Genomic DNA, 56,977 nt, shown 5'->3' on the forward strand with positions numbered 1-56,977 from the left:
GAATAGTTTTGAGTCGGTGTGTCGGATGGTCGAGGCCGGGTTGGCGTGGGCATCGTGCCGGAGTCGGCGGCGTTGCGGTATTTGCGCACCATGCAGTTTTTGATCAAGCCGCTGGATGAGGATTGGGCGTTGCGTGAACGTCATGTGTTGACGCGGCGTGGGGATGCGTTGCCCAGCTACACCCAGGCGTTGATTGACAGCATCATGAGTCATCCGGGGCATGCGGCGAGTCGCACCGTTTTGTAGCGGCGACTGGGCGACATCTGGAAGGTATTCACGACCAGCGTTTGCAAGCTTCGCCAGCAAGCTGGCTCCTACGATAACTGCGCATGCATCACCGTTCCGTAGGAGCGAGCTTGCTCGCGAAGCGGTTGGAGGAGGAGAACGCCGTTGCAGGGTTCGCCAGCAAGCTGGCTCCTACGATTACTCGTCGGTAAAGGTATTGATCAGTCGACCAATGCCTTCGATTTCCACCTCGCACACATCCCCAGGCTTCAAAACCGCGGAGGCTTGCGCGCATAACCCACGCCGGCCGGCGTGCCGGTGGCGATCACATCGCCGGGTTCCAGCGTCATTACTTCCGATAACAGACAGATCAACGTGGCAACGTCGAACACCATCTCGGCGGTGTTGCTGTCCTGGCGTACTTCGCCGTTCACCCGCAAACAAATGCGCAATCCCGACGCACCCGGCGGCAGTTCATCTGGCGTCACGATCAACGGCCCCAGCGCACCGGTGCGATCAAAGTTCTTGCCCATGGTCCACTGCGAAGACCGCCGCTGAAAGTCGCGCACCGTGGCATCGTTGAAGCAGGTATACCCCGCCACATAATCCAGCGCCCGCGCCTTGGTTACATGCTTGGCCGACTTGCCGATGATCACCGCCAACTCCGCTTCACCGTCCAGCTCCATGGAGGCCAACGGCAACAACATGGGGCGGCGGTGTGCCAACAACGAACTGGCCGCACGCAGAAAAATAGGCGGGTAATCCGGCACCGCATGCCCCACCTCGGCGGCATGATCGCGGTAGTTCAGGCCTACGCAGATGATCTTGCCGGTTGCCGGAACGGGGGTCAGATACTGGGCACTTTCAGCCGTCGTCCAATCGCTCTGCTCCCAGCGGCCACCAATCACTTCTTCAAGCGTGGCAGCCCCCGCACAAATACGAATAAACCCGCCTTCGAGCAAGCCGAAGGCGGGTTTTCCGTTACGCAGAATCCGAGCGATTTTCACAGGTTATTCAGCGACGCACTGCCGGCAGGTCGGTGCAGCTGCCATGGGCGACTTCTGCCGCCATGCCCACCGTTTCACCCAGGGTTGGATGCGGGTGAATGGTCTTGCCGATATCCACGGCATCGGCGCCCATTTCGATGGCCAGGCACACTTCGCTGATCAGGTCGCCCGCCCCCGTGCCGACTATGCCGCCGCCCACCACACGGTGCGTTTCGACATCGAACAGCAGCTTGGTAAAGCCTTCGTCGCGACCGTTGGCAATAGCCCGGCCTGAAGCGGCCCACGGGAACACGGCGGTCTCGACCTTGATGCCCTTGGCCTTGGCTTCCTGCTGGGTAAGTCCGGCCCACGCCACCTCGGGGTTGGTGTAAGCCACGCCCGGAATCTGCAGCGCATCAAAACTGCTGCGCGCCAGTTCGGCATTACCCGTGGCCTCGCCCGCCGCCACTTCCGCAGCAACATGCCCCTCATGCACGGCTTTGTGGGCGAGCATTGGTTGGCCAACAATATCGCCGATGGCGAAGATATGCGGCACGTTGGTGCGCAGCTGCTTATCCACGGCAATAAAGCCACGCTCGCCCACGGCGATTCCGGCCTTGTCGGCGTCGATTTTGTTGCCATTGGGGCTGCGGCCGACCGCCACCAACACCAGGTCATAGCACTGCGGTTCGGCCGGGCTTTTTCGCCCTCGAAGGTCACCCAGATGCCCTGCTCGTTGGCCTCGGCTTTTACAGTTTTGGTCTGCAACAGAATGTTGTCGAAACGCGAGGCGTTGTGTTTTTCCCAGACTTTTACCAGGTCGCGATCCGGGCCTTGCATCAAGCCGTCGAGCATTTCGACGACATCAATTCGCGAGCCCAGCGCCGAATACACGGTGGCCATTTCCAGACCGATAATCCCGCCGCCCACCACCAGCATGCGCTTGGGCACACTGCGCAGTTCCAACGCGCCTGTAGAGTCGACGATGCGAGGGTCATTCGGGAAAAACGGCAGCTTCACAGCCTGGCTGCCGGCGGCGATCACGCATTGCTTGAAGCGGATCACTTTCTTTTCGTCAGTCAGCTGCTGGCCGGTGCCCGAGGTGAGCGTAACTTCGACATGGTGTGCGTCGACAAAGCGCCCATAGCCGCGTACCACATCAACCTTGCGCCCCTTGGCCATCATGCCGAGGCCAGTGGTGAGCTTGCTGACCACCGCTTCCTTGTGCGCGCGCAGCTTGTCGATATCGACCGAGCTTGCGCCGTAGTCGATGCCCAGGGCGGCCAGATGCGGCACCTCTTCCATCACGTTGGCGATATGCAGCAGCGCCTTGGACGGAATGCAGCCCACGTTCAGGCAGACGCCGCCGAGCGAGGGATAACGCTCCACAATGATGGTTTTCTGGCCCAGATCAGCCGAGCGGAACGCGGCGGAATAACCGCCAGGGCCGCCGCCCAGAACCAGCACGTCGCATTCCAGATCGGCACCACCGGCGTGGGCAGCAGCCGCTGCCGGTGCAGGTGCAGGTGCAGGAGCCGGCGCAGCAGCAACAGGCGCGGGCGCAGCGGGTGCCGCCGCACTTGATTGCAGTTTCAGCAACACAGCGCCCTCGCCCACTTTGTCGCCGACCTTGACCACCACCTCGCTAACCACACCCGCGACAGACGACGGCACATCCATCGTCGCCTTGTCGGACTCCAGCACGCAGATCGGGTCGTTGACGTTCACCACGTCGCCCACCTTGACCAGCACTTCGATCACCGGCATCGCAGCGGCATCGCCGATGCCCGGCATCTTTACGTCAATAACCGAACTCATTGGCCAACCCTCACAGCGTAATTCGACGGAAGTCGGCCAACAGCGCAGACAAGTGCTGAAGGAAACGGGCCGCCGCAGCGCCATCGACTACACGGTGGTCCCACGACAAGGCCATTGGCAGAATCAGCCGCGGTACAAAACCTGCGCCATCCCACACCGGTTTCATTTGCGCGCGGGTCACGCCGAGAATCGCCACTTCAGGTGCGTTGATAATCGGATTGAAGCCGGTGCCGCCAATGCCGCCGAGGCTAGACACGGTGAAGGTGCCGCCAGTCATATCCGCTGGCCCCAACTTGCCGTCGCGGGCTTTCTTCGCTAACTCGCCGCACTCAGTGGCGATCTGGCCGATGCCTTTCTGGTCGGCATCGCGAATCACCGGCACCACCAGGCCGTTCGGCGTGTCGGCGGCAAAACCGATGTGGTAGTACTGCTTCAACACCAGAATCGGCTCGCCGTCTTCGTTGCCCAACGAGCTGTTGAACTGCGGGAAAGCCTTCAACGTGGCGACCGATGCCTTGATCAGGAACGCGAGCATCGTGTACTTGATCGCGTCCTTGCCGCCTTCCTTGTTCAGCAGTACGCGGAACGCTTCGAGCTCGGTGATATCCGCTTCTTCGTTGTTGGTAACGTGGGGAATCATTACCCAGTTACGCGCCAGGTTGGCGCCGGAGATTTTCTTGATCCGCGACAGCGCGACTTTCTCGATGCTGCCGAATTTGGAAAAGTCGATATCTGGCCACGGCAGCAAATTAAGCCCGCTACCTGAGTTGCCCCCGGCCGCCGAAGGATTGGCCGCACGAACCAGCGCGTCTTTAACGAAGCGCTCAACGTCTTCACGAACAATGCGCCCGCCTTTGCCGGTGGCCGCTACTTTGGAAACGTCCACACCCAGCTTGCGGGCATAGCCGCGCACCGATGGGCTGGCGTGGGGTTTCACACCGGAAGTGGTCACCACCGGCGCTTGTGGAGCGGGCGCTTTCACAGGCGTCACGGGTGCAGCCGGAGCAGCCGCTACGGGTGCCGGCGCTGCACTGACAGGTGCCGGTGCTGCTACCGGAGCAGGTGCTGCATCAGCCGCCATTTGCAAGGTGAGCATCGGGCTGCCCTTGGACACCCGATCGCCCACTTTGAGGGCTACCGACACAACGGTGCCGGCCACCGGGCTCGGCACATCCATCGAGGCCTTGTCCGATTCCAGGGTCAGCAACGCATCGTCAAACGCCACCACATCGCCCGCTTTGACCAACACTTCGATTACAGGAAGGTCTTTGAAGTCGCCGATATCCGGGACCTGAATTTCTCTGATTTCACTCATGACTAACCGTCGCCAAAAAAGTGGATCCACTCCCCGGACAGGGAGCGGATAAAACGCTCATCGAGCGCGTGCGAAGCGCAAATCCGTTAGCGCGTCCAGGGCGCCGGGCGGCTGCCATCCAGGCCGTAGCGCGCAACGGCGTCGGCCAGTACCTGACGCGGCAACTTGCCGTCGCGCACCAGGCCGTCCAGCGCGGCAAGCACCACCTGGTGACGGTCCACTTCGAAGAAACTGCGCAAGGCGGCACGGGTATCGCTGCGACCAAAGCCGTCAGTGCCCAGGGCGATAAAACGCGCATCGACGTAGCTGGCGATCAGTTGCGGCCAGGCACGTACGTAGTCGGAGGCGACAATCACCGGCGCATCACCTGTCAGCGAGGCGCTGAGATGGCTCACGCGCTCGGCTTCTGTTGGGTTCAGACGGTTATGGCGCTCCACGTCCCGTGCTTCGCGGGCCAGCTCGCTAAAGCTGGTGACGCTGAACACCTCGCTCGACACCTGCCAGTCCGCAGCCAGCAGTTCGGACGCAGCGATCACTTCACGCAGAATGGTGCCGCTGCCCAGCAAGCGCACCGAGCCACGCGACTCGGCGGCGTCGGTCGCGGCAAAGCGGTACATGCCGCGAATGATTTGATCCTCAACACCGGTGGGCAAGGACGGCTGGGCGTAGTTCTCGTTCATCACGGTGATGTAGTAGAACTCGTCAACATCGCGTTCCATCATCTGGCGCATACCGTGGTCGACAATCACCGCCAGCTCGCCGGCAAACGCCGGGTCATAGGCGCGGCAGTTCGGCACGGTGGCCGCTACCACATGGCTGCTGCCGTCCTGGTGTTGCAGGCCTTCGCCACCGAGGGTGGTACGGCCGGCGGTAGCGCCCAGCAGGAAGCCACGGGCACGTTGGTCGGCGGCGGCCCAGATCAGGTCGCCAACCCGTTGGAAACCGAACATGGAGTAGTAGATGTAGAACGGCAGCATCGGTTTGCCGTGGGCGCTGTACGAGGTCGCAGCGGCCACCCAGGACGACAGCGCACCGGCTTCGGTAATGCCCTCTTCCAGCAGCTGGCCGTCTTTAGCCTCGCGGTAATACAGCATGGAGCCGGCATCTTCCGGCTCGTACAGCTGGCCGAGCGGCGAGTAAATACCGATTTGGCGGAACAGGTTGGCCATACCGAAGGTACGCGCCTCGTCGGCCACGATCGGCACCACGCGCGGGCCCAGCTCTTTGTCTTTCAAAAGGCCGCCAAGCATGCGCACCACCGCCATGGTGGTGGACATCTCTTTACCGTCGGCTTCGAACGCAAAGCGTGCGTAGTCGCCAATGGCTGGAATGGCGACATGTTCGTTGCCCTTCTGCCGCGCTGGCATATAACCGCCTAACGCAGTTCGGCGTTCTTGCAGATAGCGCATTTCCTGGCTGTCTTCGGCCGGGCGATAGAAGCGCAGTTGCGCGACATCGTCGTCCGACAGCGGCAGCGCGAAGCGATCACGGAATTCCTTGAGCGCATCGATATCCAGCTTCTTGGCTTGGTGCGAGGTCATCCGCGACTCGCCCGCGCCGCCCATGCCATAACCCTTCTTGGTTTTTGCCAAGATAACGGTCGGCCGGCCTTTGTGTGCCTTGGCCGCAGCGAACGCGGCAAACAGTTTGCGGAAGTCGTGGCCGCCGCGTTTGAGCGCGTCGATATCGGCATCGGACATATGCGAAACCAGCGCCTGAATCTCTGGGTCTTGCTGGAAGAAGTGCAGCAGGTTGTAGGCGCCGTCTTTGGAGCCGAGGGTCTGGTATTGGCCATCCACGGTATCGGCAAAGCGTGCCAGCAAGGCGTTGTTGGTGTCGCGGGAGAACAATGGGTCCCAGTCCGAGCCCCAGATCACTTTGATCACGTTCCAGCCAGCACCGGTAAACAGCGCTTCGAGTTCCTGGATCACCTGACCGTTGCCACGCACCGGGCCGTCGAGACGTTGCAGGTTGCAGTTGACGATAAAGGTCAGGTTGTCGAGCTTCTCGCGGGCGGCCAGGGTGAGGCCGGCAATCGATTCCGGCTCGTCCATCTCGCCGTCACCGAATACGCCCCACACGTGGCGGTCGGCGGTTTCGGCGAGGTTGCGGTGTTCGAGGTAGCGCATATAACGCGCTTGGTAAACGGCACTGATTGGGCCGATGCCCATGGAGCCAGTGGGGAATTGCCAGAAGTCCGGCATCAGCCACGGGTGCGGGTAGGAACTGAGGCCGTTGCCGCCCACTTCCTGGCGGTAGTTGGCCAGTTGCTCTTCCGACAGACGCCCTTCAAGGAACGCGCGAGCGTAAACGCCCGGCGCCGAGTGCGGCTGGTAAAACACCAGATCGCCGCCGTGCTTGTCATCACGGGCGCGGAAGAAATGGTTAAACCCGACTTCGAAGATTTCGGCGGCAGACGCATAACTGGCGATATGCCCGCCCAAGTCCCCGTACGCCTGGTTGGCGCGCACCACCATGGCCAAAGCATTCCATCGAATAATGGAAGTAATCCGTTCCTCGACAGCAAGATCGCCTGGATAGACACCCTGCTTTTCAAGCGCAATTGTGTTGCGGTAGGCCGAGTACGGATGCACGTGCGAGGTGATGCCAAGTGCTCTTGCGTGTTGCTCCAATTGTTTCAACAGAAACTGGCCGCGCTCGGAACCGCCGTCGCGCACGACAGCCTCTAAAGACTCCAACCATTCCTGTGTTTCTTCTCGGTCAATATCCAGCGACGCCATTGACCCAGTTATTGAATTTTCATTTAGCGAACTCATAGCTGCCTCCCTCTTAATTGTTGTTAGCTTAAAGATGAACCGACAGAACGTGCCGCCGAACTAAGCTTCTTTGCTACTGTTTTTCGGCATAGAATGCCGCGTACTTAATTTTTTGAGGTGTGATATGCCGCAAACACAACTCGATGCAACCGACCTGCGAATCCTTGAGGAATTGCAGATTAATGCCCGGATAACCAACATCGACCTGGCTGCGCGCGTGCATCTTTCGCCCTCGCCGTGTTTAACCCGAGTGCGTGCGCTGGAAGAGTCTGGTTTGATCAGCCGTTATGTAACGCTGCTCGATCCATATGAACTTGGATTGAGCGTTAGTGTATTTATCCAGATAACCCTGGAACGTCAGGTAGAGCGTGCGTTAGAAGCCTTTGAAGAAGCGGTACAGAACTATCCCGAAGTGATGGAGTGTTATTTGATGACCGGCGATGCCGATTACCTTATTCGGGTGGTTGTTCCCGATGTTCAGGCACTTGAGCGGTTTATCGTCAATCAACTTTCCAAAATTCCCGGTGTTGCCAATATCCGTTCGAGTTTCGCGCTCAAACAGGTGAAATATAAAACCGCCTTACCCCTGCCCCGCTCCGACTCACCTAAAACCACCCCTGGCAAAGTGCGTGCTAAATGACCCCAGGTAACGCGGCGGTGCGAAAACCACCAACCGCTGCGTTGAGGGCACCGCCCACTTGCTCCAAGCCGCGTACCGAGGCGTCGAGCAAACCGCTCGCTTCGGTGCTTTGCTCTGCCACCGCACGTACCCGCTCCATGCTTTCGCCCACCTGTTCGGCCACCGCACTTTGCTGTTCGGCGGCGGCGGCGATTTGCTGACTCATCTGCTCTACGGTCGATACCGCCGCAGCGATTTCCTGCAGTGCCAGTGAGGCTTGCGCCGCCAGCACCACGCTCTCGCCGGTCAACGTCTGGCTACCGCGCAAGCGACTGGCCGCCTGCTCGGCGACGGTGCGCAGCTGCAAAATAATGGCGGCGATATCATCGGTAGACGCCTGGGTGCGCCGTGCGAGATTGCGCACTTCGTCCGCCACCACGGCAAACCCGCGACCGTTTTCGCCGGCACGCGCCGCTTCAATCGCCGCATTCAACGCGAGCAGATTGGTTTGTCCGGCCAGGGCATTGATCACATCGAGCACCTTGCCGATGGCGGCGCTTTCTTCCAGCAGCAAGCCCATGGCTTCGGAGCAGCCACTCATCTCGCGCTCCAGATGACCGATCTTGTTGCTGGCCTGGCGCACCAGTTCTTCGCCTTTGCGCGCCTGGCTATTGGCCAATTCGACGGCATCGCGGGTTTGGCTGGCATTGCGCGCTACATCTTGCGAGGTGGCGGCCATCTGCTGCATGGCGGTGGCCGCCAACTCGGTTTCTTCGCGCTGTGAATCGACGCCCAGGCGGGTGCGGTCGGTGACTTGCACCAGGCCGTCAGCCGCCTGATTCAACTGGCCGACACCGTGGCCAATCCGGCCGATCAGCCCGCGCAGGCTGTCGAGCATCACGCCGACACTGGTGAGCAACTGGCCCAGTTCATCCCGGCGGCCGCCGGCATCGATCTGCGCGCTGAGGTCGCCCGACGCCACGCGCTGGGTGAGTGCTACGGCCTGGCGCAGCGGCTGCAGAATCAGGTGACGAATCAGCAATCCGGCGCCAATACCAAAGGCCAATGCGAACAGCACGATGCCTTCAAGCAACCGCACCACGCGCTGGCTCATCGACTGCGAGGCTTGCACCTGGGAGACACGGGCGGCACCGAGCAAGTCGCTCACCTTGTCGGCGGCGGCATTCATCGCGGTCTGACTGTCGCTGGCCTGATCGCGGCTGGCGGCGTAGCCATTGAAGGCCGTGGCGTATTCAGCCAGGGCCGCGCGGGCCTGGGTCAGCGAGTCACGCTCGGAACCTTCCAGGCGCAGCTCGAGGTTTTCCATATACGAGCGCAGCTCGACGACGCGGGCTTCCCAGGCGTTGCGGACTTCGGTGGTGCCTTGCAGGGTGAAATACAGCTCGCTGTCGCGCAGGTTGGCCAACTTGTCACGCAAGGTGGAGGCCTGTTCCAGCTGCAGCATGCGCACCGAGTCGGCTGGCTGTTGCTGCGAGGCCAGGAGGTTTACCGCGTCAAGTTGGTCCAGCATGACCACGGTAAAACGCTCGCCCACCACCTGCGCCAACTCCTGCATGCGCATGCGCGCCGCGCGGGAATCACGCTGGGCTTTGGCGTAGCGTTGGAATTGGGCTAGATAGGTTTTGGCGGCTTCAACGGAGTCGCCCTGCGCATCCGATTGCGCGAGTTTGGAGACCAGCTCATCAGTGAGGCTGGCCACCTTGCTGGCTTCGCCCTCGGCCAATTCCAGACCGAAGGCTTTTACCGCGACCTGGGCCTGCAGCATCAACGATTCGACGGCCGCCACGTCGTTCATTTTGACGGCGCGGGCTTCGAGCACGTTGAAGGCGTAGAACGCCGTGGCGGCAACGCCCAGCGTCGACAACAGCACCAAGCCAAACCCCAGCGACAGCTTGGTGCCGACTGACAGGTTGCCCAGTACACGGGCGATCACAAGGACCACCCGTTGATTAACGAAAGAGGAGATGGCGTGAGGCACACGGGCGAGCTACGCATAGTGAGATCTTCTTATTGTTCTTCGATTTCCGACGCTGAACGTCGACTGCGTTCAGAGCCTATCTCGACTGCGTAAAGCTCGGCCAATGGCCAATAATGATGCGGGCTAGTTGAAATGGTGATGGCTGGTTCGTTGGGCTTCGCCTTTGGCTCAACCCAACCTACCTCGCGTCGAGGTTCGCCAACCCATCCGTCACCTGGCTCAGGTAATAAGCCGCCCCGCCCGTCACCCAACCCTTGTCACTTTTCAGCAACCGCGGGCGCACGTAATCGTATTTGCCCTGGAGTTTGCTCAGCTGCGCCGCCTTCTGCGGCCAGCTCTGCTCAAGGGCGGTAAAGCCTTCGATGATTTGCTGGTCCAGTTGCATGAAGGTGTTTTCATCCGCGTCGACGACGTACACGATCAGCCCGCTAAAAATGCGCGCCTGATAAAGCAATTGCAGACGTTGGATATTCAGGCTCAGCGCATGCAAGGCCAGGCTCGGCTCGCCTGGCGCCACCGTGGCGTAGCGCTTGGCGGCCTGCTGATCGAGGCTGGCCTGGGCCTTGAGCAGCGGGTTGATCCAGGTGGGATAAAGCGCCGCACTGCTCGCCGGCTGACGCTCCAGTTCCTCGATGCGCTTACCCATATCAGCGGCAGCCTGGATCAACTGCGGGTCTTCCTCCTGCGCCACCAGTTGCTGCAACGTCAGCAGGTCCTGGTGATAGCGCTCGGTAAAACGGGGATCACTGCCGTCTTGATTAGGGTTGTAGCGAACCAGCAGGTTGCTACACACACTGAAGGCTTTACCTCGAATAGTTTGCAAACGTTCGGCATCGGCGCTGGCGATGGCCAGCGTGGGCAACAGCAGTAAAACGCAGACAAGCAGGCGGTTGAGCATGACAATTTCCTTATTGTTTTGGTTCATGCGGTTCGGGGTAAAGCCGTACGGTTATTTCAGTGCTTGGTAGGCCACGTACTCCTTGCGCACGAAGTCTTCGAACGCCGTGGCCGGGCGGCCCAGCAGCCAGCTAAGTACGTTCGAGTTACCGAGGAAGTCGTGGTTGCTGTAGCGTTTTTCGATGGATGAACTCACCCGTTGCTGGTGCGCGAACGTAACGGGATCGCCCTCGCCAAATCGCGCCTTGATAAAGGCCGCCATATCGATGCGCTCAACGCGGATGTCGGTGCCGAGCACGTTCGACAGTGCCTTGCCGATGTCATGGGCGGTAAAGCGACCAGGCCCGACCAGCTCATAGGTGGCAGAGAAATGGCGGTTGGGCTGGGTCAGCACCTGGGTCGCCACTTCGGTGACGTCGTCCAGATCAACCATCGATTGATAGCGCTCCAACGACCAGGACAGGCGGAACACGTGCTCTTCAAACACCGGTTTCAAGCGCGGCGCCAGCATGTAGTTGGCGGGCTGCAGAATGGTGAATTCCAGGCCCGACGAGAGCAGGTGCTCTTCGATATCACGCTTGATTTCGTGCTGTACCAGGTCGGTGGTGATGGCGTGCAGCACCGAGCTGAACACGAAGTGCCCTACCCCGGCTTCACGCGCGGCATCGATGATGGTGAAGCCCATCTCGCGCTCGGCTGGGTGCAAGGTCGGGCCGATGTGATAGATGCTCGACACGCCTTGCACGGCCTGGCGGATAAAGGCCGTATCGGCCAGATCGCCCACCAACACTTCCTGTACGCCCAGCTTGCGCAAAGCGTCGGCGGAGGAGTTGCTCTGTACACAGGCACGCACGCGGTGGCCGCCGGCGAGCAGTTGTGGCACCAGGCGTTTGCCCTGGTTGCCATTGGCGGACGTTACAAGAATCAGTGCAGGAACATGAGTCATCGGTGTAGCTCCATCAGAAGAACAGCGTGAGACTGAGTTGCAGGTTCAGTGCATCTTTGACGTCGGGGCTGAAAGCCGGTTTTTCCACGTAACTCACGCCAGTACGGAAGTACGTACCCGCCGCGACGCGCATGTTGTAGGCCAAGGTTGTCGACTTGGAGTCATCGGCGTTGGAAACATGGATCTGGTCCAGTTTCTTGTTGGCGTCGTCGCTATAACTTGTGTACCCGTACTCCAGCATCAGCAGGTCGAAGGGGCGCGAGTCGAGCGGACCTTTGGCGAACACCCGCAGGCCGTAATACAAGTCGAACAGGTTGCGATCTTCGGGTGCCGACATCCAGGTAAAACCGGCATACAGACCACGCGAGGCGATGGCGCTGTCGAACTGGTAGAACTGGTAGTCGCCCAGCACGTAACCGGCGTAGTTGTCGTCGCTGCGCTCGTTGCTGAGGAACTGCGTGTAGTCCGAGGTGTTGTGGATATAGCCGGCACGCAGCCAGGCGTAGGGGCTGCCCGGCTTGGCTTCGCGCTTGTAGCCAAGCTCGTCGATATACAGCACACCGGTATGGTCCGCATGCAGATCCAGTTCACCCAGGTGGCGGTCGATTTCCGCGCCCATGCCATCAGAGCTGACGCTGCGCTGTACGCCAAACTTGTTGTAGAAGTTGCCCATATTCAGGGTGACGTTGGCGGCCGGCGTGGACACCGGCGCATGGCTCAAGCCGACCTGGAACGGGATAACCGCCTGCAGGCCTTGGGTGCCGCCGACCAGCGTGCCGCCGGTAAAGGGACCGATAAATTCCAGGTCGTTAGGCAGCACGCCCACTTTGAATTCGACGGTTTTATCCCACAGGCTTTGGTAGTACGCGATGCGCGTAAAGCTGAAACGCGAGGATGGATTCACCTCGTCCCAGCTGGAGTAGTAGCTGCCAACGCCGAAGATAAATTGGCCATTGTCTAGGCCGACCTGGCCGAGGTCATAGGTGAAACCGGCCAGCAAATTGTTTGAGTACGTAGGGCGCTCGCCGCTATAGGCCTGCGGCCGGTGCCGGTCGTGGTCCATGTAGTTGTTGGCGAAAGTGCTCATGTTGAGGATGCTGAAACCGATGCCGTGGTCGGCGAGATCAGAGCGCAAGCCGTCAGCATCACCGAGGATGCTTTCCGACGGCGGCGGCAACTCGGTCAGTTGACCGTGTTCGACCAGCGCATCAATTTTCGCGAACTGCTTTTTGCGCTCGATGATATGGCCGAGCAAGGCGCTGTCGGGCAGTGCTGGCTTGGCGGCCAGGGTCGCCGCCCCGGCGGGGCTCGGCTGTTTCAGTTCCGGGGCAACCTGACCGGCGCCAGGCGGCTCGGTGGGAAGTTCGGCAGCGCTGGCCTTCAGCGAATGGCCTGCCCAGATGGCGACAGAAGCCGCGAGCGTGAGGCGCAAAAATTCAGGCGCGCGCTTGCGGATCGGGGTCGTCCCGATTGGCTTGGGGTGCATAGTCTTTCCTTTTATTTTTGTATTCAGCACTCGTTGGCGCAGGTCGCACGCCAACTGCACGAAGGCTGATAAATCGCGCTACGTAACGGTTACGGCAACAACAGGTGAGGCCTGCTCCGGGGCCTTGACCGCGACGCACAACAAGCCGAAGGCAAGCACCGGGAGGATCGGAAACAGCAACAAGCCGGTTTGATACGAGCCACTTTTGTCGAACACCATCCCCAGGGCGATGGGGCCGACAATGGCGCCCAGCAGCGTCACGGAAAAGGCGCTGCCAAATATCCGCGCATAGGCCAGCCGTCCGAAGCGTCGGGCAATCAGATAACCCAGCAGATCGATCTCGGCCCCCTGCATGGCACCAATCAGAAAGCTGGCGGGCAGCGCCCACTTGAGCCCTTCCAGCAGCATCAGGAAACCCACCAGTTGGCAGAAGAGGAACAAGCCCGCGACGGTTCGCGTGTGCAGGTGATCCAGCAACGCGCCACCTGTGAGGCGACCAAATAGAGAACCGACTGAACCGGCAGCCACGATGCCGGCGATCTGCGGGCCGGTAGCGCCCCAATCCGACAACATGGCCGGCAGGTGGACGTTGCTGCCCACGGCGCCGAACAGCACCACGGCAAACGCCGCGGCATACAGCCAGAAATCGCCGGTAGCCAGGGCACCGCGCAGGGTCAAACCGTCCTGGCTCAGCGCGACTTGTTCGTCACGCCGTTCGGCCTCGGGAACCGGTCCTTTGTTATCGCGCACAAACACCGTCAAGTTGATCAGGCCGATCACCAACGCCACCACGCCGGCCACCACAAACGCCTCGCGCCAGCCGTGCAATTCGATATGTTGTGAAATCAGAAAAGAGAAGCCGCCGGTGCCTACCGCCAAACCTGACGAGGTGATGGCAAAGGCCAGGCCCAAGTGCTTGTCGAACCAGCGCTGGGTCAGATACAGAAATGCCGGGTAGCTGGCCAAATTGCCGAACGCTACACTCAGCGCCGTCATCGCCATGAAGGCGGCAAAAGAATGGGTGAGCGACAGGCACATATAGCTGCCGCAGCCCAACAAGGTACCGACCAAGGCGGTCCGGCGCGCGCCGAAACGATCGACCAGGTAACCGGCCAGTGGCAGCACCAGGGCGTTACAGACCGACGCGACAGAAATGATGAGGGCGAACTCGGTACGCGACCAACCAAACTCGCCGGTCACCGACTTCATGAACAACCCGAGCGGGATCAGCAAAATAGCCGGAGAGGCAATGCTCATCCCGAGAAAACAGCCAACCAATACGGACCAGCGCTTCATGTCTTGTGACCTTGTTATTGTTGTGGCACACGAACTTGACGCCTGGAGCCTAAGGTTTTGCGCAAGCAAACTCAATACGCGTTGATATATTTACGACCAAAGTTAAAGGACTACTTTTGAAAGAGCCAACTCCCCCTACGCCGCGTCGCGGACGCCGCCCTGGCCCCGGCAACACGCGTCAGGCTGTACTCGATGCCGCGCGCGAGCGCTTTGCTACCGATGGTTTTGCCGCCACCACCATTCGCCTGGTGGCCGCCGATGCGCAGGTCGACGTCTCGCAGGTCATGCAGTTCTTTGGCTCCAAGAACGACCTGTTCGCCGCCGTGATGCACATTCCCGCCGAAGCCCTTGAAGGGCTGAGCACCGTATTCGAAGTGCGTGACAGCCAGCTCGGCGAACGTGTGGTGCGCGCCTTTCTTCACGCCTGGGAAGGCGACGAAGCCCAGTCGGCACCGCTGATGGCCACCCTGCGCGGCGCGGTGGTGAATGAGCAGGCACGCGAACAACTACGCGATTTTATTCAATCCAGGCTGTTGGCCGGTTTTCGTGAAGACCTGGGCCCGGACGCCACCTTGCGCGCGGGCCTGGCCTCGGCATTGCTGGTGGGGATTATTGTCAGCCGGCGCATCATTGGCGTGCCGTTGCTGGTTGAGGCGCAAACCGACGAATTGGTTTCGATCGTGGGGCCGGCAATTCAGGAAATTCTGGCGCCGCGTGGGGCTGAGGCCGTTTAACTCAGCAAGGTAGCGACGAGTGTGTGCAGGTGGCTGTCAATGCGGGATGTTCTGTTGGGTACGTTGACGAACTTCACGCTAAAGCGTGGTGTCTCGTCTGAATTCCAGAAGTAGCCTGTTTAGGCTACTTTCCCGCTCCTCCCCGTCATGTTCTCCGCTCAACGCTGCCTCAAGGTGGCTCGTCGATTCAGCGCTGCTATATTCAGATGAAGTGATTTACAAGGATGCCAATCGCTTCTCCCCGCGTGCCGCACCGAGTAACCGCACCACGCGCATCGAATCGAGAGGCCTCAGCCAGGAAGGTGTATGACGCAATCCAACCCCCCTGATACGCGCCCTCCCGCACTTCCTGAACAGTCTCTTCCGCTCGAGGAGGATCAATCCGCACGGCTGCGCAAGCTGGGCATGGCCGTCGTGTCTTATCTGGCCACGTTGCTCCTGGTGTTTTTCTTCTACCGCGCCGGGCTGCTGCCGATGGCGGGCGTTATTGGCTATGCCGTGTTGGCGGCGCTGCTCAGTCTGGTGTTTTTCCTGCTGATTCGGTCGGGGCGCAATCTGCAATTCGCCGACCCCAACATGGCGTTCGCGCAAATCGTTTGCTCGGTCATTCCGTCCCTGCCGGTGCTGTACTACCTCGAAAATGGTCAAGCCCGAGGGGTGGTGTTGATGCTGGCTGTGGTACCCGTCACCTATGGGGTGATGACGCTTGGCACCGCCACGCTTATTCGTGCCATCGTCGCGATTCTCGGCGGTTACCTGCTCTCGCTGGCCCTGCTGTGGCTCACCAATGAGCAGGCGGTTATCGGCTCGCTGGAAGCCCTGCAGGTGCTGGCCGTTCTGCTGGTTTCGGCGCAGGTGGTGTGGCTCGGCAGCCATATCAACCGGCTGCGCAACGAGGTGCTCGAACGCAACCGCACCCTCAATCTGACGATGACTGAACTGCACGAAGCGCTCGCCACCATCCAGGCGCTGGCCACCCGCGATGAACTGACCGGGCTGTTCAACCGCCGTCATTTGCAGAACGTACTGGCGCAGGAACTGGCGCGTTTTCACCGCGATGGCCAGGCGTTCAGCGTGTGCTTGCTGGACATCGACCACTTCAAACAGATCAACGACAGCTACGGCCACGAGGGCGGCGACAAAGTACTGCGTACCCTGGCTGAACACATTCAAACTAACGTGCGCAGCGTGGATTGCTTTGGGCGTTTTGGCGGTGAGGAGTTCTTGCTGATTTTGCCCACCACCTCGCTGGAGGGCGCAAAACTCAAGGCCGAGCGCCTGCGCCAGTTGGTGGAGGCGTTGCAGTTTCCCGAGTTTGGCAGTGACTTTCGCCTGACGGTGTCGATTGGCGTGGCCGAAGCCGGTAACGAGCCATTCGACGCCACCCTGCGCCGCGCTGATACGGCCTTGTACGTGGCGAAAAAAGCCGGACGCAATCGGGTGATGGCTTAAAAACTTGGCGGAGCCCGCTAACCTTTGCGGGCAATCGACAGAAACGCACGAACAGCACCGCCCGCCTCGTCATTGCGGCTGACCAGTAGCAGATCCGCCTGCGGCTTGGCATCGGCAAGCTCTCGATAGACCACCCCTGGAATGGTGGCATTCAACAGCGTTTCGGGCGCCAGTGCGATACCCAGGCCGGAGGCAACCATGGCAAGCAGACTGAGCGTGCTGGTGGTGCGATGCACGTCCGGTTCGCGACCCAGAATCTCGCGCAGTCCTTCGATCATGATGTCCTCGCCTTGGGCGGCGTAGACGATGATTGGCTGCGCTTGCAGCATTGCCAAGCGCAACGACGGCTCATTGGCCAGCGGATGCGTATCCGGCATCGCCACCAGCAGACGCCAGGTGCCAATATTTTCAAAGGCCAATTCAGCACCGTACGACAACGCGCCATGCGTCGGCACGTACCCGACATCCAACTCCCCGGCCAACAAGGCTTCAACTTGCAGGTGAGGCGGCAGTTCCCGAAGCACCACCTCGGCCTTTGGGTAAACGGCATGGAACGCGCGCACATCCGTCTTTAGCCGGCCACTGAACACAGCATTGCCGGCGAACCCTACCCGTACAGTGCCCATCTCCCCGCGCAGGGTGCGTTGCACCACTAGTTGCGTGTGGGCGGCTTGGTCCAAGGTGCGCTGCGCCTCCACCCGCAGCAAAACGCCGGCTTCAGTCAGCTCCACGCGCCGACTGGTGCGCAGAAACAGCTGCCCGCCCAGTTCGGTCTCCAGGGCCTTTATCTGCATGCTCAACGCCGACTGCACGATGTGCAGGCGCTCGGCCGCGCGACCAAAGTGGCCCTCCTCGGCCACTGCCAGAAAGTAACGCAAATGTCGCAGATCCATGGGGTCTCTTCGCCTTCAGTTTTACTGATAGATCTTTCATATCAATCTATTTGAGTTTGATGCAAGAGAAGAAGATGCTCGGTCCACCTCTATTTCCGTGAGACCCACCATGCAAACGCTGCTCGAAGACCGCCTGCAAATCAGCGACCTCATCAATGGCTGGATTCACCGTGATCTGAGCCAATGGGACCAACTGGCCGACCTCTTTCACCCGGATGGCGTTATTGAAATCACCTGGTTCGAGGGGCCGTTTGCCCAGTTCATCGAAGGCTCCAAGCGCATGGGTGGTTCCAAGCTGCGCACAAAACACTTGATCGGCATCCCGGTGGTGACGTTCAACGGCGCCAAAGCCATCGTCGAAACCAACGCGATGATCGTCGCCGAGAATGCCGAGCTGGGCCTTGGCTGCTGCGTACACAACCGCTTCTACGACCGCGTGGAAAAACGCGACGGCAAATGGAAGTTGGTCAACCGCCAGAGCGTCTACGACATGGGCAGCTTTACCTTCCCACGAGGCGTGGTGGACATCGAACAAGCCGTGGCGGCCAAGTACCCCATTGAGTACGCCGCCCTCGCTTACCTGTTGGAAAAAAGCGGCTTCCCGCTGAGCCGAGTGTTTGCCACCCGTGGCAGCGAGCTGGAAACCAGCATGAAACAAAAAGGCACTGCCTGGCTGACCGCAGCCTGAGCCATCCGCAGTTTCAGGCGCCTTAACAATCATAAAAACAGGACACAGACCGCCATGAACAACGCAACCACTCCCTCCACGTGCCTGGACTATGTCGTTTCCGGTTTGGGCATCACATTGTCCGGCCGCGCAAGACTGCCCGAGAACGGCGACCCGAAACGGCCGCTGATCATCGCCATTCACGGGGGCACCTACTCTTCGAAGTATTTCGATACCGAGGGGTATTCCTTGCTGGACCGGGCAAACGCCCAGCACCTGCCTATTTTCGCCATTGACCGCCCGGGCTACGGCAAGAGTGCCGACTACGCGTCGGCATCGCCGAACATTGTCCATAACGCAGAAATTCTTGAATCGGCCGTTCACGAAATCTGGCGCAACAACTCGCATCAGGCCCGCGGCGTGGTGCTGATCGGGCACTCCATCGGCGGCGCTATTTGCATCGCGTTGGCGGCTCGCCAGCCTACGTGGCCGCTGCTCGGCATTGCAGTGTCTGGCGTAGGACTGGACCCGGTGCCCGAGTCAAAAAGCAAGTGGAACGAGATTCCGCCGAGCCAGACGCTGGTCAGCATTCCCATGGAGGCCATGAACGGCTTTTTCTTTGGCCCCGAAGGCACCTACGACCCTGCCGTAATGCCCCAGGCAAGCTATGCCGCAGGCGCACCGGCACCGCGCAGTGAACTGATCGATATCAGCCTGGGCTGGCCGAAAATCGTCACCAAACTGGCGGCCAAAGTTACTGTCCCGGTGCATTACCGCCAGCCAGAATTTGAAAAACTCTGGCCCGTCAACGACGCACTGATTCGCCAGTTTGCCGACGCGTTTACCAACAGCCCTGAGGTCGACGCGGCAATGCTTGAAGGGGCCGGCCATTGCATCGACTTCCACCGTGTTGGCGAACAGTTCCAACTGCAGCAACTGGCCTTTGCCAAGCGCTGCGCCGAGCGCGTTTAAGCCTGCTGCAACGCGCCCGATAGCATGTCTGCTACCGGGCGTTTTTTGGAGCGAATAGTTAAAGATTGGTCGCCTGAAAACTAACCTGCCGCCACGCCCCGTCACGGCATAACCAGACCTGTGTCGTCACCACATCCATGTCCCGCTGCTCGCCACTGCTGCGCAACACGATCCGCTGCAGCAACCTGCCGGTCGCCACGGCCAGTTCGCCATACACTTGTACATCGAGGTTTTTGCGCTCGACCCGCAGGAACGTTATGCCCTCGCGCACCAACTTGAGATAGGCCGGTTTATCGTCTATCGCACCGGTCGCGTGGATATGCACCAACTGGTCATCCACCAACTCAGTCAACTGCACGAAATCACCCTCTTCCAATGCACGACACCGTAGGTTCTCACACTCTACAACTGCGCTTACTGCCTGCTGCTCGTTCATAGCTATCTCCTTTCTAAATAACTAAAGGACTGCAAGCGAGTAACTTGCAGCCCTTGCATTTCGATTAACGTTTATTTAATTGAGTACACTCAACTAAAGCGGAAAGGCAAACTGAAACCACACCCGATCTCCCTCGGGACGGTTCTCCACATCAAACTCATGTTGCCATTTCAATGCAACTGCAACGCCGGGGCTTATTGTGTAGCGAACTTGCGGACCAATCGCCGAACCTTGCCCACGGAAGCCGTCCAACACGGTATCGCCGTTTATTTCGTCATCGGTAAACTGCTTGGAGTAAAAGCCCTGCACGCCCACTTGCCACTTATCATCAAACGAATACCCCACCATCCAGTCGAAGGTGGCCGAGTTGCCGGAGCGATAGTCCGTGTCATGGTTTTCAGCGTTGATTTCGGCGGTCAGGCCGGTGGAGACCTCGACGTTGGGCGTCGCGAACCAGGTGTTCTGCCAGCTAGGCATCCAGGTGTAATGATTGAGGCCAGTGTTGGCGATGCTGTTCTTGTTGTACTCCCCGGTGGGCAGCAGTACATCCAACGGCGCAAAAAAGCCGAATACATTGTGCGCGTCGTTGGTATAACCCAAGAACAGCGAGTGAACGATAACATCGCCCTGCGCGGTGTTGTGCTCATGATTCCCGGCAATAGCGTTATTGATGTAGCCAGCGGCAATACCACACCAGAAGCTGCCGTAAACGGCCCAATCGGCGTTTCCCAGGTATGCACTATTCTCGATGCATTCACAATTACGTGCGCCCGAAATGCCGGCACCGAACTATCACCGTGCTCATCGTTAAACTGCCCGGCGTGATAGACCAGAAAATAATCGTAGTAATACGTTTGACCCGGCGCCGGAAGCAACCCGTTCAATACCGTATTTACACCCACGGGGTAACTTGACTGACCATTTTCGCTCGCATACGTTAGCGGCGCCACGCCCAGCATCATTGCAATTACCGCATTAATTGCAGCATTGGATTTGCACATAACATATTTACCTTTTGTTTTTATTTTAATAAGTCGTGCTTGGGGAAGTTGTTATCGCAGGTTTACCAAACCGTTTGCGCAGGCCGGCCGGGGCCGGCCCACATAAACGGTTTCACAGGTGTTGAAGGGTGGGTTCAGGACGCACGATGTTTTCAATGGTGCCGAGCTCGTCGATCTCCACCCGCACCCGGTCGCCGTTGAGCAGAAAACGGGGCGGTTTGAAACCGCCACCAATGCCGCCGGGGGTGCCGGTGAAAATCACGTCACCGGGTTCCAGGGTCATGACCTTGGAGAGGTGCACGATTTGCTGGTAGCAGTCGAAGATCAGTTGGTCGGTGTTGGAGTCCTGGCGCTTCTCGTCGTTGACGAAGCAGCGGATCGCCAACTGGTGCGGATCGTCCACGGCATCGCGGGTGACGATCCACGGGCCGAACGGTGCATGGGTGTCGAACGACTTGCCGAGCACAAACTGCGAAGTCTTCAGTTGCCAATCGCGCACGCTGACATCGTTGCCCACGCAGTAGCCGAAGATCGCTTCCCGGGCGGTTTCCGCCGTCAGGTGCCGGCAGCGTTTGCCCACGATGAACACCAGCTCGGCCTCGTAATCCAGCGCCTCGGAAACCCGTGGCAAATCAATCGGCGCGAACGGACCGCTGGCCGAGGTAGTCATCTTGGCAAACCACAGCTGGTCGGCCGGCATGTCCATGCCGGACTCTTCCACGTGGTCGACATAGTTCAAGCCGATGCCAAGAATCTTGCCGGGGCGCGGTACAGGGGCCAGCAGAGTGACCTGGTCCAGCGGAATGCCTTGCGCTCCGCTTTTGGCTAACTGTTGCAGTGGCTCGATCCAGCCCGACCATTCGGTAATCAGGCCAATCATGGTGCGCGGTGCCGCGCTCAGGTGATCGGCGATGCGAATCACCCGGTCACCCAACACCAATCCCACGGCCGCAACGCCGGTTTGAACCCGGAAGGTACAGAGCTTCATTTCAATCCCCCATCAATTGGACCCAACGCTTGGCCAGTGGCGCATGCGCCCAACGCGCACAATTCCTCGTTGCTGGCGCCGCTGCGCCATAGGGCGACCAGGGCGTCGGCGTCGAACTCGGTGCCGATGGGATTGTTAGCGAACGTTTCACTGTGGAAAAACGCTGCCGCGTCGGCCTGCTCGACGAAGTTGTCGACCTGCAGTTCCACCAGGTTGCGTTCTGGGTCGCGGTAGTAAAACGAGGTGGTTGGGCCATGGTTGATGGTCCATACCGGCTTGATGCCGTGCGTGTTCAACCGGTCGTAGGTGCTGAGCAATTCACCGATGTTTTTGTAGCTGTACGCCACGTGGTGCACACCGGCCATTTCGTCCACCTGCTCCGGCAACCCCGGCATGTTGAAGAAGGCCAGGCGGTGGTGTTCTTCGTCGTAGGCGAGGAAGGTCAGCACCTCGTCCTCAAATACCAGTTCGGCTTGAAACAAGGCCTTGTACCACTCGACAGACGCCTGGCGATGGGCACAGCGCATCACGATATGGGCCATCTTGAACGGCACGATCCGTTCGACGGCACTGGCTTGTGGTTGAGCTTGAATACTGTTCATGCGGTTCTCCTTATTGTTCTAGTTGCAGGCAGGCGATAGCTCACCAGCATTCCGCGCAGCCGCTCCACTCGGCACTCGGTGCCCGAGCATGAACTTGGTGATAACGGCCGCTGAAAAACAGCAGCGGCTTGCGTTGGGCACCGAGGCGCACGTGTTCGATTTCGCCGATGTACAGCAGGTGATCGCCGGCCGGATGGATATCCACCGTGCGCGCCACCAAGTGCACCAAGCTGCCGTCCAGCAAAGGGGTGTCCTCGTGGAATGAGAACGGCAGGTCGATGCCCTCCTCCGGCCGTCCACCAAAATGCGCGCTCAGCGACTTCTGGCTGTCGGCCAGGAAGTTGATGCCGTAGCACACGCCTTTTTTTACCCACTCGTTGAAGCGCGACTGGTTGCGGATCGAGATCAGCACCAGCGGCGGGTCGAGTGATACCGACATGAATGCGTTGGCCGTCATGCCGGCCGGCTGACCGTCGGCGACAAATGTCACCACCGTCACGCCAGTGGCGAACTGGCCCATCACCGACCGTAGAAGTTTGGGATCCATCACGAATTCCCCTCGCGGTGAGCGCCACTGTGGGATGGCGCGTTAAGTGGCATACGGCGCTTAAACCAGCGGCGTAACGGTGTTTTCCACGCCTAGCAGCGCCTTGCCGTACAGCTCGTTGCCCACCGCTGGCAATGCCACGGCATGTCGCGCTGCGGTGTTGGAATCGCGCCACCAGCGTTGCATCGGGCTGGTTTCCGAGAAGCTGCCGGCGCCGTGGGCGGACAGCAGGATGTTGATGGCGTCGGTGATATGGGTATTGACCAGGCCCACGTCGGCGCGGATGCGTGCACGGGTAACGAGGTCCAGCTTCACGCCGGAGCGGCCCGCTTCATCGATCTGGTCGCAGGCGCGGAATGCGCGCAATTCGGCGCTATCGACTTTCAAGGCGGCGTCAGCGATTTGCGCCTGGAACATCACCGAATCGGTCTGTTTTTCGAACGAGGTGTACGTCACCGCGCGGCGCGACGCGTTGGCGATGGTGTACTTGAGTGCAGCGCGCCCAAGCCCCAGTTGCGGGCCATTCAGAATCACCGCTGCAAAGGGTACGAACAGCGGACGGTAGGCGGTTTCGTCTTTGAATTCGGTGGCGTACTCGCCTTCGATTGCCTGGGCCATGTTCAATAGTCGGTGGTCCGGCACAAACACCTCATCGGCCACGATGCAGTTACTGCCCGAGGCACGCATGCCGGCAGTGAACCAGGTGTCGTCGATGCTGTAGTCACTGCGCGGCATCAGCGCCAAGTACTGCGCCACAACGCAGCCATTGGCGTCACGCTCCTCAGCACCGACCACGGCCCAATCGGCGTGCAGGCTGCCTGATGACGAATACCACTTGCCAGACACCACCAGGCCACCGTCTACCCGGCGGGTGGTGGGTGATGCGTTGAACACGCCGGCAACACGCGCATCCGGGTTAGCGCCGAACACTTCGTCCTGCGCCTTTTCGCTGAAGAGCCCGGTGAACCAGGCGCAAACGTTGGTCAGTGCCACCACCCAGGCGGTGCCGCCGCAGCCCTCGGCCAGCGCTGCCGACACTTCCAGGTGAGAACGCAACGTGCCTTCGAAGCCGCCATAGCGCTTGGGCACCATCAAGCGGAACAAGCCGGCTTCGCGCACGGCCTCAATGTTTTCTTCGCAGGCACGGCGGTGCTTTTCCGACTCGCCCGCGTTTTTCAACAGCAAGGGCTGCAACGCCTCGGCGCGCTTGACCAATTCCTGCAAGGTTGGACGGTGACCTTCGACCGGAAAAACACCCACTTCGGAGAACAGCTTGGCTTCTTTCATCATCTTGTTTCCACTTATCATAATGACGATACTGTCATCTATTTTCAAACGGCGAATTAATCCCACCCGACGCAACGCGCAGGTGCAGGAGAAATCGTTAACGTATGGAGATGTTCAGCTAGCCGCAGGCCTTCGCGGTCACGGGCTTGGGATTTTCACAGAACGCAGGTGTTCGGGAAGAAACCGGAGGAGTGGAACCCAAAAGACAAGGCAGCGCTTGGCGATGCGATGCAACGTATTGGTAGGTCCAGAGGGCACGGCGGGACATGTTTCGTCTCCTAATTATTTTTATGACGACTACAGTGTATTTGGAGTTTCAGATGAAACACTTTTGTCATTACGACAATGATGTTCAATGTAGGACAACACTCCTACGTAAGCAATAGCTTGCACGTGGATTTTTTATGGCTGGCAGACCACCGGTTTCTTCCGCCACAATGACAAATGTCACCGCCAACAAAGGCCGTTGAAACGTAATGGATAAAGAAAAGGTCGTTTCCGACCATCGACCGAAGATGGCCGAAAAGAAACGCTTGATGATGCGCACCAAGCTGCTGGACGCTGCGATGCGCGTGTTCGCCGAACAACGCACGCCGGCGCCGGTGATTGATGATGTGATTCGTGAAGCGAAGGTGTCGCGCGGCACGTTCTATCGTTACTTCACATCGCTGGATCAGGTACTGGTCGCCCTGGGCCAGGACCTCAACAACCAGATGACCACCGATATCCTGCCGGTCTACGACATCCTTACCGAGCCGTGGCAGCGCTTTTGCGTCGGCTATCGCCTGTTTCTGGTACGCGCCCTGCTCGACCGCAAATGGGCCGGCTTCGTCACCCGTGCCGACGCCTGGCCGCATCAGGCGCTGGTTGCCGAATACATGACCAAAGACCTGTACAGCGGCCGCGACCAGAATCAGTTTGTATTCGGCAACATCGATGCCACCACAGATTTTCTGATGGGCGCCTCTGCGCACGCCATTCAGGCCATTCTGCTGGGCACCGAAAACATCAACGAGTATGTGGACAGCAGCGTACGTATGGCGCTGATGAGCGTGGGCTGCAGCCCGCAGTTGAGCCAGGACGGCGTGGAGTTTTCCCTCGCCTATTTGCAGACCTGGGCATCAGGCGAAACCGGCGCCGCACGCCCGGTATGGGCGTTGAATATGCAATCCAAAGACGGCCGCGACTTTCTGGCACATACCGCGACCACACTGGGCTAGACAGGTCTCGGTCTCTAACTTGGAGCAAGTGGAGCCAGGTTTATTTTTCGACGCTAATCTTCGCGATGGGCTGCTTTTCACGGGTCATAAAATAAACCGCCACACCGGCCGCCGCGATCCCAGCTGCCGCACCCACACCGAGTGCCCAGCGCGGTCCGAGATGGTCGGCCACCCAACCCACAATCGGCGCACCAATCGGTGTGCAGCCCAGGGCAATGCCTACACGCAATGCCATCACCCGGCCGCGCATTGCGGGCTCGGTGGTGAGCTGCATGAGGGCACTGGTCGTGTTGCTGAAGGTCAAGGCGCCCACGCCAATGACCACCAGTGCGCCGGCGAATACCCAGTAGCTCGGCGCGAGCGCGGCCAGGGTGCAGCCGAGGCCGAACACGGCGGCACCGATCAGCAGTGAGCTGAATCCTGGCCGGGCGCGACCGGCGGCAAGCAGCGCGCCGGCGGTGGTGCCGATGGCCATGATCGAGGACAGAAGGCCATAGCCGCGTACATCCGTGTGGAAAACGCTGACTGCCATGGTCGAGATAAAGATCGGGAAATTCATGCCGAACGTGCCGATCAAAAACAGCATGATCAGCATCACCTTGAGGTCCGGCCGAGCCGCCACATAACGCAACCCTTCGCTGAGACTGCCCTTGGTGCGTTGCGCCCGCAGGTTCGGGTTCAGCTCAGAAACCCGCAGCAGAAATAGCGAGGCCAGCACCGCAAAAAAGCTGGCGCCGTTGAGCAGAAATGCCCAGCCGGTGCCCACCGAGGCGATGGTCAGACCGGCCACTGCCGGGCCAATCATCCGCGCCAGATTGAATGAGGTCGAGTTGAGCGCGACCGCGTTTGACAGGTCCGCCTCGCCGACCAGTTCGGCCACGAACACTTGCCGTACGGGAGCGTCGAAGGCCGACGCGCAGCCGGACAGAAAGGCGAACACATACACATGCCAAAGCTGGACGCTGCCGGTAATGGTGAGCAGGCCCAGCGCCACCGCCAGAACGCCCATGACGCATTGCGTGGCCATCAGCAGTTTGCGCTGGTTGTAGTGATCTGCCGCAAAACCGGTCCAGGGCAGCAGCAACAGCTGAGGGCCGAACTGCAACGCCATCACCATGCCGACCGCTGCGGCGTTGTGCGGCGTGAGCTGGGTCAGCACCAGCCAGTCCTGGGCCGTGCGTTGCATCCACGTGCCCACGTTCGAGACCAGTGCGCCGCCCGCCCAGATGCGGTAATTGCGGCTCCTCAGCGAACGGAAGACGCCAGTGGCCGCACGACTCACGAAGAGACCGAAGTGTTGCCGCCATTGAAGCGGCCGAAATGACGCGCCAAAAAAAGGCTCAACACCAGGCCGCCGAGCGCAAAGGCGATGGCATCAGGGGTGCGGTTCAGGTCGAAATCACCGACCCGGTAGATGAGCACGTAGCCAACCAACAGATTGAAAAACCCCCAGAGCACGTTCACGGTCGATGAGGACAGGCCCTGCCCTCTCCGCTTGACGAATGGCGTCTGGAACGGTTTGCCCATCAAGCCGCTGACCACATGCGGCACGGCGTTGGCGAGAAACACGCCAGCGAAGAAATAAGACGTGAGGTGAAGCCATTGCATGTTCAAGCTCCCGTTGGTTCAGCAAATTGATGGCGCATCGACGGCTTCAGAAGTCCGCGAGCCGCTGCAGCAGTTTTACCGCCGCGGCGAGTTCGTCTTGCTCCTCGGGGGACAGTTGCACCTGCAAGGCATGCAGCAGCCAATCGTCTTTGGCGGCGCGGCTTTCTTTGAGTTTTTTGCGAAACACAGGCGTCAGCTCGATAAGGGTTTGCCGCCCATCAGCGGGATCTGGTTGTCCCCTGACAGCCTTCATCGTCTCCAGCCCGGCCACCGTGATGCGCATCGACTGCGGGCGAACACTTTCGGCGCGGGCCAGCGCGGATACCGTGGCCGGCCCGTCCCGATCCAGGCGCAGCAGCACCGACTTTTGTCCGGACGTGAAGTCATGCGGATGGGTTTGCTCGCGCAGTCGCCGCATCAGCTTGCTCACGGAAATGCGCAGTTCAGCGGCCAGGGCGGCAGCTTGAGTATCGGAAGTATCGGATGGCGTGGTCATGGGCAGACACTAACATGAGCACAGAAAAACTGTACAGTCTTACTGTATTGATTTCCACAAACCGCTTGATCGGGCAAAAAAAAGCCGCCCTCAAGGGGCGGCCCACGTCTCAGGCATCCTGCCCTCGACTAACTCACCAGCGCATTACCAACCTCAATAACCGCGTTCGCCGTACCACGACATAAACTCCTCAATCCCCGGCATTTCCGACGCATTGGCGGCGCCGTCGATGACTACTTGCACCACCGCCGGACGGCTGCTGTCCAGCGCACGCTGCACGGCGCCGGCAATGTCTTCGGCACGGTCGACAAACTCGCCATAGGCACCAAAGCCTTCGGCAATTTTGTCCAGGCGCAGCTGTTTGCCCCAGTGCGCTTCGGTCTCGGCCGAGTCCATACCAAACGCGTTGCGGTACACCGCCACTTCCAGGCCCCAGGCGTAATCGCAACCGACGATGCACACGATCGGCAGGTTTTTGCGCACGGCGGTTTCCAGCTCGGAGATGTGGAATTGGAATGCCGAGTCGCCGGACATGAGCACTACGCGGCGGCTGTCGCCGACGGCCAGTTGCGCGCCGATGGCGTGGGGCAAGCCGGTGCCCAGGTGGCCGAAGTTTTGGCACCACATGGCATCGCGGGCACGCAGTTGGCTGTAGGCCGAGGCGAAGATGGCGAAGGAGCCGCCGTCACGCACCATCACGGTGTTTTCCGGCAACAGGCGGGTGGCTTCCACCACCAGATGGCCGGGGTGAATGGGCTGCGAGCGGGTGGGAATGTTGTCGACCATAATGCCGCGCACTTTCTGCGCCAGGGCGGCGAGCTCCGGCAGCTTGGCCGAAGGCTGGCGATTGAGGGCACGAATCGGTGCGATCAGTTGTGGCACCACGTCGCGCAAGTCGCCCACCAACGGCACGTCGATGGGCCGGTTTACGCCGATGGCCAGCGCATCACGTTCGATGTAGATCCACTTGCGATTTACCTGGCCTTTTTCCCAATGCCGACCGGTGCCGTAATGCACCGGCTCGCCGATTTCGGTGCCGATGGCGATCACCAGGTCGGCGGCTGCCACGGCGGTGGTACCCGAAGGGGTCGGGTAGGGAAAACATTGGTTGTCGAGCCCGGGCAATACCGCGCCGGCGCCGGGTGTGGTGACGACGGGGCAACCCAGGGCTTTGGCCAATTCGGCAACGGCTTCATGGGCGCGGCTAACGAGTACGCCCTGCCCCACCAACAGGATGGGCGACTGCGCCTGTTTGACCAGTTCGAGCGCCGCTTCGATGCCCTGCGCCGATGCGCCCTGGTGTACCAAACGGTACTGCTCGGGGCGGGCTACCGGGGTTTGTTTGAGCTGCGATTCCAGCACGTTCATCGGGTACTCGATGTACACCGGGCCTGGCGTGCCGGACAGCGCACGGCGGAAGGCTTCGTGAAAAATCTCGTCCACCTGTTCGGCGAATTCGATGATGCCGACGTACTTCATGGCCTCTTCAAAGTACTTGGGCTGACGGGTGTACTGGAACTGGCCTTTGCGTACTTTTTGGTCGAACACGCGTTCGCGCTGGCCGGCGATAAAGAGGGTCGGCACGTTTTCTTTGGCGGCGCAGATGGCGGCGGCGGCCAGGTTGGCGACGCCCGGGCCTTGGTTGCCGACTACTACCGACGGCAGGCCGGTCATGCGCCAGTGGGCGTCGGCCATAAAGGCGCCGGCTTGTTCGTGGTGCGGGGCGATCACGCGCCAGCCGCGGGCGGCGGCGGCATTGAACAGGCCGATAAAGCTTGGATCGGGAATGCCGAACAGGGTTTTCATCCCTTCGGCTTCCATCAGGTCAAGCATTCTGTCGTGTACGAAATAGGTCATGGCGTTCAACTACCTTGGGGCGATTAAAGTCAGCGCAGCGCGCTATTCAGAAGAAGTGGATGGCCGCTCAGCCTTCGCCGAGCGCGCCGGCGATCAGGGCATCTACCGTGGCGCCATAAGGCGCGAACATGGCGGCGACAAGGTCGTTGCTGCCGCGCTCGACCACCGAACGCAGGTTGGAAAATTCGAGGAAACCCTCGTAGCCGTGGTGGCGACCGGAGCCGCTTTTGCCCACGCCACCAAACGGCAGGGTCGGCACGGCCGCGTGCAAGGCCGCCGCGTTCACGCAGGCGCCGCCCGAGGTGGTGCGCGCCAGTACCTGCTCGGCCACCAGCGGCGTGTCGGTGAAGATGTACACGCCCAACGGGCGGTCGTTGGCGTTGATATAGGCGATGGCCTCATCAAGCGCGCGGTAGGTTTTTACCGGCAGAATCGGACCGAAGATTTCATTGCGCATCAGCGCCATGTCGTCGGTCACATCCAGCACCAGGTAGAACGGCATACGCCGCGCGGCGCGGTCCAGCGGGCCGCCGATTTCCACGATCTGCGCGCCCTTGGCACGGGCGTCATCGAGGTAGCCTTGCAGGCGGTCGAGGTGCCGTTCGTTGATGATGCCGGTGGTGTCCGGGTGGCTGGCGTAGTTGGGCAAGTTGTTAGCAAACAGCTGCTCGACCATCGACACAAACTGCGCCCGCGCCGCTTCGGGCAACAGCACGTAATCCACCGTCACGCACATCTGGCCGTTCTTGATGGTTTTACAGCCGATGATCTGCTCGACCGTGGCGGCATTCAGGCCATCGGCAGCAATCAGCGCTGGGCATTTGCCGCCCAGTTCCAGGGTGACCGGCACCAGGTTGTGCGCCGCCGCCACCGCAACCGAGCGGCCGACTTGGGTGCTGCCGGTGTACATCAGGTGGTCCCATTCCAGCGTCGGGAAATGCTTGGCCAGTTCCAGGCCACCGGCTACGGCGGCAACCTGTTCAGGGTCGAACGTGGCGCGGACCATTTCCAGCGTCAGTTCGCTGCAAGCGGGCGTCAGGTCCGAGGGTTTAATAATGGCGCGGTTGCCGGCGGCGAGCATTTCCACCACCGGGCCAAAGCCGATATCAAAGGGGAAATTCCATGGCGCCATATTGCCGATCACGCCTTTGGGCTGCGGCAGCACATAGGCCTTGGCCGTGCCGTACAAGGCCGGTTCCATCGTGCGTTGCTGGGCCTTCATCCACTCGCCGAGGTTTTCCGCCACGTACTGCACGCGCCCCGCTACGCCCAGGCATTCCACCAGGTCGGCGAACTGCGTGGGATGCGCGCCAAAGTCGGCGGCCAAGGCTTGCTGAATGCGCTGGCGGTTGTTCACCATCATGCCGGCAAACGCGCCGAGCAACTCCAGACGCTGGTTCAGGCCGGGCTGGGGGTCGCGCAAAAAGGCAGTTTTTTGCAGGGTAAAAACCTGCTGCAGTTCGGCAATCGCCTGCTCATCGGAGCCGGCGAGCGTGTCGCGTTCGATAAAAGCCATGTAGACGTCTCCTGATTATTCTTGTGACGGTTAACACTGCTGGTGGAGCAAATTCATGTGCGTGGTTATGATGCGCCGCGCCACTAAACCTCTAGGGTGAATACCTTAGACCCTGCGATCCTTGCGTAGCGGAACCCCCATGAAGCGTCAGAGCACCCGCGATAAAATCCTGGTCACTTGCCGAAAGCTGTTCAACGGCAAAACTGTAGCTGCCGTGACCACCGCTGCCATCGCCGAGGCGGTGGGCATCAACGAAGGCAACCTGTACTACTACTTCAAAAAGAAGAGCGACGTGGTCACCGCGCTCTTCGAGCAATTCGCCGCTAAACAACTGCTCATCGCTGAAAAAGATCAAAGCCTGCGCCACTGGTTCGAGCTGATGTGGGAGTGGCGGTTTTTCTACCGCGACACCACCGCCATCCTCGCCATGGACCCCAGCCTGCGCGCCCGCCTGCAACAGCTGGCCGACCAGGTGCAAAGCCGCGGCCGCCTCAAACTGCTGGAGATGATCGAGCTCGGCCACCTCAACGCCAGCGAGGCCGAGCTGGATGTGCTGCTGGAAAACTGCTGGATCATTTCCACTTACTGGATTGAGTACCTGCACTCGCGCCACGGCATTACCCGTGTGACCAAAAAACACCTCGACTGGGGCTACCGGCAGATGGCGTCGTTGTTTCAGCCCTACCTGGTCGCCACCCCGCATGCCCAGAGCGGCAGCGGTTTTCTGCCGCTACCGGAACCTGCGTAGGCGGTTATTGCGGCCCGGATACCTTTTCCATCCGGCTGCGCATCAGGCGTTGCATAAAGGTCGGCGACAGTCGCTGCAGCAGCCAACCCACCCACACTTCATTGCGTGGCGTGGTGCAGAAGAGCTTGTCGTTGAGCACGTCTTCGAGCACGTCCAGCGCCACCCGATCCGGCGAGGTGCCCTTGGTGGCGTAGTGCTGCGTGGCCTGCTCCTGCCGCGCGGTGGCCGTGGCGCCGCGCATGGTGGTGTTTTTGATGATGTCCGTGTTAATCGTGCCCGGGCAGAGAATGGTCACCCCCACCGAGGTGCCATGCAGTTCAGCCGCCAGCGATTGCGACAGGCCCACCACGGCATGTTTGGAGGCGCAATACGGCGCCGCGCGCGGCATCGGAATCAGGCCGGCGCCGGAGGCGGTGTTGACGATGCGGCATGGGCCGGCCTGTTTAAGCATGCGGGGCAGGAAGGCGTGAATGCCGTGCACCACGCCCATCACATTGACTTTCAGCACCCAGTTCCAATCGGCCAGTTCAGTGTCCACGAACAACCCGGAATGGCCGACGCCGGCGTTGTTGAACACCAGGTCCACGCGCCCTTCGCGGATAAAGACTTCGTCGGCAAAGTTCTGCACGGCCGCCGCATCACTGACATCCAACGCATACGCGCTGGCGCCGGTGAGTTCATTGGCGACGGCTTCGGCGGCCTGCAGGTTGATATCCACGCAATACACCCGCGCGCCGTTGGCACTCAATAACGTGGCGATGGCCCGGCCAATGCCGGCGCCCGCGCCGGTGACCACGGCGACTTTATTGTTGTAGTAATGAGCAAGCTTGGACACGGCGACGACGCTCCTGCTCCACCGCGGCGAGAGCGATGCGGTGGCGTGGAAGAAACATGATGAACGGATGAGTCGGTCAACACAGTTAAGGTACGCACCTTATTTTTGTTGCCGAACCAGCGTCAACATCATCCCCGCCAGAAAAACCTCTCACGCCCTTTTGTGCCGTGCCCTTGCTTGCACGAAAGGCGCGCCCCAGAGCGGTCTATCCGACCCTATCAGAAACACGAATAGGCGCCTCAAAAGGGTGAGGAATGACCCCTGCCGGGCAAAAGGATTACACCCGCAAAACCCATCCTTTTTGATGCCCGGCAAAGTTCGTACATTCGTGCAATTACTCCTTGGCCGGTCCGTCGTTAATGTCCCTCACTCCTTAATTCCATCAAGGGAGTGCCACATGACAAAAACAATAAGGCTCGCCGGGTTCACGCCAAAGGCGCTGGCCGTGGCTATCAGTCTGGGCGCCTGCGCTCCAGCGCATGCCATCAACTTCAACATCGGGGAGATCGAGGGACAATTCGACTCAAGCTTGTCCGTGGGCAGTAGCTGGTCTACGGCCAGTCCGGATCAAGACCTTATCGGCCAGGCCAATGGCGGCAAGGGCTTTACCCAAACCAACGACGATGGCCGGCTGAACTTCAAGAGCGGCCAAACCTTCTCGAAAATCTTCAAAGGCATTCATGACCTGGAGCTGAAATACGCCGACACCGGCGTGTTTATCCGCGGCAAGTATTGGTATGACTTTGAACTGAAGGACGAGCACCGCGAGTTCAAAGACATCGACGATCACAACCGCAAGGAAGGCGCGCAATCGTCCGGCGCGCAGATCCTCGATGCGTTTGTTTACCAGAACTACGACATCGCCGATAAACCCGGCTCCGTGCGGCTGGGTAAACAGGTGGTGAGCTGGGGAGAGAGCACCTTTATCGGTAACGGCATCAACTCGATCAACCCGATTGACGTCTCGGCGTTCCGCCGCCCAGGCGCGGAAATCAAGGAAGGTCTGATTCCGGTCAATATGTTCTTTATGCAGCAGAGCTTCACCGACAACCTGTCGGCCGAAGCCTTCTACCAGCTGGAGTGGGACCAGACCGTTATCGATAACTGCGGCACCTTCTTCTCCGGTACCGACGTGGCCGCCGATGGCTGCGACACCAACTACAACGTGCTGCAACCAGCGGCTATCGCGCAGTTGCTGCAGGACAAACAGAACGGCTTGCTGCCGGCCAATATCAACGTCGAGCAAGAAGGCCTGCTGGTTAGCCGTGGGGGCGATCGCGATGCGCGTGACTCGGGCCAGTGGGGGTTGTCGCTGCGCTGGTTGGGCGATGACACCGAGTACGGCGCCTACGCCATGAATTACCACAGCCGCACGCCGATGGTGAGCGTGAAAAACACCAACGTGGCGGGCATCAACTCGGCCCTCAATGCACTGTTATTCCAGGGTAACCTGGACCGTGCAGCGGCCATTCTGACCGGCGGCGGCAGCTACTTCCTGGAATACCCGGAAGACATTCGCCTTTACGGCCTGAGCTTCTCCACCACCCTACCTACCGGTACAGCGTGGTCCGGCGAGGTGAGCTACCGGCCGAATATGCCCATCCAGTTGAACACCACAGACCTCGGCGGGGAGCTGGGTAACACGGTGAACAACGCCTTCCTCGGTGGCCTGGCCAGCGGTGGGTTGGGTGCCGGCGTGGCAGCTGCACGAAGCATGGCCGACTACGAAAGCAAAGGCTATGTGCGCAAGGAAGTCACCCAGGCGCAAACCACCTTTACCCACTTTATCGACCAGTTTATGGGCGCTGAACGGGTAACGCTGGTGGGCGAAGTGGGCGTGACGTACGTCGGCGCAATTGGCGACGAGATGAACAACCGCTTCGGCCGCGATGCCACCTTCAGCGTGCCGGAAGTGGATGCCGCCCGCGACGAATACGGCAACCACGGCTTCTACACCCGCTCCTCCTGGGGCTACCGCGGCCGCGCCATCTGGGACTACAGCAACGTGTTCGCCGGGGTCAACCTCAAGCCCAACGTAGCCTGGTCGCATGACGTCGACGGTACCGGTCCAGTGTTCAACGAAGGCTCCAAAGCGGTGAGTCTGGGGCTGGATGCCGAGTACTTGAACATGTACACCGCCAGCCTCAACTACACGAACTTCTTCGGCGGTGATTACAACATGCAGACCGACCGCGACTTCGTGGCCCTTAGCGTTGGCGTGAACTTCTAAGCCAACCGCAGCGCACCCGTCTTTTTCTGATAACGGCCCGCTCGCGGGCCCTGTAGAGAATCAGTCCATGAATAGAACAAGAACGATATTTTCCGCCATCGCCCTGACCCTGCTCGCCAGCAGCGTCATGGCGGCCGTCCCCCCGGCTGAAGTCGCCAAGCTGGGCACCACCCTCACGCCTATCGGGGCCGAGAAAGCCGGTAACGCCGATGGCAGCATTCCTGCCTATGACGGCGGCCTGCCCACCAACGCCGCACCGGTAACGCCAAACGGCTTCCTCGGCGACCCGTACGCCAGCGAAAAACCGCTGTTCACCATCACCGCGCAAAACGCCGATCAGTACAAAGCCAAGCTGTCCGAAGGGCAGCTGGCGATGTTCAAGCGCTACCCGGACACCTACAAGATTCCGGTATTCGTCACGCACCGCTCGGTCGGTTTGCCGGCTGATGTGCAGCAACGCATCAAGGCTAGCGCCGCGAACGTTTCTCTACTCGAAGGCGGCAGCGGCCTGAAGGGGTTTACCGACAGCCGCTACTACGCCTTCCCGATCCCGCAGAACGGCCTGGAAGTGGTGTGGAACCACGTGACTCGCTACCGCGGCGGCAACTTGCGTCGCCTGTATGTGCAAGCCGCTCCGCAGGTAAACGGCAACTACACCCTGGTGAACTTCGAAGACACCGTGGCCTTCCCCGAGCGCATGCCCGATCTGGATGCCAAAAAAGCCGCTGCCACCTTGCTGATGTTCAAACAGCGCGTCACCGCGCCGGCGCGTATGGCCGGTAACGTGCTGCTGGTGCACGAGACGCTCGACCAGGTGAACGACCCGCGCATGGCGTGGATTTACAACGCTGGCCAACGCCGTGTACGTCGCGCCCCGCAAGTGGGTTACGACGGCCCAGGCACCGCCGCCGACGGCCTGCGCACCTCCGACAACTTCGACATGTTCAACGGCGCGCCAGATCGTTACGACTGGAAATTGGTTGGCAAGAAAGAGATCTACATTCCGTATAACAACTTCCGCCTGGCCAGCCCGAGCGTGAAGTACGCCGACATCCTCACCCCCAACAACCCCAACCCGGCCCTGGCGCGGTATGAGCTGCACCGCGTGTGGGTCGTCGAAGCCACCCTGAAAGAAGGCGAGCGCAACATCTACGCCAAGCGTCGTTTCTATATCGACGAAGACTCGTGGATGATCGCCCTCTCCGACCACTACGACGGTCGCGGCCAACTGTGGCGCGTCGGCGAAGCCATGTTGATGCCCTACTACACCCGGCAGATTCCGGCCACAGCGCTTGAGTCGCTCAATGACCTGATTGCCGGCCGCTACATTGCCGTGGGCCTGAGCAACGAAGAGAAAGAGTTCGTGCAGTTCGACCTCAAAGCCACCGCAGCCGACTTCACTCCGGCGGCGCTGCGAAACGAAGGCGTGCGCTAGTCTTCAGCCAACCTAGCTAACCGGCGGCGCAATGACGTTACTTTCATTGCGCCGCCGGCATTACCGACATTGACTGGAAGCCACCCGTGACGAGCCTGCGTAACCACCTGCTGATTTCCCTGTTGCGCCTGACCAAGCGCAAATCCGGCCTCACGGCCGTGCTGTCCTCCGACACCCTGTTCGCCCGTATGCGGCAAGAAATGCCCGAGCGCCCGAGCAAAAAATGCAGCAATGCATCGATGTCAGCCTGGAGACCTTCAAGGGCTTTGAGCTGTACACCCTCAAACCCAAAACCCCGCGTCCCGGCCAGCATGTGCTGTACCTGCATGGCGGCGCGTATGTGCGTTCCATCACCCGTTATCACTGGCGTCTGCTGCACCAACTGGTGGAAGAACAAGGCTGCACCATCAGCGTGCCGCTCTACCCGCTGGCGCCCGAACACACCTGCGCCCATGCCGTGCCGTTTGCGCTGGACGTGTATGCCCTGGCGCGCGAACGCGCGCCTGGCCAGCCACTGGTGGTGATGGGTGACTCGGCTGGCGGCGGCTTGGCGCTGACGCTGTGTCTGGCCTTGCGTGAACTGGAACGGGCACTGCCTGAACGGCTGATTCTGATTTGCCCATGGGTGGATGTGGAAATGGAGAACCCGGCCATCGCCGCCACCGATCCGTCAGACCCGATGCTCAATGTGCAAGGCCTGCGAACGGCCGGTCGTTTGTGGGCGGGTACGTTGCCGCTCGGGCATCCGTGGCCTAACCCGCTACACGGCGACTTGACCGGCCTGCCGGATATGACGCTGTACGCCGCTACCCGCGACATCGTGCACCACGACAGCCTGGCACTGGCCGCTGCCGCGCGCAGCCAGGGGGTGAAGGTCGACGTGCGCATCGGCGAGGGCATGATCCACGTCTGGCCGCTGTTACCGATACCCGAGGGCCGTGCCGCACGCGCTGAAATCAGTCAGCTGTTACAGCCACCCCGCTAACCCAATTTCTGTTTTCCCGACGTTCGCCTTTGTGGCGGCGCAGAGGCTGCTCATGTCCAAAACCACCTCCGGCTACCCAACCAGCCTCGCCGCCTGGACCACCGTCGCCATTTTGATGGTGGCGTACATGCTGTCGTTTATCGACCGGCAGATTCTCAGTCTGTTGGTGGAACCGATCCGCCGCGACCTGGCCATCAACGACACACAAATGAGCCTGCTGATGGGCTTGTCATTCGCCATTTTCTACACGCTGTGCGGCATTCCGCTGGGGCGCCTGGCCGACACCAAAAGCCGCCGAGGGCTGATCATGTTCGGGGTGATGTTTTGGAGCGCTGCCACCGCTGCCTGCGGCATGGCCAAGCTGTATTGGCAGTTCCTGCTGTGCCGCATTGGCGTAGGCATGGGCGAGGCCGCGCTATCGCCCGCCGCTTATTCGTTGATCGCCGACAGCTTCCCACCCGAGCGCCGCGCCACCGCCATCAGTGTGTATGCCATGGGTATTTACCTGGGTTCCGGTGTGGCCTTTCTACTCGGTGGCCTGGTCATTCATTTCGCCTCTGCCCAGGGCGATTTGCATGTGCCGCTGCTGGGTGAAGTGCGCCCCTGGCAGCTTATTTTTCTGATCCTCGGCGCCGTCGGGCTGCTCTTCAGCCTGGTGGTGCGCACCATCAAGGAACCGCTGCGCCGTGGGGTTGGCGCGGGCGTGAACATGCCGCTCAGTGAAGTGGCCGCCTATATGCGCGCCAACCGGCGCACTGTGCTGTGCCACAACTTCGGCTTCGCCGCCCTGGCTTTCGCCGGCTATGGCAGTGCGGCCTGGATACCCACATTTTTTATACGCACCTTCGGCTGGGACGCCAGCCAGGTCGGCATCGTTTACGGCGGTACCGTGGCGGTGTTCGGTTGCCTGGGCATCGTGTTCGGCGGACGCCTGGCCGACTGGCTGACCAAGCGCGGCAAGACCGACGCGAACATGCGCGTCGGTCTCTACTCCTCGCTGATCGCGCTGCCGCTGGTGCTCACGTTTCCGGTGATCGACAGCGGCTTCTGGGTCGCCGTGCTGATGGCGCCGACGGTGTTCTGCCTGAGTATGCCGTTTGGTGTGGCACCCGCTGCGCTGCAGGAAATCATGCCCAACTCCATGCGCGGTCAGGCCTCGGCCATGTACCTGTTTATCACCACGCTGATCGGCCTTGGCTTGGGCCCCACCAGTGTGGCGCTGGTGACGGACTACGTATTCGCCGACGACCATGCCCTGCGTTACTCGCTACTGCTGATTACTGCATTGGCGGTGAGCACGGCCGCGGTTCTGCTGAGCGTCGGCCTCAAACCGTATCGTATGAGCCTCGATTACTTGCAGCGCTGGACGCCCGAGGCCGATCCGTCGCGACAAGGATGAAGCGATTCGGGCGCGACAAGGATTAGCCGCGCCCTGCTCCTGCCGCCCAGCTGATGATGAGCTATTCATTGCTCGCCGCTATCAGCCACAAGCCCCGTAAACCGGGGCGTTTCATCCTTTTGAATGACACCTGAAAATCCATCTTGGCCGGCGGTTTTCTACTCCTTTGCCCTGTTATCGTCGTCAGCATTCCTTGCCCTGGCCGTGCAGCCACGAGAGAAAAAACCATGGACGAACTCACTGGCGACCTGCCCACCGGCGCCCGCGCCCGCAACCTCGATGCCCTGCTGCCGCGTTTGCCGGCCCACCATGTGCAGCGCTCGCGACTGGCCCAGGGGCTGTTGGCTAGCCGCAGTAGCGTCACCCTGCTCAGCGCCCCGGCCGGCTTTGGCAAAAGCGTGCTGCTCAACGAATGTATCCGCCAGGCCAGCCTCAACACCCGCATCGTCTGGCTCGACCTGCTCGGCAACACCCTTAGCCCCGCCGAACTGCTCGATCGCATCGCCAGCGCCCTGCAAATAACGCCGGGCGACGAAGACGTGCGCAGTGAACTCAGCCATCTGCTGGGCAGCTGCAAATACCCGCTGTGGATCATCCTCGACGACTACCCGCGCCAAGCCAGCCCCGAGCTGGACGAACTGCTCGGCACGCTGCTGGAGCGCACGCCGCACACCGTGCGCTGGTGGATCGGCTGCCGGCGGCGCCCGGCCTGGAACCTGCCGCGTCTGCAACTGCAAGGCGACTTACAGGAAGTAGACGCCCACGCGCTGGCCTTCACCGAGCGCGAACTGGCCACCCTGCTGCACCACCGCGAGGTGAATTGCTCCAGCGAAACCCAGGCGCAGATCCTCGCCAACAGCGACGGCTGGCCGGCCGCCATCGGCCTGACGCTTATTGAAGGCAAGCTCGACACCCTGACCAGCGACAGCGTCTCGCCCCTGCTGCGCGACTACGTCGAACGCGAAGTGCTGGCCGATATCCCGGCCGCGCTGCTCACCCCGTTGCAAACGCTGGCGCATATCCCCCACTTCAACGCCGAGCTCTGCAACCATTTGCTCGCCGGGCACGACGCCGAACAGCTACTCGGCAATCTGCGCGCCCACCATTTACTCGCCAGCGATAACGACACGGGCAATCACTGGGTGAGCCTGTGGGCGCCCTTGGCCCGCGTGCTGCGCGCACACCCGGCGACACAGAGCACGCAGCCGACCCACGTGCGCGCCTGCCAATGGTTTGCTGCGCAAGGTGATGTGCGCGAGGCGGTCAAACATGCGCTTTGGGCCGGCCAGCCCGAGGTGGCCGCCAGTTACCTGCACCGCTATGGCCAGGACCAATTGCTGGTGGGTGAAAGCGTGTCGCAGTTCTTGCACTGGCGCGACGAATTCCCCGCCGAGCTGTTCTCCTGCACACCGCGCCTGGTGATGCTGCAAGTGTGGGCGCTGCTTATCTGTACCCGCCTGGACGAAGCCGAAATCTGCCTCGCCAAACTGGTGAATTTCCTCCCCCAGACCTCAGCCATCCGCCAGCGGCGGCTGCTGTCGCACTATCAGGCGGCTCTCGGCGTATTGAATTGCCTGCGCGGGCTGCCGGAGGCCAAGCAGCATTGCCAGGAGGCGCTTGAAGTATTGGAAGACGAATCCTGGTCGCTGCGTATCCTCTGCCTGCAAACCCTCGCCCAACAAGCCACCGGCGAGCAGCAACTGAGCCTTGGCCGCCAGTACACTCGTGAAGCGCTGCGCCTGGCGCGGGCGAACGGCAATGTGGTGTTCGAAGCGCTGCTAAGTGCCGACCATATTCACCAACTGCTGATCATGGGCGAGTTTGAACAGGCCTGGGATCACACCGAGGAATCGCTGCAACTGCTTAAAAACGCCGGGCTGCGCGGTCCCGTTCTGGCCCGTCTGCAGATGCTGCGCGGCTCCATCCTGGTCACCCGCGGCGAGCCCGCGCAAGCCAAAGCCGCCTTGAAAGAAGGCATTCAGGAAGCCGAACAGTGTGAAGACGCCTACCTGCTGTATGGCTATCTGTGCCTGGCCGACCTGACCAGCAGAGACGGGCAGCTCGATGCCGCACAGCAACTGCTGCGCACCGCCGAGCGAAAAATGCAGCTCTACAACGTGCCCTTGGTTCGCTACCGCGACGCCCTCAACGTGGCGCAGGGCGAACTATGGCTGCTACGCGGCGATGCGGAAAAAGCCAAGCAGGTCTTCATGGAAGTACGCGAACGCTTCAACAGCGAATACGCCATGCCCCCCGCCGGCTTCTACGACCTGCACCTGCGCGCCCGCTTTGACGAAGCCTGCGCCAATATGGCCCTCGGTGACCTGGACGCCGCCCGCCATGGCTTGCAAAACCTGCTCACTGACTGCCAACAAAACGGCCATTACCAATTGGCGGTTTACGTCGGCCTGCGTCTGGCCGAAACCCTCTGGCTGGAACAGCGCAAAACCCTGGCCAATCGGCAGCTCGCGCAAAGCCTCGGCGAGGCCGAACAACAGCAACACCTGCAACCGCTGCTGCACCTTTACCAACGCCAACCCGAATGGCTCGAAGGCGAGCTCGCAGAACTCGACGAAACCACTCTATGGCGCAAAAAACTCCTGCAAGCTACCGATAAAACCCGCACACCGATCATCCCCAGCGAATCGCCACTGAGCAAACGCGAAGCCGCCGTGCTGAAGTTTATCGCCCGCGGCCACTCGAACCTGCAGATTGCCGAAGCAATGTTTATCTCCGTGCACACGGTGAAAACCCATGCTCGCCGGATCAACTCGAAACTAGGCGTGCAGCGCCGGACCCATGCGGTGGCCAAGGCGAAAACTGAAGGGTGGTTGAGTTGAGGCCCGATCTATATAGCTTCTTTTTGGTATGGCCAACGTCAGCAGGCTAACTGCCGCCGCGCTGATCGCCGAACACCCGCGCTGCTCTGCACAGCAGATCCTGAAAATGCTGTGCAGCCGGGGTCAGCAGCACCCCGGCGCGGCGCACCACATAGATAGATGGCGCTGCCAAGGTTTCCCGTACCGCGATGCAGTGCAGGCTCTGTTGCACCATCGGGTGCAGTAGAAATTGCTGCGGCAACAGGGTGAGTAAATCGGAATGGGCCGCCGCCAACAGCATGGTCAAACCCGACTGCGCGTGCAGGTCGATGCGCGGCGCAGGTAACCCATGGCGGGCAAACAGTGGAGCCAATTCGGCGTCGCGGTCTTCGGTGACTGACGTGCTGATCCAGCGCGCCTGCGTCAGTTCAGCCAATTGCCTGGCTGCGCTCAACGGGTGGCCTTTGCGGCAAAAAACCAGGCGCAGATTTTCGAAAAGCAACTCGGCTTCAAGGTTTTTCACTAGCGCCTTTTCGGTAAGCGGACCGATGTAAAAGTCCAGCTCCCCGCGTTCCAGGCCCAATTGCATACGCGGCAACAGACCTTCGACAATCGTCAACTTGGCGTTGGCAAAGCGCTTTTTGAACGGTGCCAGCGCCTTGGGCAACAGCGCCAAATGCGGCACGGTCGAAAGCCCCACTCTTACCTGTCCGCCGCTGCCTTCCAACAACTGTTCCACTTCATCGCGCGCGCTTTGCATGTCGCGCAGCATAGCCGCCGCGCGCACCAGATAACGCTCACCGATCAGGGTTGGTACCACACCAGTGGAGCGTCGTTCGAACAAAGCTGTGCCCAGGCTTTGCTCTACCTCACGAATGCTGCGGGTGATGGCCGGCTGGGCGATGTTCAGATGCCGGGCAGCGGCGCGCAGGCTGCCGTGTTCGGCAACGGCGACGATGTCACGCAGGTGATTTAGCTTCATGTCTTCTCCTAGATGTACAAAATCTCGGCCTGCGCACAATCCTACAGGCGATAACAATTAAGTATCGCCCATCAAAACTTGCCATCTTCCCGGGCCAAATTACCTCCTCGACACTCCGCGCAAACAACAAAAGCGCAAGGAGTTCGAGCATGTTCAAACCCACCCGTCGTACCTTTCTGGCCTCAGCCACTACGGCCGTCGCGGCCACTGCCCTCGGCGCCCACGGTGCGGTGCTGGCGGCAGACACCGCGCCCGTTGCCAGTGTCGGTTGCGCCTGCGGCCTGGTCGATGTGCATACCCATTACCTGCCGCCCCTGTATGCCCAGGCCCTGGCCGATGCAGGACTGGTAAAACTCGATGGCGGGTTTCCGGTACCCAAGTGGTCCGAGCAAGCGGTGCTGGACCATATGGCCAAGCACAACATCGAAGCGGTAATGCTCTCGGTCACCTCGCCCTCGGTGGGTTTTCTTAAAGATCGTGAGGCGCGGCGCAAGATGGCGCGCTACCTCAATGAATATGCCGCCGATGTGGTGAAACGCTACCCGGGCAAATTCGGCGCATTCGCCACGTTGCCGCTTGAGGATTTCGACGATGCCATGGCCGAGCTGGAATACGCCCTGGACCATCTGCACCTGGACGGCGTGATCGTCGAGAGCAATACCGATGGCGTGTACCTCGGCAACCCCAAGCTGGAGCCGTTGTTCGCGGCGCTGGACAAGCGCAAATCCACCCTGTTTCTGCACCCCACCTCGCCGGCTTGTTTCGAAGCCGTGGGCCTCGGGCGCCCGGCGCCGATTCTGGAATTCCCGCTGGATACCGCGCGCACCCTTACAGATCTGATCTACGCCGGCACCCTCACCCGCCACCCCAACCTGCGCATGATCGTGCCCCACGCGGGCGGCGCGTTGCCGTCGGTGGCGCACCGCATTGCGATGTTTTCCACGCTGCCGTTTCTGGAGCAGAAACCGGCCGGCGGTGCCGATGAAGTGCGCAAGGTAATCAGCTCGCTGTACTTCGACCTGGCCGGCTCCGCCAACGATGGGGCGGTGGCGGCGCTGCGGCGGCTGACCTCGAATGACCACATTCTGTTTGGCAGCGACTTCCCGTTTACCCCGGCTGCGGGCGTGGAGGCGAACGTAAAAGCCACTCGGGCGCTGACCGGGCTGACAACGGCCGAGCACGAAGGCATTGCCCGCAACAACGCCTATGCGCTGTTCCCGCGTTTGCATAAAGCAGCGGTGAAGGCGGCGACGTGAGTTCGCGAGCGATGGCGGCGCGCTTAGCGCCGCCCTTTGGCCAGCAGTTCGTGGTTCAGCACGTTCTGCGTGGTGGTCTGGTAGTGCTCCGCGAGCAGCGCGCAGGCGGTGTCGATGTCTTTGGCCAGGGCCGCATCAAGCAGCCGCCGGTGTTCGTGCGGCACGTCGCGCGCGGCGCTGTCGAGGTAGTGCATCGACAGCACCCGGTAACGCGCGGTCTGGTCGCGCAGCATGTTGGAGAAGCGCAGCAGCCACGACGACCCGCAGTTGGACAGCAGCGCCGCATGGAAGGCCTCGTGAGCGTTCTCCCAGTCCGGGCGCAGCAGGCGGTCGGGGCCTTCGACTACCGGCAGTCGGTCGAGCCGGTGGTGAGCGGCGATCACCCGGCTTTCCCAGTCGACATCGCCGTTGGCGATGGACAGCGCCAGCGCCTTGCATTCGATGTGTAGGCGCGCCTGGGTGATGTCGAGGATTTCTTCCGCAGAAATGCGCCCGACGCTAAAGCCTTTCTGGTCGGCCGAAGTGACAAAGCCGGTGGCCGCCAACCGCGACAGCGCTTCACGCAGAGGAATCACGCCGGCGTCGTACGACTCGGCCAGTTCCTTCAGGCGCAGGCGGCTGCCGGGTACCAGCTTGCCGTTGATGATGTCCTGGCGCACCCGCGCTTCGAGTTGCGAGGCCATGGTGCGTTTGTCGGCCACTTCAAGCGGTTCAGTCCAGCGTTCGAGCTTGTTCATGAAAAATCCTGCGCTATCGCATCTGGGCCGAATCATACACATCCGGCGTTTTGTCGAAAATCTCAACAAAATATATTTTTGTGTTGACGTTATATTTTCTCAGGATTAATTTTGCTCCCACTCCTGCCGCTGGGCAGAGCAACAAGAAAACAGACGGCAGCGCTCAACCTGCCGCGAACCACAAGAGGTCTGTGCCATGCGTTATGTGTATTTCAACCATCAAGGCCGCGCTGTACTGGGCGTTCGTACCAACGAAGGCGTGAAAGTGCTGGGCGAAGAAACTCTGGAATCGTTGCTCGCCCGTGGCGTCGACCTCACCACTTACGGCAACCAGGCCCAGGGTCCGGTGGTTGAAATTGGCGAACAGGATTACCTGCCGCTGATGCGCAAACCCGGCAAGATCATCTGTGTGGGCCTCAACTACGCCGACCACACCAAAGAGTCGCCGTATGCCCAGCCGGACTACCCAACACTGTTCCCGCGCTTCAACAGCAGCCTGACCGCCCACAACAAACCGCTGATTCGCCCACGTATTTCCGACACCCTCGACTACGAAGGCGAGATGGCCGTGGTGCTCAAAAGCGGCGGCCGGCATATCAGCAAGGAAAACGCGCTCGACCACGTGGCCGGTTACGCGCTGTTCAACGAAGGCTCGGTGCGCGAATACCAGTTCAAGTCGCCACAGTGGACCGTGGGCAAGAACTTCGATGACACCGGCGCCTTCGGCCCCGACCTGGTCACCGCCGACGAACTGCCAGCCGGCGGCAAGGGCCTGCTGTTGCAGACCAAGGTGAACGGCAAGGTGGTTCAGGCGGCCAACACCACCGACATGCTGTTCGACGTGGCCACCGTCATTGCCACGCTGAGTGAAGCGGTCACCCTGGAAGCCGGCGACGTGATCGTCAGCGGCACCCCGGCCGGCGTTGGTTTCGGCATGGACCCCAAGGTGTACCTCAAGGCCGGTGACGTGGTGGAAGTGTCCATCGAAGGCATCGGCTCGCTGGTCAACCCGATCGTCGACGAGGCCTGATCAGGCCCGTAAGACGCACGCTTCGATAGAAAAAAGCGAAGCCCCCGAACTCCGGGGCTTCGACTACAACAAGAACGAAGGAGGCGATCATGAGTGCTGTGCATTCAATCGATCATTACGCGCTGAACGTTCCCTCGCTGAAGGTGGCGCAGCAGTTCTTCGAAAGCTTTGGTCTGGAAGTTCGTGACCTTGGCGAAGAACTGCAACTGCTCGCCGGCGATGGCCATGTGTGGACCCGCGTACTGCCGGCGGCGAGCAAGTCGTTGGCCTATCTCAGTTTCAATTGCTTCGCCGCCGATTTTGCCAGCCTGCGCCAGCAGGTGGAAAGCAGCGGCATGCGCTTCGTCGATGGCGACGGCGTGGGCTTCTGGTTTTACGACCCGGACGGCAACCTGCTGCAAGTGAAAGTGGGCGCCAAACATATGCCCGACGAACCTGCCGTGCTGTCGGCCAAAGCCCCGCAGGTACGCGGCACCGGCACCCGCGCCGATGTCACCCAGGTACGCCCGCGGCGCTTGTCCCACGTGCTGTTGTTCAGCCCAGACGTAACCCGCGCCGTGGCGTTCTACAACCAGGCACTGGGCCTCAAGCTCTCCGACCACTCGCAAGACATCATCGCCTTCACCCACGCGCCGCACGGCTGCGATCACCATCTGGTGGCGTTCTGCAAAAGCAGCGCGAAAGGCTTTCACCACGCTGCGTGGGAAGTGCCGGATATCGACAGCGTCGGCAATGGCGCGGCGCAGATGGCGGCGGCCGGGCATGTGGAAGGTTGGGGTACCGGGCGGCATTGCCTGGGCTCGAACTACTTCCACTACGTGCGCGACCCTTGGGGTTCGTTCTGCGAATACTCGGCGCATATGGATTACATCGACGCTGGCAGCGAATGGCCGGCCGGTGATTTTCCGCCGGAAAACTCCCTGTACCTGTGGGGCCCGGCCGTACCCGATTACTTCATTTTCAACACCGAAGCGCCGCCAGCGTAACGCTCGCTGCCCCGCTCTACCCCCGCTCCGGCGGCTGTACCCGCAGCCGCAACGGGCTCGGCTGGTCTACTGAAAGACGAGGTTGTGCATGAACAACAATAAAATGCTGGATGTCGCGATTGTCGGTTACGGCCCAGTGGGCCAAACCCTGGCCATTCTGCTCGGCCGTATGGGCTACAACGTGGCCGTGTACGAGCGCTGGCAAACCCTTTACCCGCTGCCGCGTGCGGTGTTCCACGACCACGAGATTCGCCGGGTATTTCGCCTGATGGGTCTGGGCAGCGAGCTGGACGACATTTCCCAGCCGTCTGCCTGCTACCAGTGGTTCAACGCCGACTGGAAAGTGCTGGTGGAAATCGACTGGTCGGCCGAGTCGATCAGCGACGGCCCCTTCGGTTACCTGTTTAACCAGCCCTCGCTGGAAGCCATTCTGGATGCCAAGGCCAAGTCGATCGGCAACGTCGACGTGCACCAGGGCTTTGAAGTACTCGGCATCGCTCAGAATGCCGACCACGCCGAACTGCGTCTGCGCCGCACCGCCATTGACGGCGAGCCGGCCGGTGAAGAACACCTGGTGCGCGCTCGCTACGTGATTGGTGCCGACGGCGCCAACAGCGTGGTGCGCCGCGAGTTGGGCATTGAATGGCACGACCTGGGTTTTGAAGAAGACTGGCTGGTGGTCGACCTGCAACCCAAGCCCGGCGTAGAGCTGGATGTGCCGGACATCGGCCAGTGGTGCAACCCGGCCCGCCCCACCACCATGGTGCCCGGCGGCCCTGGCTACCGCCGCTGGGAGTTTATGCGCCTGCCCCATGAAACCCTCGAAGACCTGCAAAGCACCGACAAGGTCTGGGAGCTGCTCGCCCCCTGGGTGAACCCCAGCACCGCCACCCTGGTGCGCCACGCCGTGTACCAATTCCGTTCGCGCATTGCCGAAACCTGGCACCGCGGCCGCCTGCTGATTGCCGGCGATGCGGCGCACCTGATGCCGCCGTTTATGGGCCAGGGCATGTGCTCGGGCATTCGCGATGCGTGGAACCTGTCCTGGCGCCTGGACCTGATTCTCAAGGGCACCTGCCCCGCCAGCCTGCTGGAAGGCTACACGCCAGAACGCAAACCGCAGATTCGCGCGGTGATCGACGCCTCGGTGGAAATGGGCAAGGTGGTGTGCGTCGCCGACCCGGTCGCTGCCGCCGAACGCGATGCGGCATTTTTGTCTGGCAACGTGCCGCCGCTACCGCCCTTCCCCGGCCTGGTCGACGGCCTGATCTACAAAACCCGTAGCGGTTTGCCGGCCGGCCCGGCGGGCAGCCTGAGCGTGCACGGCAACATCGAAGTGGACCAACGCACCCTGCGTTTTGACGAAGCCTTCGGCCGTGGCTTCCAGTTGATCAGCATCGGCGAAGACCCTTTGCCGGCACTGAGCAACGAACAGCGCGCCTTCCTCGACCGCCTTGGCGTGCGCAGCGTTCGCCTGTCGCAAGACGGCGCGGCCGGCACCTGCCGCGACGTGTCGGGCAAGTACCACGATTTCTTCCGCGCCGAAGGCTTGCAGGCGGTGTTGGTGCGGCCGGACTTCTACATCTTCGGCGGCGTCAGTCGCCTGAGCGAGCTACAGGATCTGGTCACTGCCTTGCGCAATGGCCTGGGTCTGGGGCAGAGCGGCACCGGCAGCAGCGCCGCTGCCGTGCATGCCATGGCGGGGGGGCTGTAAGCAGCCGCCATTTCGTTTTACCCACACGCAATACATGAGCAGAGCAGTGCCGGCATTGGGGCGCCAGGTGGCGTCCCGTGCCTGATTCGATAACAACAACAAAAGAAGAGAACCACCATGCACAACATCAAGGTGAAAACGCTTGGTGCGGTTTTGGCCGCCCTGGCAATTGTCGACGCCCATGCAGGCGACGCTGTCACTCCAGGCGAAGGCGCCCTGTTCAAGAGCGTTTTCGGAGACACCCTGGAACGCGATTACGGCATCAAAGTCTCCGGCCTGATCGACATTGGCTACTCACGCAACAACCGCTCCACCAGCGACGAACGCGAAGACGGCACCAGCAACCTGCCCGTCACCGGGCTCTCCGACGAAGGTCTGGAATTCGGAAGCTTTCACATCTTTATCGACAAGCCGCTCAAAGCCAATTTCGTACCCCGTGTCACTCCGCTGCCCGGCCCCAAACCCGAGCAGGCCGACTTCGGTTTCACCTTCGAATCCAACTACGGCCGCAACGCCCAGTTTGCCCGCACCTATGGCTGGGACATGGGCTGGAACACCAACGAACAGGACGCCGGCAAAGCCGCCCGCGACAAGAAACGCTTCCTCGCCATTCCCAATATCGCCGCCACCGGTTACGTGCCCTGGGGCACCGGCTTTACCGTGATGGCCGGGGTGTTCGGCAGCTCCATCGGCTACGAAATTCCGCCCAACGTGCGCGCCGCCCGCAACCCGTTACCGAGTAAACCCTATTCCTTCGTGTCCGGCCCGGCACGGTGGCCGGCGCCCTGCTCGGCACCCGCTTGATGAATAACGACAACGGCCTGCTCGGCGTTGAACTGGGCCCGGTACGCGGCTGGGAAAACATCCGCGACAACAACGACAGCACCTCGGTGATGGGCGCCCTGCGCTGGCGCAGCACAGACATGACCACCTGGGTCGATTACGAGTTCATCGCCGGCAACGAACAGAACGACAGCCGCAGCGATGTGCAAATGCCGACCTCGCGGATTATCTCGGCCGACAACCAGTTCAAGCAGCACCACTCCCTGAATGGCTGGCACAAGTTCGATGACAAGTGGTCGCTGGGCGCCGAAGTGGTATATGGCCGCCAGGAAGGCGACGGCAAACGGACCACCATCGACGTGCCCACCGGCCCAGGTTTCGACGGCGCCAAGTGGTGGGGCATCAACTCCACCGTGTCGTACAAGATCCAGCCGGACCTGACCTTCTCGGTGCGCGGCGAACGCTTCAGCGACCCCGACGGCTTTGTGCAATTCCCCACCACCTTCGGCGCACGCGGCGATTACAACGCCATCACTGCGGGGTTCCGATACGACCTCAACGGCCACGTCACCATTCGCCCGGAGCTGCGTTACGACTGGTTCGACGCCCGTGAACACGATCGCCCGTACGGCAATGGCCGCGACAGCGACCGCCTCGGCGCGATGATCGAAACCCTCTTCTACTTCTAACCGGAGCCTTGCCATGTCTACCGACAACAACAAATGGAATGCCCGCTACGAATACGCCGCCGTGGCCATGCTGGCCCTGGGTTTCGGCTTGGTGGGGCTGGACCGCTTTATCATCCTGCCGCTGTTTCCAGTGATGATGAAAGACCTCAACCTGAACTATCAGGACCTGGGTAATATCTCCGCCGCGCTGGCAATTGCCTGGGGTATTTCCTCGATATTCATGGGGCGCCTGTCCGACCGCATCGGCCGGCGCAAGGTGCTGATTCCCTCAGTGCTGTTGTTCTCCCTGCTGGCTGGTCTCTCGGGGCTGGCCACCGGCGTCGGCGCCTTACTGGTGATTCGCGCAGTGATGGGCATTTCCGAAGGGGCGTTCACCCCGAACGCCATTGCAGCCACGGCCGAGTCATCGCACCCGTCGCGGCGCGGGTTGAACATCGGCATTCAGCAGGCGTTCTTCCCGATTATCGGCCTGGGCCTGGCGCCGATCATTGCCACGCAATTGCTGCTGTTGGTGCCGTCGTGGCGCTGGGTGTTTGTGATCGTTTCGCTGCCCGGTTTTATTCTGGCCTGGGTGATGTACCGCAAGCTCAAGGAAACCGTGCCCGCCGTTATCGCCAGCAGCGAACCGGCGCCCAAAGGCCACTGGCTGGCGGCGCTGCGCTACCGCAATGTGCCGCTCAATATCATCGGCATGTTCTGCATGCTCACCAGCCTGTTCGTGCTGACCGTGATGATGCCCAACTACCTCATGGACTACCTGCACCTTGAAGTGCAGCAGATGGGCTTTGTGATGTCGGCCATTGGCCTGGGTGGGTTTCTCGGCCAACTGGTGATGCCGGCGTTGTCTGACCGCGTCGGGCGCAAACCGGTGGTGCTGTTGTCGTTCGTGGCCACCGGGCTCTCGATCTGGCTGCTGAGCCGTACCGGTGCTGAGCCCGTTACGTTGTTCACCCTGCTGTTCACCACCACGTTTTTCAACTTCAGCATGATCTGCATGACGGTCGGCCCGCTAACGGCGGAGTCGGTGCCAGCGGCGCTCACCTCCACCGCGACTGGGCTGGTGATTGGTATCGGTGAAGTGTTTGGTGGCGGTGTGGCGCCAGCACTGGCGGGGTATATCGCGCAGAACCATGGCATTGAAAACACCCTTTACCTGGCGTTGGGTGGCGTGGCCGTGGGGTTGGTGGTGGCGTTGTTCTTGCGCGAAACCGCCCCGCAGCGCGTTCAGCAAAAAGCAGAGGCGGCCGCCAAGGTCGCCTGATTGGATTCACTCTGCCTGCAGAGGACAGGACGTCGGAATGGGAGCGCCGGTCTCGGAAAGAACGGGCGCCCCTGTCATGCACAAGGCCGTGCATGCCACCGCCCGGTGCCACGAACACCGGGCGGTGCTTTTCCCCAGCGCTACAAGAGGCCCGCGCGGTCTGGCCACAAGCCAGGTTGGCGCGGGTTTTTACGTAGCATTGACGTAACGGCGCAGAGGTAGTTGCCATGACAATATTGCGTAATCTCAAGCTCGCGCCACGCTCGGCGCTGAGCTTTGGTCTGATCGGTTTAATTGTGCTGTTGCTGGGGCTGTTTGCCCTAGAGCGCGTGCATCGCCTGAGCATGCAAGCCGAGGTGATCGACCAGCGTTGGGTACCGGGCCTGCTGCGCTTGGAAGCCCTGAACAAAACCATGAACCGCGCCGGCGTGATGACCTTTCGTATGGTTGTGCTGCGCAGCCCTGCGGCGCTGCGAGACAACCAAGCCGGGCTGCAACAAGCACTCGCCGAAGCACAAACTCTGCAGGACGCGCTTGCCCAGCACCTGCGACAACCCGAAGAACGCGCCTTGTTCGAGCGCTACCAACAAAACGCCCAGGCCTTTGGCCGCGCGCGCCAAGCGGTAATAGACCTGGCCGCAACTGGCAAACTCGACGACGCCATTGCCGCGCTCAACGGCCCTATAGACAGCCAGGCACTGCAACTGGCCATCAGCGCCGAAGCCTTGGGCACCTACTATCTGACCAACTACCAGCAGGCCGCCGAGCAGGCTCAAGAAGCGCGGGCCTCTGCAGTGCTCGGCATTGTCATCGCCCTGTTGGCGGCCGCGCTGGCCACCTTGCTACTGGCCGTGCTCTACACCCGCAGCCTGCTGCAACCGTTGGCCGAGGCGTTGAGCATTGCCCAGGCCGTCGCCGCCGGTCAGCTGACGCGCCGCATTGACGAACAGGGCAAAGACGAGCCCGCGCAGTTGCTGCAAGCGCTTAGCACGATGCAGGGCAACCTGCGCCAGACCCTGCAACAAATGTCCGCTTCGGCCAGCGAACTGAGCGGCGCAGCCAACAATCTGCAACAGATAACCGAAGACTCGACGCGCACCCTGCACGCGCAAAATGCCGAACTGGAGCAGGCCGCCACGGCGGTGAATGAAATGACCGTGGCCGTCGATGAAGTGGCGCGCAACGCCGTGTCCACCGCCGAAGCCTCGCAGATCTGCGACAACGCCACCCGCGCCGGTCAGACGCAGGTGAGCAACACCCTGCACTCCATTACCCAACTCGCCGACGACGTCACCCAGGCCGGCGCGCGGGTACACGACCTGGCGGCCAGCGTTGAAGGTATCGGGCGCATGCTCGACGTGATTCGCGCCATTGCCGAACAAACCAACTTGCTCGCCCTTAACGCCGCCATCGAAGCCGCCCGTGCGGGGGAAGCCGGCCGTGGCTTCGCGGTGGTGGCCGACGAGGTGCGCGCCCTCGCCCATCGCACGCAGCAATCGACCGGTGAAATCGAGCAGATGATGGCCTCGGTCAGCACCGTCACCTCCCACGCATTGGGTGCGATGCAAGGTAGTCGCGAACGCGCCAACGCCACGCTGACCATGGCCCGCGGCGCCGGCGAAGCCCTGCAGCAGATCACCGCCAGCATCGAACAGATCAGCGCACGCAACCTGGTGATCGCCAGCGCCTCGGAGGAGCAAGCGCAGGTAGCCCGCGAAGTGGACCGCAACCTGGTGAGCATTCGTGACAACGCAGTCGAGTCCGCTAATAGCGCCGCAACGACCCGCATCGCCAGCGAAAAGCTTACCCAGCTCGCTAGCGGTCTTCACGACATGGTGGCGCAGTTCCAGAAATGACCACAAAACCTATTGCTGCAACTGTGATGACGGCAGAGCCAGCGCTATTGAGGGTCATACGCGGAACGACGGTCAGGTGGTTTCCCATAATTGCCAGCGCGCGGGCATCGTCACGTGCCCACTTCTCTTGAATGCGCTTGGCTGCTTCGGCCTGTTTAGGGAGCAGCGGAAGGTAATCATCGCTTCCAAAAACTGGTGCAGTCTCAGCGGAAACACCGGGATCGATGCCTCCAATGTGTTCCAGCGGATCGGTGAGGAACACTGACAGCGACACGTGGATCAAGCCGGAACATCTTCCTTCAAAGAAAATCTCCGCCAAGCTATCGAGCTGTTCCGCTGGCATACAAACAGATTCAGCACCATCTGAAGAATTGAACATTTGGAATACCTCGAGAGAAGTGGCTACTTCTTCAAGATATCCCGATGCCAGAAAACGCAAGCTCGATCCGAAGCGCCCCCCCCTGAAAGCCTCATTGCAGGACTGCTGGTCTGCATAGAGAAGTTACTTTCCCCAACGTCCCATCACCTTTGATCGACCAAGCAAGGCCACTTGCATACGGCAGTTCTCATGGTCAGATGAAGGTTGCCCGATTGGCGCGCGGGGTGTCCTCCATACGGAAAAGCACCTTTCCAACTGGCGACTCCAACGCATTCGAGTGCGCTCCTCAGCATTCAGATCCAGAAGCTCCGACCCTCGTTTGGGTACGAATACAGGCTTACCAGCGACAAATTCCGATCACGATGATCCAGCAGACATCGTTGAGGAAAGACTTACCCATGAGCAACAAACACAAGGCAATAGCCGACGGGATCGCAGCAGCTTCGTGCGTCCAGCCAGGAGCGCTGCGTTGGGAACGGCGATGAGCGCCGTGGTCGGTTCGGGCGACATGGACAAAGTCTCCGAAGAACAAATGGCGGAATTACTGGGTACTACAAAACGGGCACTACAAGCCCGGCGCGCGCGCGAACAAATCCCGGAAGGGGTTTGGATCAAAACCGGTCGCCACATTATTTACAGCAAGCGGAGATATGACGAATGGCTAGAAAGCCAATGGATATGCCCACCGGGGTGGAAGTTTTCCGCACCTCACTGCGCATCCGGTTCACCTGGAACGGACGCCGTTGCAGCGAAACGCTCCCGTATCCCGTCACGCCGAAAGGGATCGCAGCTGCATCCCTTCTTAGAGATCAAGTAACTCGTCTGTCCAAAATGGGCTTGCTGGACGACGCCAAGTACGCCGAGCTGTTCCCCAGTTCGACAATACCGGTGGGTGGTGTGACGTGTTTTGGGGAGTTCGCTCAGCTCTGGCTGGACAGTAGGGAAATAACGGACGGTACCCGCGTTAACTACAAAAGCATCCTCAACCAATATTGGATGCCGAAGTTAGCGCTCGTTCGGATCGACCTTATTACCTCAACGTTGCTACGTCGCATCATTGCCTGTACGAAATGGACATCCTCCGGCGTAAAGCGAAATGCGCTCGTCAAAATCTCCACCATTTTAAAGGCGGCAGTAGCGGACGGTGTGATTGAGCGAAACCCTGCAGAGGCGTTGGAAAAACCAAAACGCTCGCGCAAAGAGATCGACCCGTTCACCCAGGATGAGGCGGAACGCATCGTTGATCGGCTTTACCTACACGAGCATTGGCCGAGCTCAATCTACGCAGCGTTCTACGAGTTCGTTTTCTTTACTGGATTGCGCCTGTCGGAAGCTTTGGCTCTGCGCTGGGATGCAGTCGACCTAAATAAAAAGGTGGCGCATGTCTGTCGTACTGTCGCGCTGGGTGTCATTGAAGAACGCACCAAAACCGGTGGCGACCGCTTCGTTTTGCTAAACGAGCGAGCAATGCATGCTTTAACGTTTGCCAAAGCCTACGCAGAACGCCGGAACTCGGGGGTAGGAAAGGTGACAGAAACCCCCTATGTGTTCCCGCCGTCCAAAAACAACGAATACGTCAAGCAGACGTCCGACCTGCACCACCAATGGCGTCCGGTCTTGAAAGCACTAGGCGTCCGTTATCGGCCGCCGTACAACTGCCGTCATACCTATGCGACAATATGCTTAATGTCTGGCATGAACCCCGCATTCATATCCCAGCAGCTCGGCCATTCCGTGCAGATGCTGCTTTCTACGTATGCCCGCTGGATCAACTCAAGCTCCGATTGGAGCGAACTGGAAAAGCTTAATATCGGTATCAAATCGGTATCAGGCAAATCCTGACACCTCTAAGTTATTGATAGGTAAGCCCTTTGATCTCCACCGCTAACATCACCATGCAGTTCGGCGCCAAGCCGCTGTTCGAAAACGTTTCCGTCAAGTTTGCCGGCGGCAACCGCTACGGCCTGATCGGCGCGAACGGCTGCGGCAAGTCGACCTTCATGAAGATTCTCGGCGACGATCTGGAGGCTTCCGGCGGCCAGGTGATGCTTGAGCCGAACGTGCGCCTGGGTAAGTTGCGCCAGGACCAGTTCGCCTACGAGCAATTCACTGTGATCGATACCGTGATCATGGGCCACGAAGAACTGTGGAAAGTTAAGGCTGAGCGCGACCGCATCTATTCGCTGCCGGAAATGAGCGAAGAAGACGGCATGGCCGTGGCCGAGCTGGAAACCGAGTTCGCCGAAATGGACGGCTATACCGCCGAATCCCGCGCCGGTGAACTGCTGTTGGGCCTGGGTATTCCGTTGGAGCAACATAACGGCCCGATGAGCGAAGTGGCTCCAGGCTGGAAACTGCGGGTGCTGCTGGCCCAGGCGTTGTTCTCGGATCCGGAAGTGTTGCTGCTCGACGAGCCAACCAACCACCTGGACATCAACACCATTCGCTGGCTGGAAAACATTCTGACCAGCCGTAACAGCACCATGATCATCATTTCCCACGACCGTCACTTCCTGAACAGCGTGTGCACCCACATGGCTGACCTGGACTACGGCGAGCTGCGTCTGTTCCCGGGCAACTACGACGAGTACATGACTGCCGCTACCCAGTCGCGCGAGCAACTGCTGTCGGACAACGCCAAGAAGAAAGCGCAGATCAACGAGCTGCAAAGCTTTGTTAGCCGCTTCTCGGCCAACGCCTCGAAAGCCAAGCAGGCCACCTCGCGCGCCAAGCAGATCGACAAGATCCAGCTGGCCGAGGTCAAGCCGTCCAGCCGTGTCAGCCCGTTCATTCGTTTCGAGCAGACCAAAAAACTGCACCGCCAGGCCGTGATGATCGAGAATATGGCCAAGGGTTTTGACGGCAAAACCCTGTTCAAGAACTTCAGCTTCCAGGTGGAAGCCGGCGAGCGCGTGGCCATCATCGGCCCGAACGGTATCGGCAAAACCACCCTGCTGCGCACCTTGGTCGGCGAACTGACCCCGGACGCAGGCAGCATCAAATGGACCGAAAGTGCAGAGCTTGGCTACTACGCCCAGGACCACGCCCACGACTTCGAAGACGACGTCACCCTGTTCGACTGGATGGGCCAGTGGACCACCGGCGAGCAGATGATTCGCGGCACGCTGGGCCGCATGCTGTTCTCCAACGACGAGATTTTGAAGTCGGTCAAAGTGATTTCTGGTGGTGAGCAAGGCCGCATGCTGTTCGGCAAGCTGATTTTGCAAAAGCCGAACGTGCTGATCATGGACGAACCGACCAACCACTTGGACATGGAGTCCATCGAAGCGCTGAACCTGGCGCTGGAGAACTACCCGGGCACGCTGATTTTCGTGAGCCACGACCGTGAGTTCGTATCGTCGTTGGCCACCCGCATCATCGAGCTGTCGGCCAGCGGTGTGGTGGACTTCAGCGGTACGTATGACGACTACCTGCGTAGCCAGGGTGTGGTGATCTAAGCCACTCTTCGCGCCAAACAAAACGCCCCGCTTTTGCGGGGCGTTTTTGTTTGTGTGTCCTTCAGTTGGGCTTCGCTGTGCTCAACCCAACCTACGAATTGGCGTAGGTTGGGTTGAGTGCAACGAAGCCCAACATGCACAGCCCATTCGCCGTCCTTATCGAATCGTTAGCTGCCTTTCTTTCTCACCAAACTGCCGCCATCATGACCGCAGGTTTTTCGGTGAAGCGTACACATGCAAACCCAAGTCCCCAGCTCCATGGCCATCACGGGGCAGATTCTGTCCATCGTGTTCTATACCTTTCTCGGTTTTCTCTGCATCGGCATTCCTATCGCCGTGGTGCCCGGCTTTGTGCATAACGAGCTGGGTTATGGCGCGGTGATCGCCGGGCTCACCATCGCCTCGCAATACCTCGCCACCCTACTCACCCGCCCACTGGCCGGGCGCCTGGCCGATAGCCTGGGCACCAAACCGGCGCTGGTGTATGGGCTGAGCGGCATCGCCATCAGCGGCCTGCTTACCCTGCTTTCCACCGAACTCGTCCACCTGCCGCTGGTGAGCTTGCTGGTGATGCTGGTCGCTCGCCTGTTGCTCGGCGTGACTCAAGGTTTGCTGGGCGTCAGCACCATCAGTTGGGGCATTAATCAGGTAGGCGTCGAGCACACGGCGCGGGTGATTTCCTGGAACGGCATCGCCGCTTATGGCGCCATCGCCATCGGCGCGCCGGTCGGGGTGTTGATGGTCGATGCCTGGGG

At 60.6% G+C, this 56,977-nt stretch carries 49 protein-coding genes and 3 pseudogenes (1 of these 52 cut by a window edge); 24 read left to right on the top strand and 28 right to left on the bottom strand.

Annotation, left to right across the window (positions count from 1 at the left end; translation table 11 throughout):
• The first annotated feature begins 18 nt into the window (after window positions 1–18).
• On the top strand, window positions 19–246 hold the full coding sequence (locus tag AC0V2S_RS23300) for a hypothetical protein (RefSeq protein WP_475511784.1): 228 nt from the start codon (window positions 19–21) through the stop codon (window positions 244–246).
• A 248-nt stretch (window positions 247–494) separates the two neighbouring features.
• On the opposite strand, the gene AC0V2S_RS23305 is transcribed toward AC0V2S_RS23300, so the two are convergent.
• The 5 genes and pseudogenes from AC0V2S_RS23305 to mdeB all read right to left on the bottom strand — a co-directional run bounded on the left by AC0V2S_RS23305 (window position 495) and on the right by mdeB (window position 7,121).
• Complete coding sequence (locus AC0V2S_RS23305) at window positions 495–1,232, bottom strand: fumarylacetoacetate hydrolase family protein (RefSeq protein ID WP_475511785.1); 738 nt, start codon at window positions 1,230–1,232, stop codon at window positions 495–497.
• A gap of 7 nt (window positions 1,233–1,239) precedes the next feature.
• Window positions 1,240–1,881: an FAD-dependent oxidoreductase gene (locus AC0V2S_RS23310; protein ID WP_475511786.1), complete on the bottom strand. Its 642-nt coding sequence runs from the start codon at window positions 1,879–1,881 to the stop codon at window positions 1,240–1,242.
• 41 nt (window positions 1,882–1,922) lie between these two features.
• Window positions 1,923–3,113: pseudogene (locus AC0V2S_RS23315) on the bottom strand (FAD-dependent oxidoreductase); the annotation flags it as partial.
• On the bottom strand, window positions 3,040–4,344 hold the full coding sequence (aceF, locus tag AC0V2S_RS23320) for a dihydrolipoyllysine-residue acetyltransferase (protein ID WP_475511787.1): 1,305 nt from the start codon (window positions 4,342–4,344) through the stop codon (window positions 3,040–3,042). The pseudogene AC0V2S_RS23315 and the gene aceF, both read right to left, overlap by 74 nt.
• A gap of 86 nt (window positions 4,345–4,430) precedes the next feature.
• Window positions 4,431–7,121: an alpha-ketoglutarate dehydrogenase gene (gene mdeB, locus AC0V2S_RS23325; RefSeq protein WP_475511788.1), complete on the bottom strand. Its 2,691-nt coding sequence runs from the start codon at window positions 7,119–7,121 to the stop codon at window positions 4,431–4,433.
• 124 nt (window positions 7,122–7,245) lie between these two features.
• Here mdeB and AC0V2S_RS23330 point away from each other — a divergent pair, with 124 nt between their 5' ends.
• Window positions 7,246–7,761 carry an Lrp/AsnC family transcriptional regulator gene (locus AC0V2S_RS23330; protein WP_475511789.1) on the top strand — a complete coding sequence of 172 codons (516 nt, stop codon included), beginning with the start codon at window positions 7,246–7,248 and terminating at the stop codon, window positions 7,759–7,761.
• Here the strand turns inward: AC0V2S_RS23330 and AC0V2S_RS23335 are convergent.
• The 6 genes and pseudogenes from AC0V2S_RS23335 to AC0V2S_RS23360 all read right to left on the bottom strand — a co-directional run bounded on the left by AC0V2S_RS23335 (window position 7,754) and on the right by AC0V2S_RS23360 (window position 14,364).
• Entirely contained in the window at window positions 7,754–8,638 is an 885-nt protein-coding gene (locus AC0V2S_RS23335; protein WP_475511844.1) for a methyl-accepting chemotaxis protein, read from the bottom strand. The two genes, AC0V2S_RS23330 and AC0V2S_RS23335, sit on opposite strands and share 8 nt — an antisense overlap.
• A pseudogene (locus AC0V2S_RS23340) lies at window positions 8,633–9,556 on the bottom strand (HAMP domain-containing protein); the annotation flags it as partial. The pseudogene AC0V2S_RS23340 and the gene AC0V2S_RS23335, both read right to left, overlap by 6 nt.
• A 361-nt stretch (window positions 9,557–9,917) precedes the next feature.
• On the bottom strand, window positions 9,918–10,637 hold the full coding sequence (locus AC0V2S_RS23345) for a hypothetical protein (RefSeq protein ID WP_475511790.1): 720 nt from the start codon (window positions 10,635–10,637) through the stop codon (window positions 9,918–9,920).
• A 51-nt stretch (window positions 10,638–10,688) separates the two neighbouring features.
• Window positions 10,689–11,582 (bottom strand): SDR family oxidoreductase, encoded by an 894-nt coding sequence (locus AC0V2S_RS23350; RefSeq protein ID WP_475511791.1) that lies wholly within the window; start codon window positions 11,580–11,582, stop codon window positions 10,689–10,691.
• 13 nt (window positions 11,583–11,595) lie between these two features.
• Window positions 11,596–13,068, bottom strand: a complete 1,473-nt coding sequence (locus AC0V2S_RS23355; RefSeq protein ID WP_475511792.1) for a carbohydrate porin — start codon at window positions 13,066–13,068, stop codon at window positions 11,596–11,598.
• A gap of 78 nt (window positions 13,069–13,146) precedes the next feature.
• Window positions 13,147–14,364: an MFS transporter gene (locus AC0V2S_RS23360; RefSeq protein WP_475511793.1), complete on the bottom strand. Its 1,218-nt coding sequence runs from the start codon at window positions 14,362–14,364 to the stop codon at window positions 13,147–13,149.
• A 116-nt stretch (window positions 14,365–14,480) separates the two neighbouring features.
• On the opposite strand from AC0V2S_RS23360, the gene AC0V2S_RS23365 reads away from it, so the two are divergent.
• Window positions 14,481–15,098, top strand: a complete 618-nt coding sequence (locus tag AC0V2S_RS23365) for a TetR/AcrR family transcriptional regulator (protein WP_475511794.1) — start codon at window positions 14,481–14,483, stop codon at window positions 15,096–15,098.
• A 405-nt stretch (window positions 15,099–15,503) separates the two neighbouring features.
• Window positions 15,504–16,550, top strand: a complete 1,047-nt coding sequence (locus tag AC0V2S_RS23370) for a GGDEF domain-containing protein (protein WP_475511795.1) — start codon at window positions 15,504–15,506, stop codon at window positions 16,548–16,550.
• 17 nt (window positions 16,551–16,567) lie between these two features.
• On the opposite strand, the gene AC0V2S_RS23375 is transcribed toward AC0V2S_RS23370, so the two are convergent.
• Window positions 16,568–17,443, bottom strand: coding sequence for a LysR substrate-binding domain-containing protein (locus tag AC0V2S_RS23375; RefSeq protein WP_475511796.1), 876 nt, complete (start codon window positions 17,441–17,443; stop codon window positions 16,568–16,570).
• A gap of 109 nt (window positions 17,444–17,552) precedes the next feature.
• On the opposite strand from AC0V2S_RS23375, the gene AC0V2S_RS23380 reads away from it, so the two are divergent.
• Both AC0V2S_RS23380 and AC0V2S_RS23385 read left to right on the top strand, forming a co-directional pair.
• Window positions 17,553–18,131: a nuclear transport factor 2 family protein gene (locus AC0V2S_RS23380; RefSeq protein ID WP_475511797.1), complete on the top strand. Its 579-nt coding sequence runs from the start codon at window positions 17,553–17,555 to the stop codon at window positions 18,129–18,131.
• A 54-nt stretch (window positions 18,132–18,185) separates the two neighbouring features.
• On the top strand, window positions 18,186–19,082 hold the full coding sequence (locus AC0V2S_RS23385) for an alpha/beta hydrolase (protein WP_475511798.1): 897 nt from the start codon (window positions 18,186–18,188) through the stop codon (window positions 19,080–19,082).
• A 58-nt stretch (window positions 19,083–19,140) separates the two neighbouring features.
• Here AC0V2S_RS23385 and AC0V2S_RS23390 read toward each other — a convergent pair whose 3' ends face one another.
• From AC0V2S_RS23390 to AC0V2S_RS23420, 7 genes and pseudogenes are all read right to left on the bottom strand, one after another.
• The gene (locus AC0V2S_RS23390) at window positions 19,141–19,518 is read right to left on the bottom strand and encodes a nuclear transport factor 2 family protein (RefSeq protein WP_475511799.1); all 378 of its coding nucleotides are present in this window, start codon (window positions 19,516–19,518) and stop codon (window positions 19,141–19,143) included.
• A gap of 93 nt (window positions 19,519–19,611) precedes the next feature.
• Window positions 19,612–20,295, bottom strand: coding sequence for a SphA family protein (locus AC0V2S_RS23395; RefSeq protein WP_475511845.1), 684 nt, complete (start codon window positions 20,293–20,295; stop codon window positions 19,612–19,614).
• Window positions 20,205–20,519 (bottom strand): annotated as a pseudogene (locus AC0V2S_RS23400) (SphA family protein); the annotation flags it as partial. The pseudogene AC0V2S_RS23400 and the gene AC0V2S_RS23395, both read right to left, overlap by 91 nt.
• A gap of 112 nt (window positions 20,520–20,631) precedes the next feature.
• Window positions 20,632–21,507 (bottom strand): fumarylacetoacetate hydrolase family protein, encoded by an 876-nt coding sequence (locus AC0V2S_RS23405; protein WP_475511800.1) that lies wholly within the window; start codon window positions 21,505–21,507, stop codon window positions 20,632–20,634.
• Complete coding sequence (locus AC0V2S_RS23410; RefSeq protein WP_475511801.1) at window positions 21,504–22,109, bottom strand: VOC family protein; 606 nt, start codon at window positions 22,107–22,109, stop codon at window positions 21,504–21,506. Before AC0V2S_RS23410 ends, AC0V2S_RS23405 begins: the two co-directional genes overlap by 4 nt.
• A 40-nt stretch (window positions 22,110–22,149) precedes the next feature.
• A complete protein-coding gene (locus AC0V2S_RS23415) occupies window positions 22,150–22,656 on the bottom strand; it encodes a flavin reductase family protein (protein WP_475511802.1) in 507 nt (168 codons plus the stop codon).
• 60 nt (window positions 22,657–22,716) lie between these two features.
• Window positions 22,717–23,946, bottom strand: coding sequence for an acyl-CoA dehydrogenase family protein (locus AC0V2S_RS23420; protein WP_475511803.1), 1,230 nt, complete (start codon window positions 23,944–23,946; stop codon window positions 22,717–22,719).
• A gap of 473 nt (window positions 23,947–24,419) precedes the next feature.
• Between AC0V2S_RS23420 and AC0V2S_RS23425 the strand changes: the two genes are divergently transcribed.
• On the top strand, window positions 24,420–25,163 hold the full coding sequence (locus tag AC0V2S_RS23425) for a TetR/AcrR family transcriptional regulator (protein ID WP_475511804.1): 744 nt from the start codon (window positions 24,420–24,422) through the stop codon (window positions 25,161–25,163).
• A 40-nt stretch (window positions 25,164–25,203) separates the two neighbouring features.
• On the opposite strand, the gene AC0V2S_RS23430 is transcribed toward AC0V2S_RS23425, so the two are convergent.
• The 5 genes from AC0V2S_RS23430 to AC0V2S_RS23450 all read right to left on the bottom strand — a co-directional run bounded on the left by AC0V2S_RS23430 (window position 25,204) and on the right by AC0V2S_RS23450 (window position 30,640).
• Complete coding sequence (locus AC0V2S_RS23430; protein ID WP_475511805.1) at window positions 25,204–26,445, bottom strand: MFS transporter; 1,242 nt, start codon at window positions 26,443–26,445, stop codon at window positions 25,204–25,206.
• Window positions 26,442–26,771: a hypothetical protein gene (locus tag AC0V2S_RS23435; RefSeq protein WP_475511806.1), complete on the bottom strand. Its 330-nt coding sequence runs from the start codon at window positions 26,769–26,771 to the stop codon at window positions 26,442–26,444. Before AC0V2S_RS23435 ends, AC0V2S_RS23430 begins: the two co-directional genes overlap by 4 nt.
• 46 nt (window positions 26,772–26,817) lie before the next feature.
• On the bottom strand, window positions 26,818–27,267 hold the full coding sequence (locus AC0V2S_RS23440; RefSeq protein ID WP_475511807.1) for a MarR family winged helix-turn-helix transcriptional regulator: 450 nt from the start codon (window positions 27,265–27,267) through the stop codon (window positions 26,818–26,820).
• A gap of 153 nt (window positions 27,268–27,420) precedes the next feature.
• Window positions 27,421–29,124 (bottom strand): thiamine pyrophosphate-binding protein, encoded by a 1,704-nt coding sequence (locus AC0V2S_RS23445; protein WP_475511808.1) that lies wholly within the window; start codon window positions 29,122–29,124, stop codon window positions 27,421–27,423.
• A gap of 67 nt (window positions 29,125–29,191) precedes the next feature.
• On the bottom strand, window positions 29,192–30,640 hold the full coding sequence (locus AC0V2S_RS23450) for an aldehyde dehydrogenase family protein (protein ID WP_475511809.1): 1,449 nt from the start codon (window positions 30,638–30,640) through the stop codon (window positions 29,192–29,194).
• Between the two features lie 139 nt (window positions 30,641–30,779).
• On the opposite strand from AC0V2S_RS23450, the gene AC0V2S_RS23455 reads away from it, so the two are divergent.
• Window positions 30,780–31,388: a TetR/AcrR family transcriptional regulator gene (locus tag AC0V2S_RS23455; protein WP_475511810.1), complete on the top strand. Its 609-nt coding sequence runs from the start codon at window positions 30,780–30,782 to the stop codon at window positions 31,386–31,388.
• A 4-nt stretch (window positions 31,389–31,392) separates the two neighbouring features.
• On the opposite strand, the gene AC0V2S_RS23460 is transcribed toward AC0V2S_RS23455, so the two are convergent.
• On the bottom strand, window positions 31,393–32,223 hold the full coding sequence (locus AC0V2S_RS23460; protein ID WP_475511811.1) for an SDR family NAD(P)-dependent oxidoreductase: 831 nt from the start codon (window positions 32,221–32,223) through the stop codon (window positions 31,393–31,395).
• Window positions 32,224–32,620: 397 nt separating this feature from the next.
• Here AC0V2S_RS23460 and AC0V2S_RS23465 point away from each other — a divergent pair, with 397 nt between their 5' ends.
• From AC0V2S_RS23465 to AC0V2S_RS23485, 5 genes are all read left to right on the top strand, one after another.
• Window positions 32,621–34,453, top strand: a complete 1,833-nt coding sequence (locus tag AC0V2S_RS23465) for a DUF1302 domain-containing protein (RefSeq protein WP_475511812.1) — start codon at window positions 32,621–32,623, stop codon at window positions 34,451–34,453.
• Between the two features lie 67 nt (window positions 34,454–34,520).
• A complete protein-coding gene (locus tag AC0V2S_RS23470) occupies window positions 34,521–35,888 on the top strand; it encodes a DUF1329 domain-containing protein (RefSeq protein ID WP_475511813.1) in 1,368 nt (455 codons plus the stop codon).
• 223 nt (window positions 35,889–36,111) lie between these two features.
• Window positions 36,112–36,873 (top strand): alpha/beta hydrolase fold domain-containing protein, encoded by a 762-nt coding sequence (locus AC0V2S_RS23475; RefSeq protein ID WP_475511814.1) that lies wholly within the window; start codon window positions 36,112–36,114, stop codon window positions 36,871–36,873.
• 52 nt (window positions 36,874–36,925) lie between these two features.
• Complete coding sequence (locus AC0V2S_RS23480) at window positions 36,926–38,272, top strand: spinster family MFS transporter (protein WP_475511815.1); 1,347 nt, start codon at window positions 36,926–36,928, stop codon at window positions 38,270–38,272.
• Between the two features lie 227 nt (window positions 38,273–38,499).
• Window positions 38,500–41,112 (top strand): LuxR C-terminal-related transcriptional regulator, encoded by a 2,613-nt coding sequence (locus tag AC0V2S_RS23485; protein WP_475511816.1) that lies wholly within the window; start codon window positions 38,500–38,502, stop codon window positions 41,110–41,112.
• A 46-nt stretch (window positions 41,113–41,158) separates the two neighbouring features.
• Here the strand turns inward: AC0V2S_RS23485 and AC0V2S_RS23490 are convergent, their stop codons facing one another.
• Window positions 41,159–42,073, bottom strand: coding sequence for a LysR substrate-binding domain-containing protein (locus AC0V2S_RS23490; RefSeq protein WP_475511817.1), 915 nt, complete (start codon window positions 42,071–42,073; stop codon window positions 41,159–41,161).
• 149 nt (window positions 42,074–42,222) lie between these two features.
• Between AC0V2S_RS23490 and AC0V2S_RS23495 the strand changes: the two genes are divergently transcribed.
• Window positions 42,223–43,329 (top strand): amidohydrolase family protein, encoded by a 1,107-nt coding sequence (locus tag AC0V2S_RS23495; protein ID WP_475511818.1) that lies wholly within the window; start codon window positions 42,223–42,225, stop codon window positions 43,327–43,329.
• 23 nt (window positions 43,330–43,352) lie between these two features.
• Here AC0V2S_RS23495 and AC0V2S_RS23500 read toward each other — a convergent pair whose 3' ends face one another.
• Window positions 43,353–44,066: a GntR family transcriptional regulator gene (locus tag AC0V2S_RS23500; protein WP_475511819.1), complete on the bottom strand. Its 714-nt coding sequence runs from the start codon at window positions 44,064–44,066 to the stop codon at window positions 43,353–43,355.
• Between the two features lie 196 nt (window positions 44,067–44,262).
• Here AC0V2S_RS23500 and AC0V2S_RS23505 point away from each other — a divergent pair, with 196 nt between their 5' ends.
• From AC0V2S_RS23505 to AC0V2S_RS23535, 7 genes are all read left to right on the top strand, one after another.
• Window positions 44,263–45,096: a fumarylacetoacetate hydrolase family protein gene (locus AC0V2S_RS23505; RefSeq protein WP_475511820.1), complete on the top strand. Its 834-nt coding sequence runs from the start codon at window positions 44,263–44,265 to the stop codon at window positions 45,094–45,096.
• A gap of 89 nt (window positions 45,097–45,185) precedes the next feature.
• Window positions 45,186–46,082, top strand: coding sequence for a VOC family protein (locus tag AC0V2S_RS23510; RefSeq protein WP_475511821.1), 897 nt, complete (start codon window positions 45,186–45,188; stop codon window positions 46,080–46,082).
• A gap of 88 nt (window positions 46,083–46,170) precedes the next feature.
• Complete coding sequence (gene mhpA / locus AC0V2S_RS23515) at window positions 46,171–47,796, top strand: bifunctional 3-(3-hydroxy-phenyl)propionate/3-hydroxycinnamic acid hydroxylase MhpA (RefSeq protein ID WP_475511822.1); 1,626 nt, start codon at window positions 46,171–46,173, stop codon at window positions 47,794–47,796.
• Window positions 47,797–47,913: 117 nt separating this feature from the next.
• Window positions 47,914–48,600, top strand: a complete 687-nt coding sequence (locus AC0V2S_RS23520) for an outer membrane beta-barrel protein (protein ID WP_475511823.1) — start codon at window positions 47,914–47,916, stop codon at window positions 48,598–48,600.
• Entirely contained in the window at window positions 48,570–49,268 is a 699-nt protein-coding gene (locus tag AC0V2S_RS23525) for an outer membrane beta-barrel protein (protein WP_475511824.1), read from the top strand. Before AC0V2S_RS23520 ends, AC0V2S_RS23525 begins: the two co-directional genes overlap by 31 nt.
• Window positions 49,269–49,281: 13 nt before the next feature.
• Entirely contained in the window at window positions 49,282–50,529 is a 1,248-nt protein-coding gene (locus tag AC0V2S_RS23530) for an MFS transporter (protein WP_475511825.1), read from the top strand.
• 227 nt (window positions 50,530–50,756) lie between these two features.
• Window positions 50,757–52,385, top strand: coding sequence for a methyl-accepting chemotaxis protein (locus tag AC0V2S_RS23535; RefSeq protein ID WP_475511826.1), 1,629 nt, complete (start codon window positions 50,757–50,759; stop codon window positions 52,383–52,385).
• Here AC0V2S_RS23535 and AC0V2S_RS23540 read toward each other — a convergent pair.
• Window positions 52,345–52,824: a hypothetical protein gene (locus AC0V2S_RS23540; RefSeq protein ID WP_475511827.1), complete on the bottom strand. Its 480-nt coding sequence runs from the start codon at window positions 52,822–52,824 to the stop codon at window positions 52,345–52,347. The genes AC0V2S_RS23535 and AC0V2S_RS23540 overlap by 41 nt on opposite strands.
• Before the next feature lie 597 nt (window positions 52,825–53,421).
• Here AC0V2S_RS23540 and AC0V2S_RS23545 point away from each other — a divergent pair.
• The 3 genes from AC0V2S_RS23545 to AC0V2S_RS23555 all read left to right on the top strand — a co-directional run.
• Window positions 53,422–54,606, top strand: a complete 1,185-nt coding sequence (locus tag AC0V2S_RS23545) for a tyrosine-type recombinase/integrase (protein ID WP_475511828.1) — start codon at window positions 53,422–53,424, stop codon at window positions 54,604–54,606.
• A 29-nt stretch (window positions 54,607–54,635) separates the two neighbouring features.
• Complete coding sequence (locus tag AC0V2S_RS23550; RefSeq protein WP_475511829.1) at window positions 54,636–56,222, top strand: ABC-F family ATPase; 1,587 nt, start codon at window positions 54,636–54,638, stop codon at window positions 56,220–56,222.
• A 234-nt stretch (window positions 56,223–56,456) separates the two neighbouring features.
• Window positions 56,457–56,977, top strand: partial view of an MFS transporter gene (locus AC0V2S_RS23555; protein WP_475511830.1) — the start only. Its footprint extends 658 nt past the window's final position; the window shows 521 of its 1,179 coding nt (coding positions 1–521); the start codon lies at window positions 56,457–56,459; its stop codon lies off the right edge, out of view.

This window comes from Pseudomonas sp. CC11G (assembly GCF_056174845.1).

What these genes read in the sequence shown, in the direction of transcription:
- AC0V2S_RS23465 (WP_475511812.1), top strand. Translation starts at nt 32,621, where the DNA reads ATGACAAAAACAATAAGGCTCGCCGGGTTCACGCCAAAGGCGCTGGCC.
- AC0V2S_RS23410 (WP_475511801.1), bottom strand. Translation starts at nt 22,109, where the DNA reads ATGAACAGTATTCAAGCTCAACCACAAGCCAGTGCCGTCGAACGGATC.
- AC0V2S_RS23450 (WP_475511809.1), bottom strand. Translation starts at nt 30,640, where the DNA reads ATGGCTTTTATCGAACGCGACACGCTCGCCGGCTCCGATGAGCAGGCG.
- aceF (WP_475511787.1), bottom strand. Translation starts at nt 4,344, where the DNA reads ATGAGTGAAATCAGAGAAATTCAGGTCCCGGATATCGGCGACTTCAAA.
- AC0V2S_RS23425 (WP_475511804.1), top strand. Translation starts at nt 24,420, where the DNA reads ATGGATAAAGAAAAGGTCGTTTCCGACCATCGACCGAAGATGGCCGAA.
- AC0V2S_RS23480 (WP_475511815.1), top strand. Translation starts at nt 36,926, where the DNA reads ATGTCCAAAACCACCTCCGGCTACCCAACCAGCCTCGCCGCCTGGACC.
- AC0V2S_RS23385 (WP_475511798.1), top strand. Translation starts at nt 18,186, where the DNA reads ATGAACAACGCAACCACTCCCTCCACGTGCCTGGACTATGTCGTTTCC.
- AC0V2S_RS23345 (WP_475511790.1), bottom strand. Translation starts at nt 10,637, where the DNA reads ATGCTCAACCGCCTGCTTGTCTGCGTTTTACTGCTGTTGCCCACGCTG.
- AC0V2S_RS23510 (WP_475511821.1), top strand. Translation starts at nt 45,186, where the DNA reads ATGAGTGCTGTGCATTCAATCGATCATTACGCGCTGAACGTTCCCTCG.
- mdeB (WP_475511788.1), bottom strand. Translation starts at nt 7,121, where the DNA reads ATGAGTTCGCTAAATGAAAATTCAATAACTGGGTCAATGGCGTCGCTG.
- AC0V2S_RS23530 (WP_475511825.1), top strand. Translation starts at nt 49,282, where the DNA reads ATGTCTACCGACAACAACAAATGGAATGCCCGCTACGAATACGCCGCC.
- AC0V2S_RS23485 (WP_475511816.1), top strand. Translation starts at nt 38,500, where the DNA reads ATGGACGAACTCACTGGCGACCTGCCCACCGGCGCCCGCGCCCGCAAC.
- AC0V2S_RS23375 (WP_475511796.1), bottom strand. Translation starts at nt 17,443, where the DNA reads ATGGATCTGCGACATTTGCGTTACTTTCTGGCAGTGGCCGAGGAGGGC.
- AC0V2S_RS23415 (WP_475511802.1), bottom strand. Translation starts at nt 22,656, where the DNA reads ATGGATCCCAAACTTCTACGGTCGGTGATGGGCCAGTTCGCCACTGGC.
- AC0V2S_RS23420 (WP_475511803.1), bottom strand. Translation starts at nt 23,946, where the DNA reads ATGATGAAAGAAGCCAAGCTGTTCTCCGAAGTGGGTGTTTTTCCGGTC.
- AC0V2S_RS23435 (WP_475511806.1), bottom strand. Translation starts at nt 26,771, where the DNA reads ATGCAATGGCTTCACCTCACGTCTTATTTCTTCGCTGGCGTGTTTCTC.
- AC0V2S_RS23545 (WP_475511828.1), top strand. Translation starts at nt 53,422, where the DNA reads ATGGCTAGAAAGCCAATGGATATGCCCACCGGGGTGGAAGTTTTCCGC.
- mhpA (WP_475511822.1), top strand. Translation starts at nt 46,171, where the DNA reads ATGAACAACAATAAAATGCTGGATGTCGCGATTGTCGGTTACGGCCCA.
- AC0V2S_RS23350 (WP_475511791.1), bottom strand. Translation starts at nt 11,582, where the DNA reads ATGACTCATGTTCCTGCACTGATTCTTGTAACGTCCGCCAATGGCAAC.
- AC0V2S_RS23370 (WP_475511795.1), top strand. Translation starts at nt 15,504, where the DNA reads ATGGCCGTCGTGTCTTATCTGGCCACGTTGCTCCTGGTGTTTTTCTTC.
- AC0V2S_RS23500 (WP_475511819.1), bottom strand. Translation starts at nt 44,066, where the DNA reads ATGAACAAGCTCGAACGCTGGACTGAACCGCTTGAAGTGGCCGACAAA.
- AC0V2S_RS23470 (WP_475511813.1), top strand. Translation starts at nt 34,521, where the DNA reads ATGAATAGAACAAGAACGATATTTTCCGCCATCGCCCTGACCCTGCTC.
- AC0V2S_RS23380 (WP_475511797.1), top strand. Translation starts at nt 17,553, where the DNA reads ATGCAAACGCTGCTCGAAGACCGCCTGCAAATCAGCGACCTCATCAAT.
- AC0V2S_RS23475 (WP_475511814.1), top strand. Translation starts at nt 36,112, where the DNA reads ATGCAGCAATGCATCGATGTCAGCCTGGAGACCTTCAAGGGCTTTGAG.
- AC0V2S_RS23335 (WP_475511844.1), bottom strand. Translation starts at nt 8,638, where the DNA reads ATGCTCGACAGCCTGCGCGGGCTGATCGGCCGGATTGGCCACGGTGTC.
- AC0V2S_RS23355 (WP_475511792.1), bottom strand. Translation starts at nt 13,068, where the DNA reads ATGCACCCCAAGCCAATCGGGACGACCCCGATCCGCAAGCGCGCGCCT.
- AC0V2S_RS23445 (WP_475511808.1), bottom strand. Translation starts at nt 29,124, where the DNA reads ATGACCTATTTCGTACACGACAGAATGCTTGACCTGATGGAAGCCGAA.
- AC0V2S_RS23330 (WP_475511789.1), top strand. Translation starts at nt 7,246, where the DNA reads ATGCCGCAAACACAACTCGATGCAACCGACCTGCGAATCCTTGAGGAA.
- AC0V2S_RS23535 (WP_475511826.1), top strand. Translation starts at nt 50,757, where the DNA reads ATGACAATATTGCGTAATCTCAAGCTCGCGCCACGCTCGGCGCTGAGC.
- AC0V2S_RS23405 (WP_475511800.1), bottom strand. Translation starts at nt 21,507, where the DNA reads ATGAAGCTCTGTACCTTCCGGGTTCAAACCGGCGTTGCGGCCGTGGGA.
- AC0V2S_RS23390 (WP_475511799.1), bottom strand. Translation starts at nt 19,518, where the DNA reads ATGAACGAGCAGCAGGCAGTAAGCGCAGTTGTAGAGTGTGAGAACCTA.
- AC0V2S_RS23360 (WP_475511793.1), bottom strand. Translation starts at nt 14,364, where the DNA reads ATGAAGCGCTGGTCCGTATTGGTTGGCTGTTTTCTCGGGATGAGCATT.
- AC0V2S_RS23520 (WP_475511823.1), top strand. Translation starts at nt 47,914, where the DNA reads ATGCACAACATCAAGGTGAAAACGCTTGGTGCGGTTTTGGCCGCCCTG.
- AC0V2S_RS23440 (WP_475511807.1), bottom strand. Translation starts at nt 27,267, where the DNA reads ATGACCACGCCATCCGATACTTCCGATACTCAAGCTGCCGCCCTGGCC.
- AC0V2S_RS23495 (WP_475511818.1), top strand. Translation starts at nt 42,223, where the DNA reads ATGTTCAAACCCACCCGTCGTACCTTTCTGGCCTCAGCCACTACGGCC.
- AC0V2S_RS23455 (WP_475511810.1), top strand. Translation starts at nt 30,780, where the DNA reads ATGAAGCGTCAGAGCACCCGCGATAAAATCCTGGTCACTTGCCGAAAG.
- AC0V2S_RS23490 (WP_475511817.1), bottom strand. Translation starts at nt 42,073, where the DNA reads ATGAAGCTAAATCACCTGCGTGACATCGTCGCCGTTGCCGAACACGGC.
- AC0V2S_RS23505 (WP_475511820.1), top strand. Translation starts at nt 44,263, where the DNA reads ATGCGTTATGTGTATTTCAACCATCAAGGCCGCGCTGTACTGGGCGTT.